The sequence below is a fragment of the Sporolactobacillus spathodeae genome (assembly GCF_016908935.1).
Taxonomy (GTDB): domain Bacteria; phylum Bacillota; class Bacilli; order Bacillales; family Sporolactobacillaceae; genus Sporolactobacillus; species Sporolactobacillus spathodeae.
The window spans coordinates 1-57671 of record NZ_JAFBEV010000007.1; the positions used below are offsets into that span (position 1 = coordinate 1).

The 57671-nt window shown below is 46.2% G+C and carries 48 protein-coding genes, 1 tRNA gene, 1 pseudogene, 2 riboswitches and 1 other annotated feature (1 of these 53 running past the window's edge); of the genes and pseudogenes, 13 read left to right on the top strand and 37 right to left on the bottom strand.

Annotated features, from left to right (window positions below):
• Nucleotides 1–181: 181 nt before the first annotated feature.
• Nucleotides 182–2014 carry an APC family permease gene (locus JOC27_RS05065; RefSeq protein WP_205005932.1) on the bottom strand — a complete coding sequence of 611 codons (1833 nt, stop codon included), beginning with the start codon at nucleotides 2012–2014 and terminating at the stop codon, nucleotides 182–184.
• A gap of 313 nt (nucleotides 2015–2327) precedes the next feature.
• Nucleotides 2328–3281: an EamA family transporter gene (locus tag JOC27_RS05070; protein ID WP_205005933.1), complete on the bottom strand. Its 954-nt coding sequence runs from the start codon at nucleotides 3279–3281 to the stop codon at nucleotides 2328–2330.
• A gap of 324 nt (nucleotides 3282–3605) precedes the next feature.
• Here JOC27_RS05070 and JOC27_RS05075 point away from each other — a divergent pair, with 324 nt between their 5' ends.
• The 5 genes from JOC27_RS05075 to JOC27_RS05095 all read left to right on the top strand — a co-directional run bounded on the left by JOC27_RS05075 (nucleotide 3606) and on the right by JOC27_RS05095 (nucleotide 7238).
• Nucleotides 3606–4361: a glycerophosphodiester phosphodiesterase gene (locus JOC27_RS05075; protein ID WP_205005934.1), complete on the top strand. Its 756-nt coding sequence runs from the start codon at nucleotides 3606–3608 to the stop codon at nucleotides 4359–4361.
• 307 nt (nucleotides 4362–4668) lie between these two features.
• Nucleotides 4669–5343, top strand: coding sequence for a ribose-5-phosphate isomerase RpiA (rpiA, locus tag JOC27_RS05080; protein ID WP_205005935.1), 675 nt, complete (start codon nucleotides 4669–4671; stop codon nucleotides 5341–5343).
• A gap of 202 nt (nucleotides 5344–5545) precedes the next feature.
• Nucleotides 5546–5962 carry an Rrf2 family transcriptional regulator gene (locus JOC27_RS05085; RefSeq protein WP_205005936.1) on the top strand — a complete coding sequence of 139 codons (417 nt, stop codon included), beginning with the start codon at nucleotides 5546–5548 and terminating at the stop codon, nucleotides 5960–5962.
• Between the two features lie 60 nt (nucleotides 5963–6022).
• A complete protein-coding gene (locus JOC27_RS05090; protein ID WP_205005937.1) occupies nucleotides 6023–6658 on the top strand; it encodes an NAD(P)-dependent oxidoreductase in 636 nt (211 codons plus the stop codon).
• A 55-nt stretch (nucleotides 6659–6713) separates the two neighbouring features.
• Nucleotides 6714–7238 carry a YceI family protein gene (locus JOC27_RS05095; protein WP_205005938.1) on the top strand — a complete coding sequence of 175 codons (525 nt, stop codon included), beginning with the start codon at nucleotides 6714–6716 and terminating at the stop codon, nucleotides 7236–7238.
• A 171-nt stretch (nucleotides 7239–7409) separates the two neighbouring features.
• On the opposite strand, the gene JOC27_RS05100 is transcribed toward JOC27_RS05095, so the two are convergent.
• The 11 genes from JOC27_RS05100 to argC form a co-directional block, all read right to left on the bottom strand.
• Nucleotides 7410–7742, bottom strand: coding sequence for a hypothetical protein (locus tag JOC27_RS05100; RefSeq protein ID WP_205005939.1), 333 nt, complete (start codon nucleotides 7740–7742; stop codon nucleotides 7410–7412).
• On the bottom strand, nucleotides 7735–8946 hold the full coding sequence (locus tag JOC27_RS05105) for a multidrug effflux MFS transporter (RefSeq protein WP_239529851.1): 1212 nt from the start codon (nucleotides 8944–8946) through the stop codon (nucleotides 7735–7737). Before JOC27_RS05105 ends, JOC27_RS05100 begins: the two co-directional genes overlap by 8 nt.
• 235 nt (nucleotides 8947–9181) lie before the next feature.
• A complete protein-coding gene (argH, locus tag JOC27_RS05110; protein WP_205006035.1) occupies nucleotides 9182–10564 on the bottom strand; it encodes an argininosuccinate lyase in 1383 nt (460 codons plus the stop codon).
• Entirely contained in the window at nucleotides 10524–11780 is a 1257-nt protein-coding gene (locus tag JOC27_RS05115; protein WP_205005941.1) for an argininosuccinate synthase, read from the bottom strand. Before JOC27_RS05115 ends, argH begins: the two co-directional genes overlap by 41 nt.
• A gap of 32 nt (nucleotides 11781–11812) precedes the next feature.
• On the bottom strand, nucleotides 11813–12772 hold the full coding sequence (gene argF, locus JOC27_RS05120) for an ornithine carbamoyltransferase (protein WP_205005942.1): 960 nt from the start codon (nucleotides 12770–12772) through the stop codon (nucleotides 11813–11815).
• A 3-nt stretch (nucleotides 12773–12775) separates the two neighbouring features.
• On the bottom strand, nucleotides 12776–15994 hold the full coding sequence (carB, locus tag JOC27_RS05125) for a carbamoyl-phosphate synthase (glutamine-hydrolyzing) large subunit (protein ID WP_205005943.1): 3219 nt from the start codon (nucleotides 15992–15994) through the stop codon (nucleotides 12776–12778).
• A complete protein-coding gene (locus JOC27_RS05130) occupies nucleotides 15978–17066 on the bottom strand; it encodes a carbamoyl phosphate synthase small subunit (RefSeq protein WP_205005944.1) in 1089 nt (362 codons plus the stop codon). Before JOC27_RS05130 ends, carB begins: the two co-directional genes overlap by 17 nt.
• A 15-nt stretch (nucleotides 17067–17081) precedes the next feature.
• Nucleotides 17082–18278 carry an aspartate aminotransferase family protein gene (locus tag JOC27_RS05135; protein WP_205005945.1) on the bottom strand — a complete coding sequence of 399 codons (1197 nt, stop codon included), beginning with the start codon at nucleotides 18276–18278 and terminating at the stop codon, nucleotides 17082–17084.
• Nucleotides 18265–19074, bottom strand: a complete 810-nt coding sequence (gene argB / locus JOC27_RS05140; protein WP_205005946.1) for an acetylglutamate kinase — start codon at nucleotides 19072–19074, stop codon at nucleotides 18265–18267. Before argB ends, JOC27_RS05135 begins: the two co-directional genes overlap by 14 nt.
• 48 nt (nucleotides 19075–19122) lie before the next feature.
• Nucleotides 19123–20349, bottom strand: coding sequence for a bifunctional glutamate N-acetyltransferase/amino-acid acetyltransferase ArgJ (argJ, locus tag JOC27_RS05145; RefSeq protein WP_415641017.1), 1227 nt, complete (start codon nucleotides 20347–20349; stop codon nucleotides 19123–19125).
• A 14-nt stretch (nucleotides 20350–20363) separates the two neighbouring features.
• The gene (argC, locus tag JOC27_RS05150) at nucleotides 20364–21401 is read right to left on the bottom strand and encodes an N-acetyl-gamma-glutamyl-phosphate reductase (protein WP_205005947.1); all 1038 of its coding nucleotides are present in this window, start codon (nucleotides 21399–21401) and stop codon (nucleotides 20364–20366) included.
• 159 nt (nucleotides 21402–21560) lie between these two features.
• Nucleotides 21561–21785 (bottom strand) — a binding site (T-box leader).
• A gap of 318 nt (nucleotides 21786–22103) precedes the next feature.
• On the opposite strand from argC, the gene bacA reads away from it, so the two are divergent.
• Nucleotides 22104–22922 carry an undecaprenyl-diphosphate phosphatase gene (gene bacA, locus JOC27_RS05155; protein ID WP_205005948.1) on the top strand — a complete coding sequence of 273 codons (819 nt, stop codon included), beginning with the start codon at nucleotides 22104–22106 and terminating at the stop codon, nucleotides 22920–22922.
• A gap of 337 nt (nucleotides 22923–23259) precedes the next feature.
• On the top strand, nucleotides 23260–23871 hold the full coding sequence (locus JOC27_RS05160) for an LOG family protein (protein WP_205005949.1): 612 nt from the start codon (nucleotides 23260–23262) through the stop codon (nucleotides 23869–23871).
• 296 nt (nucleotides 23872–24167) lie between these two features.
• Here JOC27_RS05160 and JOC27_RS05165 read toward each other — a convergent pair whose 3' ends face one another.
• The 3 genes from JOC27_RS05165 to JOC27_RS05175 form a co-directional block, all read right to left on the bottom strand.
• Nucleotides 24168–26318 (bottom strand): SH3 domain-containing protein, encoded by a 2151-nt coding sequence (locus JOC27_RS05165; protein WP_205005950.1) that lies wholly within the window; start codon nucleotides 26316–26318, stop codon nucleotides 24168–24170.
• A 244-nt stretch (nucleotides 26319–26562) separates the two neighbouring features.
• A riboswitch (cyclic di-GMP riboswitch) is annotated at nucleotides 26563–26648 on the bottom strand.
• A 174-nt stretch (nucleotides 26649–26822) separates the two neighbouring features.
• Nucleotides 26823–27710, bottom strand: a complete 888-nt coding sequence (locus tag JOC27_RS05170) for a C39 family peptidase (protein WP_239529808.1) — start codon at nucleotides 27708–27710, stop codon at nucleotides 26823–26825.
• Nucleotides 27711–28172: 462 nt separating this feature from the next.
• Nucleotides 28173–29105 (bottom strand): 2-dehydropantoate 2-reductase, encoded by a 933-nt coding sequence (locus tag JOC27_RS05175; RefSeq protein ID WP_205005951.1) that lies wholly within the window; start codon nucleotides 29103–29105, stop codon nucleotides 28173–28175.
• Nucleotides 29106–29839: 734 nt separating this feature from the next.
• On the opposite strand from JOC27_RS05175, the gene rnhA reads away from it, so the two are divergent.
• The gene (gene rnhA, locus JOC27_RS05180; RefSeq protein ID WP_205005952.1) at nucleotides 29840–30298 is read left to right on the top strand and encodes a ribonuclease HI; all 459 of its coding nucleotides are present in this window, start codon (nucleotides 29840–29842) and stop codon (nucleotides 30296–30298) included.
• A gap of 66 nt (nucleotides 30299–30364) precedes the next feature.
• On the opposite strand, the gene nrdG is transcribed toward rnhA, so the two are convergent.
• The 7 genes and pseudogenes from nrdG to JOC27_RS05215 all read right to left on the bottom strand — a co-directional run bounded on the left by nrdG (nucleotide 30365) and on the right by JOC27_RS05215 (nucleotide 39503).
• Nucleotides 30365–30868, bottom strand: a complete 504-nt coding sequence (gene nrdG, locus JOC27_RS05185) for an anaerobic ribonucleoside-triphosphate reductase activating protein (protein WP_205005953.1) — start codon at nucleotides 30866–30868, stop codon at nucleotides 30365–30367.
• A gap of 62 nt (nucleotides 30869–30930) precedes the next feature.
• Nucleotides 30931–32766: pseudogene (gene nrdD, locus JOC27_RS05190) on the bottom strand (anaerobic ribonucleoside-triphosphate reductase); the annotation flags it as partial.
• Between the two features lie 283 nt (nucleotides 32767–33049).
• Nucleotides 33050–34030, bottom strand: coding sequence for a DMT family transporter (locus JOC27_RS05195; protein WP_205005954.1), 981 nt, complete (start codon nucleotides 34028–34030; stop codon nucleotides 33050–33052).
• Nucleotides 34031–34163: 133 nt separating this feature from the next.
• Nucleotides 34164–35021 (bottom strand): HAD family hydrolase, encoded by an 858-nt coding sequence (locus JOC27_RS05200; protein ID WP_239529818.1) that lies wholly within the window; start codon nucleotides 35019–35021, stop codon nucleotides 34164–34166.
• Between the two features lie 398 nt (nucleotides 35022–35419).
• Nucleotides 35420–36703 carry an aspartate aminotransferase family protein gene (locus JOC27_RS05205; RefSeq protein WP_205005955.1) on the bottom strand — a complete coding sequence of 428 codons (1284 nt, stop codon included), beginning with the start codon at nucleotides 36701–36703 and terminating at the stop codon, nucleotides 35420–35422.
• Between the two features lie 74 nt (nucleotides 36704–36777).
• Nucleotides 36778–38457: a M20/M25/M40 family metallo-hydrolase gene (locus tag JOC27_RS05210; RefSeq protein WP_205005956.1), complete on the bottom strand. Its 1680-nt coding sequence runs from the start codon at nucleotides 38455–38457 to the stop codon at nucleotides 36778–36780.
• Nucleotides 38458–38480: 23 nt separating this feature from the next.
• Nucleotides 38481–39503, bottom strand: a complete 1023-nt coding sequence (locus JOC27_RS05215) for a dimethylarginine dimethylaminohydrolase family protein (protein WP_239529833.1) — start codon at nucleotides 39501–39503, stop codon at nucleotides 38481–38483.
• Nucleotides 39504–39976: 473 nt separating this feature from the next.
• On the opposite strand from JOC27_RS05215, the gene JOC27_RS05220 reads away from it, so the two are divergent.
• Together JOC27_RS05220 and JOC27_RS05225 are read left to right on the top strand one after the other, a co-directional pair.
• On the top strand, nucleotides 39977–41314 hold the full coding sequence (locus tag JOC27_RS05220; protein WP_205005957.1) for a 5'-deoxyadenosine deaminase: 1338 nt from the start codon (nucleotides 39977–39979) through the stop codon (nucleotides 41312–41314).
• Between the two features lie 301 nt (nucleotides 41315–41615).
• Complete coding sequence (locus tag JOC27_RS05225; RefSeq protein WP_239529873.1) at nucleotides 41616–41870, top strand: DUF1450 domain-containing protein; 255 nt, start codon at nucleotides 41616–41618, stop codon at nucleotides 41868–41870.
• Between the two features lie 79 nt (nucleotides 41871–41949).
• Here the strand turns inward: JOC27_RS05225 and JOC27_RS05230 are convergent, their stop codons facing one another.
• The 4 genes from JOC27_RS05230 to JOC27_RS05245 all read right to left on the bottom strand — a co-directional run bounded on the left by JOC27_RS05230 (nucleotide 41950) and on the right by JOC27_RS05245 (nucleotide 46062).
• Nucleotides 41950–42990 carry a lactonase family protein gene (locus JOC27_RS05230; protein WP_205005958.1) on the bottom strand — a complete coding sequence of 347 codons (1041 nt, stop codon included), beginning with the start codon at nucleotides 42988–42990 and terminating at the stop codon, nucleotides 41950–41952.
• 122 nt (nucleotides 42991–43112) lie between these two features.
• Nucleotides 43113–43958 (bottom strand): hypothetical protein, encoded by an 846-nt coding sequence (locus JOC27_RS05235; RefSeq protein WP_205005959.1) that lies wholly within the window; start codon nucleotides 43956–43958, stop codon nucleotides 43113–43115.
• A 3-nt stretch (nucleotides 43959–43961) separates the two neighbouring features.
• Entirely contained in the window at nucleotides 43962–44705 is a 744-nt protein-coding gene (gene nfsA, locus JOC27_RS05240) for an oxygen-insensitive NADPH nitroreductase (protein ID WP_205005960.1), read from the bottom strand.
• Nucleotides 44706–45132: 427 nt separating this feature from the next.
• Nucleotides 45133–46062 (bottom strand): manganese-dependent inorganic pyrophosphatase, encoded by a 930-nt coding sequence (locus JOC27_RS05245; protein ID WP_205005961.1) that lies wholly within the window; start codon nucleotides 46060–46062, stop codon nucleotides 45133–45135.
• Nucleotides 46063–46444: 382 nt separating this feature from the next.
• Between JOC27_RS05245 and JOC27_RS05250 the strand changes: the two genes are divergently transcribed.
• Nucleotides 46445–47569 carry a glycerol dehydrogenase gene (locus JOC27_RS05250; RefSeq protein ID WP_205005962.1) on the top strand — a complete coding sequence of 375 codons (1125 nt, stop codon included), beginning with the start codon at nucleotides 46445–46447 and terminating at the stop codon, nucleotides 47567–47569.
• 328 nt (nucleotides 47570–47897) lie between these two features.
• Here JOC27_RS05250 and psiE read toward each other — a convergent pair whose 3' ends face one another.
• The 7 genes from psiE to JOC27_RS05285 all read right to left on the bottom strand — a co-directional run bounded on the left by psiE (nucleotide 47898) and on the right by JOC27_RS05285 (nucleotide 54984).
• A complete protein-coding gene (gene psiE / locus JOC27_RS05255) occupies nucleotides 47898–48323 on the bottom strand; it encodes a phosphate-starvation-inducible protein PsiE (protein ID WP_205005963.1) in 426 nt (141 codons plus the stop codon).
• 91 nt (nucleotides 48324–48414) lie between these two features.
• Complete coding sequence (locus JOC27_RS05260; RefSeq protein ID WP_205005964.1) at nucleotides 48415–49077, bottom strand: methionine ABC transporter permease; 663 nt, start codon at nucleotides 49075–49077, stop codon at nucleotides 48415–48417.
• A 1-nt stretch (nucleotide 49078) separates the two neighbouring features.
• Nucleotides 49079–50092: a methionine ABC transporter ATP-binding protein gene (locus JOC27_RS05265; RefSeq protein ID WP_205005965.1), complete on the bottom strand. Its 1014-nt coding sequence runs from the start codon at nucleotides 50090–50092 to the stop codon at nucleotides 49079–49081.
• Between the two features lie 12 nt (nucleotides 50093–50104).
• Nucleotides 50105–50923, bottom strand: coding sequence for a MetQ/NlpA family ABC transporter substrate-binding protein (locus JOC27_RS05270; RefSeq protein ID WP_205005966.1), 819 nt, complete (start codon nucleotides 50921–50923; stop codon nucleotides 50105–50107).
• Nucleotides 50924–51175: 252 nt separating this feature from the next.
• A riboswitch (SAM riboswitch) is annotated at nucleotides 51176–51289 on the bottom strand.
• A 65-nt stretch (nucleotides 51290–51354) separates the two neighbouring features.
• Nucleotides 51355–52359 (bottom strand): UDP-glucose 4-epimerase GalE, encoded by a 1005-nt coding sequence (gene galE, locus JOC27_RS05275; RefSeq protein WP_205005967.1) that lies wholly within the window; start codon nucleotides 52357–52359, stop codon nucleotides 51355–51357.
• A 102-nt stretch (nucleotides 52360–52461) separates the two neighbouring features.
• On the bottom strand, nucleotides 52462–53997 hold the full coding sequence (locus JOC27_RS05280) for a Ppx/GppA family phosphatase (protein WP_205005968.1): 1536 nt from the start codon (nucleotides 53995–53997) through the stop codon (nucleotides 52462–52464).
• Between the two features lie 162 nt (nucleotides 53998–54159).
• The gene (locus JOC27_RS05285; RefSeq protein ID WP_205005969.1) at nucleotides 54160–54984 is read right to left on the bottom strand and encodes a polyphosphate kinase 2 family protein; all 825 of its coding nucleotides are present in this window, start codon (nucleotides 54982–54984) and stop codon (nucleotides 54160–54162) included.
• A 243-nt stretch (nucleotides 54985–55227) separates the two neighbouring features.
• Between JOC27_RS05285 and JOC27_RS05290 the strand changes: the two genes are divergently transcribed.
• Nucleotides 55228–55407, top strand: a complete 180-nt coding sequence (locus tag JOC27_RS05290; RefSeq protein WP_205005970.1) for a hypothetical protein — start codon at nucleotides 55228–55230, stop codon at nucleotides 55405–55407.
• A 97-nt stretch (nucleotides 55408–55504) separates the two neighbouring features.
• On the opposite strand, the gene JOC27_RS05295 is transcribed toward JOC27_RS05290, so the two are convergent.
• Both JOC27_RS05295 and JOC27_RS05300 read right to left on the bottom strand, forming a co-directional pair.
• On the bottom strand, nucleotides 55505–56860 hold the full coding sequence (locus JOC27_RS05295; protein ID WP_205005971.1) for a PFL family protein: 1356 nt from the start codon (nucleotides 56858–56860) through the stop codon (nucleotides 55505–55507).
• A 14-nt stretch (nucleotides 56861–56874) separates the two neighbouring features.
• A complete protein-coding gene (locus JOC27_RS05300) occupies nucleotides 56875–57144 on the bottom strand; it encodes an ACT domain-containing protein (protein ID WP_205005972.1) in 270 nt (89 codons plus the stop codon).
• A 143-nt stretch (nucleotides 57145–57287) separates the two neighbouring features.
• Here JOC27_RS05300 and JOC27_RS05305 point away from each other — a divergent pair.
• Nucleotides 57288–57358, top strand: a tRNA-Gly gene (locus JOC27_RS05305).
• A gap of 63 nt (nucleotides 57359–57421) precedes the next feature.
• Here JOC27_RS05305 and JOC27_RS05310 read toward each other — a convergent pair.
• A protein-coding gene (locus JOC27_RS05310; protein WP_205005973.1) for a histidine phosphatase family protein crosses the window boundary here: on the bottom strand, nucleotides 57422–57671 show its final stretch. 347 nt of this gene lie beyond the right edge of the window; 250 of the gene's 597 nt are visible here — the last part of the coding sequence; the start codon falls outside the window, past its right edge; its stop codon occupies nucleotides 57422–57424.

Genomic DNA, 57671 nt, shown 5'->3' on the forward strand with positions numbered 1-57671 from the left:
TGCCGCGGGCGCCGCGCGTCTCCTCAAACAAACTGGGATCTGCGGGGTCTCACTTGGCTCGCTGTTCCCGCAGGCGTCTCGCGCCTCCGCTCCATTTCTAGTCAAAAACCGTATACTTTCTTATTTTTTCAACACAAATAAAGAGGGCATCTCAAATCAAATCGAGACGCCCTCTTTTGAACTATTTTTTAAAATGGTATGGAACTGTTGCAATCACCACATCTGAATGGCGGGTCAGACTTGCTTTAATCAATACCCCCGACTGGTTATGCAACAGGCGCTGCCACCATTTCGCTGTATAAAATTGAGGAAAGACGACGGTAACGGTTGCTCCTCTTTGATCGGCTTTCCATTTTACGGTATCAATAAACCGATCAAGCGGACTAACAATACTGCGATAAAGCGAATGGAGGGTGACAAGACGAATGCCGGAATTCCATTCGTTCCATTCCCGTTCCATTTTCTCAATAGCTTCTGGACTATCGCCAACATAGACGGCAACCACATTACCAGAAAGCGATTTGGCGTAAATTAGCGACTGCTCAACAACTTTGGTGATTCCGGCAATCGGAACAACGATGATATTATCGGTTGAGTGAATTGCCTTAATTGGTTTGTGCAGATCAAGACGCAGCTGTTCAGCAACCAGCAGATAATGTTCATGAATTTTATGAAAACCAAGAACAACTATCGGGATGAACACAAGGACGGGCCAAATCTGCGTAAACTTAGTGACAAAAAAGATGATCAAGATCAAGTAGCAGATCAACGCACCGATAAAGTTGGTGATCAACTTAGAAACCCAGCCTTTCGGGCGCTGCTTAATCCATCGAAAAATCATTCCTGTCTGCGAAAGTGAAAAAGGGATAAACACACCCACTGCGTAAAGCGGAATCAACAGCTCGGTTTCCCCATGAAAAATAATAATCAGTACAATAGACAGGCTTCCTAAGGTAATAATTCCGTTTGAATAGCCAAGACGGTCGCCACGCACTTTAAACGGTCGCGGCATATACTTATCTCTTGCCAAGTTGAATGCAAGTAGCGGAAAGGCAGAATAACCCGTGTTTGCCGCTAGCACCAAAATCAGGGCAGTCGAGATCTGAATCAGATAATAGAGGATGGAACGTCCGAACAACGTGCCACCAAGCTGCGAGAGTATCGTCTGATCCGAGAGCGGACGCAGACCGAACCAATACGACAAATACACAATGCCGGAGAACAGGATGGCAAGAATTGCCCCCATCATTAACAGCGTCTTCGCTGCATTTTTCGGTGCGGGATCTTTAAAACTTGGGATTGCATTGGAAATCGCCTCAACACCAGTCAATGCGGAACATCCCGATGAAAACGCGCGTAGAAGCAAAAACAGACCGACACCCATAACCGGTGTACCGAGGCTAGCATGAGTATGAACCGGCGAGATTTGGCCGGTAACTGATTCAAAAATGCCTACGCCAATAACAATCACAATCATCAAGACGAAGAAATAGACCGGATAGGCCAGCAAAGTTGCCGAATCCGTCAGTCCACGCAAATTCAAGACTGTTATCACAATAACAATCGCTACTGCCACAAGCACACCGTGCTGATGAAGCGCTGGAAACGCTGATGTTATCGCGTCAGTCCCAGCTGAGACACTAACGGCCACGGTCAATATATAATCGACCAGGAGCGAACCGCCAGCGACCAACCCGAAATTGACACCGAGATTTTCCTTGGCGACCATATAGGCGCCGCCGCCTTGCGGATAAGCAAAGATAATCTGCCGATAGGAAAGTACCAACGCCACCAGAAGAACAAGTACAAAAAAGGCGATCGGCAAGCTGTACCAAAGTGCTAAACTGCCCGCTGTGATCAGCACAATTAATATCTGTTCTGGTCCGTATGCCACCGAAGATAATGCATCGGAAGATAAAACAGCCAGTGCTTTTAATTTATTTAATTTCTGACTATGCGCCTCATTGGACTTCAGCGGTCGCCCGATTAGGAGTCTTTTTATCGTACGCCACATAGACCGTTCACCTTCAATTTATTTAACCGTTTTAAATTATCCATTAGAAAACCCCTCTTTATCAAAATAAAAGGACGCAAGCAAAAGTCTTAGACCTCTACCTAAACGTCGTCCTTCTGTCTGCCCGCTACGGGCCCTTTGATTTCCACCTATTGCATAATGATTTTATGCTAAGTTTTTTACCGATGCAAGAACATTTTCACTACCTATGCGGCGAAATATCGAAGAATTTCCCAGGAAATTTGCAGTAAACGACAACATCTTTCTTCTATTATTCCACAAATAGTTAAAAATCAATAAAGTTTTTGTCAGTTTATCTTGTAATCGCGTGATTCGATTGATTCTCTTTTCGAGCTAGCGACAAAATAAAGACCGTGCCGATAATCAAAGCTGATCCAACCCAGTCAAAAAAAGTGAATGCGACATGCATCCAAATCACATTTACAGCAGCAGCTGACAGCGGTTCCGCACAGCCAAGCAGACTAGTCTCCATCGGCTTCAGGTACTTCAGGCTGGCGACATAGAGATAAAAAGCGACGAGTGTTCCGATTATGATGACAAACAGGATGGCCGCAAATGTGTTTAAGGAAATATGACCTGTATAAATCCAAGGTGGATAGAAAAAGCACATCACTGTGCCGCCAATCAACATGCCCCATCCAACCACCGGCGCTGCACCCCAGCGCTGAAGAAGACGGCTCGGCTGCGTCGAATAAACTGCGCCGCCAATTGCCGATAATAGCCCCCAGAATATAGCTGCTGGTGCAATCGATAATTGAGAGGGACGCCCTTGGGTCGCAATAAAGAAGACACCAACCAATGCCAGAACGATGCCAATCTGCTCAGTGCCCGCTGGCCATCGCCGTTTTTTAGCCGAAAAATAGATTAATATTAATACAGGATTTAAGTACTGCAGCAGTGTTGCAGTCGCCGCATTTCCTGCTGCTACTGCCTCAAAATATGTATACTGCGCACCAATCATACCTATCAATCCGAACACAAGCAATGAACGACGCGACGAACGAGACATCCATATTTTCCAAACAGATCCTGAGTCCCGCAATGACGTCAGAAGCAACAGCAGGACACCGGAGACAAGCATCCGAACAGAGGTTATCCAACCCGGATCAACGGATTGCGTGTTAAAAAGATGTTGTGCGACATTGCCTGAAATTCCCCAAAGGCATGCGCCGCTGAGCACCAATGCAACACCTGTTTCACGCGTGTGTGTTTTCTTCAGTGTCACTGTTTCTGTGTCATTCACCATGGCAATCGCCTTTCTTCATAATTAATTCAATCGTAAATGAGCATTTATCCGCCGTCAACACACATTCTATAAGATTTTCTTAAGTCTGATGCCCCTTCGTCCACCATCTTTTTATCCAAGTGAAAAATGTGATGTTTTCATTTAAAATATGTAGTTTCTAACGAATTGTTGGTTTTCTCCATTCAACGTGGTAAGTTTATGAGGAACCTGACATGAAGGACTCGTCCTTTGCCGTCACTATAGTCCTCTAATTTTATAAACTATAGTGTTTAAGAAATTTGTTCTGTTCATCCCTTACTTTTTCCGCTGGAAGGAGGATAACTATTGAAAACAGAAATTATCGCCCATCGCGGCAGTAAATCGAATCGTCCCGAAAATACGCTTGCTGCTTTCGAAGAAGCCAAACGCGTCGGAAGCGACGGCATTGAACTTGATGTGCATCTGTCAAAAGATCAGAAAGTTGTCGTTATTCATGACGATAAATTGAATCGGACAACAAACGGAAAAGGGCAGATTAAGAATTTTACATTGGAAGAATTGAAACAGCTCGATGCTGGTTCTTGGTTTTCTCCTAAGTATAAAGGAGAAGAAATTCCAACGCTTATTGAAGTTCTTCAACTACTTGCTGATTACAAGGGAATCCTTAATATTGAATTTAAGACGGATCGTAATATTTATCCAGGAATTGAAGCACGCGTCTTCCAACTCGTCCAAAATTACCGGCGTGATCTCCCGGTTGTCTATTCTTCCTTTAACCATGAATCACTGATCCGATTGAAAAAAATCAATCCAGAGGCGGATACAGCGTTGCTATTATGGGAACGTCTGGCTGATCCTTGGCGCTATACCGAACAAGTCGGTGCAACAGCGCAGCATCTTTGGGAAGCTTCCGCTTTTTCGGAAACCACCGAACAATTACACGCCCACAATATTAAAGTGCGTGCTTGGACAGTAAATAAGCCGAAAAATATGCACCTGGCATTTAATATGGGAATCGATGCATTGATTACCGATTATCCAGAAGTCGCCCTCGATCTTCGGCGCAGTTTTGAAAATCAACAGCAAACAAATCTTACTTAAACGATACCGAAGTTAAAACCATCCGCCCGTCAGCGGATGGTTTTTTTACTGTTGTTATCAGACGCTTCTCTAACCATAGGCAAACCCTGTCAACTGCGCTATATTATTAAGGAAACACTGCGGCCAGACGACAAAGAATAAATATGGGGTTTAGACAGCGTCCTGTAGGAAAAAATGAAAAGAGCAATTGTTTTACGGAACCTGAACCGCTTACGGATACGACTCGAGACCCTTCATTCTTAAGATAACTTGTCCGCCTGCAGAATAAACTTCTACATTAAAATAATTTGATTTGAGGGATTGATTCATGAACGGAAAACAAGCTGCCGGGATTCAGGCTGTCCAAGAAATTTCAGATGGTATGGTTGTTGGCCTCGGCACAGGCACCACCGTCTATTACTTTCTCGAAGCACTTGCTGAAAAAGTTAAACTGGGTTTGAAGCTGACTGGTGTGGCAACTTCGCAGCAAACTGTTGAATTGGCGCGAAAATGGGGAATTCCAATGAAACCATTGAATAGCGTCCAATCGATCGATCTGACCATTGACGGCGCCGACGAGGTGTCCCCCGATCTCGATGGGATTAAAGGCGGCGGTGGGGCCCTACTCTATGAAAAACTCGTTGCAGTTGCCTCAAAAAAAAGAATTTGGATTGTCGATGCGCGCAAGACGGTGAAACAACTTGGCGCCTTTCCCTTACCCGTTGAAGTGATTCCGTTTAGTTGGAAACAGATCAATCGAAAGCTGGAAAATAGAGGTCTGCATCCTGTTCTGCGCACACAAAAAGACGGATCGCCATTTCTGACGGACGCACGCCATTATATATTGGATCTTCATCTCAACACGATAGAAAATCCCTCGGCGCTTGCTAATGAACTGGATCATCTGCCTGGCCTAGTTGAGCATGGACTCTTTCTCGGAATGACCGATTCCGTCATCATTGGTTATCCAGACGGGCATATTGAGCGTCTCGAAAGACACTAAAGCCTAAATTTATTTATCTTTTGCTCTGTTAAATTTAAATATTACTTTTAATGACAAAAAGCAATGTGTGAGACGCCCGCAGCAAATGAACACATTGCATAGCAACAAAAAACTTTAACAGAGCCTATCTTTTAAATTTATTGTGGCAAATTATTGACAGTACATTACGTTGTAATTATAATGGTTACAGGAGATGAGGTTAGTGATAAATTCTCGGGTTGCTGTTGCCGTTCATATCCTGGTTCTTATCGCTTCAAAACCGCACGATGATCTTGCCTCCGAGTATATTGCGAGCAGTGTCAATACGAATCCTGTCGTGATTCGCCGCATTTTGGGCATGATGCGAAAAGCCGGGCTGATTCGCACGGTTGCTGGAAAAGCTGGCGCTGCATTGACTCGACCTGCTTCAGCAATAACTTTTCTCGACGTTTTTCAGGCGGTCGAGCCAGATAACTCGCTGTTTGCTGTCCATGAGAATCCTAATCCGCAATGCCCAGTTGGCAAAGGGATACTTGCCGTTTTGGAAGAAGCGTTCAGCAGTGCTCAGGCCGCCTTGGAGGCGAAGCTTTCGGCGCAAACAATTCAGGATACATTAGATCGTCTCTTTCCAGAGAGATGATTAATTATCCGCAACCATCCTGTAACAATTTTAGTTACATTAGCGAATGGAGGCCATTTAATGAACATCGTAGTAATCGGTGGCGCCGGCAAAGCTGGAACATCCATCTTGACTGAAGCTTCGACGCGTGGCCATCAGGTCACGGCTGTCATTCGACATCCCGAAAAGCTTCAGAAGGAAATACCCTTCATCCAGAAAGATCTCTTTGATCTACAAAAAGAAGATATCACAGGATTTGATGTGGTTGTGAATGCGATTTCCGCTCCGCGCGGAAACGAACAACTGCATGTGGAAGCCGGCCGCTTTCTGATTGATCTCTTATCAGGGATGCCTGAGAAACGTTTGCTTGTTGTCGGCGGTGCCGGCAGCTTGTATACCGATGAGACAAAAAAGCAGCAAGTGATGGATTCCAAGGGGTTTCCTGACTTTATCTATCCAACCGCATTGAATCAAGCAAAAAATCTGGCGGATTTGGAACAAACACGCGAGTTAAACTGGACGTTTGTCAGTCCTTCCGCTAACTTCGCAGTTGGCAGGCGCACGGGACATTATCATACCGGCAGCGACATTTTACTTGTCAATTCGCAGGGGCAGAGTTACGTTAGTTATGAAGATTACGCTGCAGCATTGCTCGATGAAATCGAGCAGCCAAAACACATTAATCAGCGCTTTACCGTTGTCTCCGAACTCGATTAAGAGCTCGAAGATAGCGATTAAATAAAAAAATAAGAATTAAGGGAGAGATTGAATCATGACAAATTGGACAATTGATACGGCACACTCAGAAACTTCTTTTTCGGTAAAACACATGGGACTTTCCAACGTACGGGGAAACTTTGAAACAACAACTGGCACCGCAGTTACCGATGCTGAAGGCAAGCTGACTGAAGTTACAGCAGTGATTGAAGTTGCAAGCATTGATACACGAAACGGCGACCGTGACGCCCATCTGAAAAGCGCTGATTTCTTCGACGCTGAAAAATTCCCGACAATCACCTTCAAATCAACTTCAGTAACGCCGAAAGACGATGAAGAATACAGCATCAAAGGCGATCTGACGATTAAAGGGACGACACGTCCAGTTGCTTTCGATGCAGAAGTCGCTGCACCGATCGACGATCCATACGGCCTGAAAAGAAGCGGTGCTTCCCTTTCACTGTCAATTGACCGCCGTGATTTCGGCTTAGCTTGGAGCCAGGCACTCGCAAACGGCAGCCTTGTTGTCGGCAATAAAATTAAAATCAACGTTGACGCTGAAATTACTGCTACTAAATAATCCTGATACGAAAAGAGCAAGACCCATGAATGCGATGGGTCTTGCTCTTTTTGTATTCAAACATTGAAAGTTCAGGAATCGTTTTGAACCGCTTCACTGCTGCTGCTTTTTTTACTGCTTATTCAATCGCTCTTCTTCCGCAAAACAACGTTTCAGCCACAATTCCTCAAATTATTGATGCGACACAATTCGTTCCGCGAGATCATTAATGAAAATAACCTGCTCCTTGCGGCACCAATTCAGATAGCTGTCATAGAGTGCTTCATCAACCGAATCGTCATCCCAGTACACGGGAATCAGTGAAATGCCCGCTTGATCATAGAGATAGGCTCGTGTATGCCCATCCGTGAAATAGACTTCACCACCTGATTTTTTAACAGGAAGCGGTGGATTATTGCGCACATTGAGCGGATTGAATGAAGCTTTCACTCGCTCAATTTTTGATGCGTCCAAATAAAGTTGACTCGGCCTGATTTGGTAGAGATCAAGAAAAAATTTAACCACGTTCGGGTCCCTCTTTCTTCTTCGGTTGTATGGCAAGTATAAAAATGAAAAAAGCACCGGTGTCGCAAAGTAGAATCAAAACAGCCATCGGCAGATACGTGCCACTACCTAAAACACCGACAAATGGCGACAAGACAGCACCAATTAAATTCATGCCCATGCCAAGAATCGCTGAAGCGCTCCCCGCTACACGGCCTTGACTCTGCATCGCCATTGAAAATGCCGTCGTATTCACCAATCCAACCATTGAGACGATCAGGAAGAGCGGCAAGAGCACCGCCAGCAATATGGCCGAGTGAAGAAACAGGCTGGAGAATAAGCCTATACTACCGATGAAGGCGATCGTCACGCCGACACCCAAAATCTTTTCCCCATCTATTTTCCCGGCCAGAAAACCGGCAAGCTGCGACATCAGCACAATACCCGTTCCGTTTATCGCAAAGAAAACACTGAATAGCTGTGGCGAGATATGAAAAATATCTTGCAGAACAAAGGATGAGCCGGAGATATAGCAGAACATTGCCCCCATAATGAGTCCCTGAACAAACGCATAGCTGATGAATACTTTATCGCGAAGGATCGTGCCTATCGCCGATAAAGACGAGGTGAGACCACTGGCAATTCGCCGGTTTCTCGGCAATGTCTCGCGAACGAAAAGCAGCGCACCAAGGAAAAGACAGGCGCCAATGATCATCAAAACGATAAAAACGCCGCGCCAATTCGTAAATCGTAAAATAAGGCCGCCAAAAATCGGTGCCAGAATCGGGAAGATACCGTTGATCGCCATTAGCATCGAGAAAAACTTGGTGAGCGCAGGACCAGAATACAGATCTCTGGCAATCGCACGCGATAGAACAAGTCCTGCCGCACCAGCCAGCCCCTGAATGAAGCGCAACGGAATCAACCAGGCAATCGATGTCGCAAAGGCACAAAGCAAAGAAGCCGCTGTAAAAAGAATCAAGCCGGCAAGCAGCGGCACGCGGCGTCCGTGCGCGTCACTATATGGTCCCAGTACGATCTGGCCAAGAGCAAGGCCTATCAGACAGGCTGTGATACTGAGCTGAGCGAACGATGTTGTAGTCTGCAGATTTCGGGTTAGCTCCGGAAGTGAGGGTAGGTACATATCCATCGAAAGTGGACCGAATGCACTAAGCGCGCCCAATATAATAGTAAATAAAATATTTTTCTTATTCCTTGTTATCAGTAGATCATTTAATTCCGTTGATTTTTCTTGTTTTTGAATAGTTGCGCTCACAATTTTCCGCTGGCTCCATTTACGTGCAAAGTTTTTATACATTCAAGTGTAAATAAAACACTTGCTTCAACTATTTATAATAACAGAAAAAAAAACCGGACATATGAAATCATGCCCGGTTTGCAAAAAAGCTTTATATAAAATAGGGGGTCAACAAATGAATCATGCATTCTGGAAAGGCTGATCAATCGGCCTGTTCCAGCTTCAATTCGGCGAGCTTCAGCTGTTTTTCAATCTGATGCGGTGCCGTTCCGCCTTCACTTTCACGCGCTCGCATGACTTGTTCCGGTTGCAGTGCGTCAAAAATATCCTGTTCAAACAAATCACTGAACCGTTTGAAGTCGTCAAGCGATAATTCCAGCAGATATTGATGTTTTTCAATGGCGTAGAGCACCATCTGTCCAGTCACAGCATGTGCCTCACGGAAAGGCATGCCTTTGCGTGCCAGATAATCAGCAATATCTGTGGCATTGGAATAATCTTTTTCAACCGCATGGCGCATCCGATCTTTTTTGACGGTCATCGTCTCCAAAATCGGTGCAAGCAGCTGTAAAGCGCCTTCAAGCGTCTTGACTGTATCGAAAATACCTTCTTTATCTTCCTGCATATCCTTATTGTAGGCAAGCGGAAGTCCTTTCAATACCGTAAGTAGGCCGATGAGATGACCGAATACCCGACCGGTTTTGCCGCGTAAAAGTTCGGAGACATCCGGGTTCTTTTTCTGCGGCATAATGCTTGATCCCGTGCAGAATGCGTCATCCAATTCAATGAATTGAAACTCCTGGCTGCTCCACAAGACCATTTCCTCGGATAAGCGGGAGAGGTGCACCATAATCAGTGAACAAGCGGCAAGTGCTTCAACGACGAAATCACGATCGCTGACCGCATCCATGCTGTTCGGATAAATATCGTCGAAGTCAAGTAATTCAGCAACCCGGCGCCGATTAATCGGGAATGTCGTCCCCGCGAGTGCCCCGGCACCGAGCGGCAGAAGATTCGTCCGCTTAAAGCTGTCACGCAATCGTCCCTTATCACGCTCAAACATCCAGAAATAAGCGAGCAAATGATGGGCGAAGGAAACCGGCTGTGCACGCTGTAAATGTGTGTAGCCGGGCAAAATCGTGTCAACATTCGCTTTTGCTTGCTGTAGAAGTGCATACTGCACATCTTCAAGCAAATCGATCAGTCCGTTTGTTTTGCGGCGAAGATACAGATGCATATCGGTTGCCACCTGATCATTACGGCTCCGCCCGGTGTGTAGCTTGCCACCGACAGGACCGATTTCTTGGATCAGCAAGCTCTCGATATTCATGTGAATATCTTCCTGATCAACGGCGAAAGTGACCTCACCTTTTTTTACCCGTTCCAGAATCGCTTCAAGACCGCCTTTAATTTGCTGCGCTTCTTCAGGCGTCACAATACCGCATTCGCCAAGCATCTGCACATGAGCGAGACTACCTTCGATATCTTCCTGTGCCAGTTCCTTATCGAATGTGATTGAAGCGGTATAGGCATCAACCAGCTTATTAGTTGATTTCGTAAACCGGCCGCCCCATAGTTTCGCCATGGTTGTCCCCCGTTTCGCTGTCATCCTTATGCACTTCTGCATTGACCTTTGTCGGCAGTCCCCACAATTTGATGAAGCCGACAGCGGCATTGTGATCGAATGCATCGCCTTTCGAATATGTGGCTAATTTTTCATTATAAAGGCTCTTGTCTGCCGCACGTCCGACAACAAAGTCTGTACCTTTAAACAACTTGATGCGAACCTTGCCAGTCACGACCTGCTGCGTTTGATCAACAAAAGCGGTCAAGGCTTCACGGAGCGGGGAATACCAAAGTCCATCATAAATAACCTGAGCAATTTCTTTATCAATCAGTGGTTTGAACTTAGAAACTTCTTTTGTCAGGGTAATTGTTTCAAGTGCTTGATGCGCCTTAATCAGAATCAATGCTGCTGGATTTTCATACACTTCACGTGACTTGATACCGACTAGACGGTTTTCAACGTGATCGATACGTCCGACGCCATGCAATCCGCCAATTGTATTCAATTCTTTAATGATTGAAACAAATGGCATCTCTTTACCGTTCAAAGATACAGGAACACCTTTTTTGAACCCGATTTCGATATATTCGGGTGTGTCCGGTGTTTTTTCAATCGGATTGGTCCATTCAAAAGCAGCTTCCGGTGCTTCATTCCACGGATTTTCAAGCACACCCGCTTCACAGGCCCGTCCCCAAATATTCGCGTCGATTGAGAATGGATTATCCAAATCAACTGGAATCGGAATACCGTTCTCTTCTGCATATTTAATTTCTTCATCGCGTGTCATGCCCCATTCACGAACAGGAGCAACGACTTCTAAAGAAGGATCAAGTGCCTGAATCGACACTTCAAAACGCACCTGATCGTTTCCTTTGCCAGTACAGCCGTGTGCGACAGCAACCGCGCCTTCCTTGTGCGCCACGTCGACGAGAAGTTTGGCAATCAACGGGCGCGACAAACCGGAAGAAATCGGATAGACGCCTTCATACAAAACGTTAGCCTTCAATGCTGACGCAAGATAGCCTTCTGCAAGCAGGTCCTCAGCATTAACAATATACGATTTAATCGCGCCAACGTCTAACGCTTTTTGTTTGACCTTATCAAGGTCCTTCCCTTCACCAACGTTGATGCTCAGCGCAATCACGTCGTAATTATACTTGTCCTGAAGCCATTTAATGCAAACCGATGTGTCCAGACCACCGGAATACGCGAGTACGATTTTTTCTTTAGCCATTTGAGTGATCCTCCCTGAATTGAATTTATCTATCAGTCTTTCTCCAGTAAACATTTTAAGATTGCTTTATGGGCATGCAGCCGGTTCTCCGCTTCATCAAAAACAATCGAGTGAGATCCATCGATGATTTCAGAAGCGACTTCCTCGCCGCGATGCGCTGGCAAACAATGCATGAACAAGTAATCCGGTTTCGCAAGTTTCACCAACTGTTCATTGACCTGATAGTCCTTGAAGGCGGCAAGCCGTTTTTCAGCTTCGCCTTCTTCGCCCATGCTCATCCATGTGTCGGTAATCACGATATCGCAGCCTTCTACCGCTTCCTCCGGTGAAGATGTGAAGCCGACCGTACAACCGTTTCTCGCTGCACGCTTAACTGCCGCTTCGAGAATTTCACCATCTGGTTCATAGCCGTTCGGGCTGGAGACGATCAAATCCATCCCGGTAGCCGCAGCCCCTTCAAGTAGGGAATGCGCCATATTATTGTAGCCATCACCGATAAAGCAGGCCTTGAGGCCACGCAGGTTTCCTTTATGTTCCTGAATTGTCAGCAAGTCGGCGATCACCTGTGTCGGATGATGCGCGTCAGTCAGGCCGTTAATGACCGGAACGGTGGCATTGGCCGCCAACTCCTCGACTTTATCATGACCAAATGTGCGAATCATGATCCCATCAACAAATCGTGAAAGCACCTGAGCCGTATCGGCTATCGTTTCCCCGCGGCCAAGCTGCATGTCACGACTGCTCAGATAAAGCGCGGAACCGCCGAGTTGATACATACCGACTTCGAAGGCTACACGGGTCCGCGTCGAAGACTTTTCAAAAATCATGGCGAGCGTCTGACCGGCAAGATCATGATGAACGATGCCTGCTTTCTGTTTTTTCTTCAAATCAGCTGCTGTATCGAGAAGCAGTTGAATTTCCTCCTCCGAACATTCAGCGATGGTCAGGAAATCCCGGCCTTTGAGATTGACTGCTGCGTTTGACTGACTCATGTTTTATCCCTTCTCTTCTTCCAATGTGTGGGTCATCTTCACGTATTCTTCCAAAGTTTGCACTTTCGCTGTAACTACATCCGTCTCGCGTGCATTTAATACAGCCTGCAGCGTATCCAGGCACGTATAGAGTGGCACTTGATAGCGCAAGGCGAGCAGACGTAATTGGAAACCGAAGGATGAGCGATCTCTTCCTGCTGTCGGTATATTCAGCACAGCAGCTACATCGTCGCTAGCCAATAATTGCTGCGCATCGCTTTCTGGCACGGACTGAGTAGGCAGACCCTCTGACTGATAAAAAGTAGCGGTCTGCGGCGTCGCCAAAAGTTCGAAACCGAGCACGTCGAGCATTCTGGCGAGGGGCAAGCTCTCCTGACGCTGTCTTCCAGCTACTGAGCAGAGTACCTTTTTCTTATTTGGGTTTCCAGTAAATGGATTCGTCTGTTTGAAGAAGCAGGCTTTGGCCAAGGCGTCATCGACAGAATCCGCGATGCCGAGCACTTCACCCGTTGATTTCATTTCTGGACCAAGCACCGGGTCAACGTCCTTTAATTTTGTAAAGGAGAACACCGGCGCTTTGACCGAATAGAAATGGGGTGCTTCTGCATAACCATGTTCAAGTGCCTCATCCTTACCAAGCTGGATACCAACGGCTTTTTCAACCATCGGAATACGCGTAATCTTGCTGATAATCGGAACGGTTCGCGACGCGCGCGGATTCACTTCAAGAACATAAACAGTCGATCCGCTGACGACGAATTGGATATTGATCAACCCTTTAACCTTTAATCGGCGACAAATTTTGATCGTATCCTCTGCAATTTCTTTTCGCACCGTTTCTGCAAGCGTGAATGAAGGGAATACGGCAATACTGTCACCCGAGTGAACGCCTGCGCGCTCAATATGTTCGAAAATGCCTGGGATGCAAATCGTTTCGCCATCACTGATCGCATCAACCTCACATTCCTTTCCGGCAACATAACGATCAACTAGGAGCGGGAACGACTTGGCTTCCAAATGATGATCGCTTGTTACATACGCTTCGAGCTGCTGCGGCTTGTGGAATAAAAACATCGACTGACCGCCGATGACAAACGACGGACGAACGAGAATCGGATAGCCTAATTTAGATCCGGCTGCCGGCAAATCTTCCATTTTAGCGACACTCAAGCCCTGAATATGTGGCATGTTAAGTTCGGTCAGCAAATCGTAAAATGCTTCGCGGTCCTCAAGCGTTCGTATCGCTTCCGTTGAAGTGCCAAGTATCGGAATACCCGTTGCTTCAAGCGCTTCAGCGACATTAACAGCTGTCTGACCGCCAAACTGAACAAGTGCGCCGGATACCCCTTCTCTTTCCGCGACATTTAAAATATCTTCCGCAGTCAGCGGTTCAAAATAGAGGCGGTCGGCAACAGAATAGTCGGTGCTGACGGTCTCGGGATTATTATTGACGACAATCGCTTCGAAACCGTTCTTCTTCACGGCAAATGTTGCCTGAACAGAACAATAATCGAATTCAATGCCCTGACCAATACGAATCGGGCCGGAACCGACAATCAGAATTTTTGGTTTGCTGCTTTCTTTGACTTCATCGCAGCCGCTCCATGTCGAATAATAATACGGTGTACGGGCTTCAAATTCCCCAGCACAAGTATCGACAAGATGATAAACCGGCAGAAGTCCGAGGGCTTTCCGACGTGATCGAACGACATCCTCCCCAAGACCACCAAGCTCGGCCAGACGGCGATCGCCGATATTTCTCTGTTTTGCTGATAAAAGAAGCCGATCGGACAAGCCTTCTGTTCGGATCGCTTCTTCCAAATCGATCAGCGCTTTGATCCCATTCAAAAACCAATTATCAATCTGTGTCAGTTGGTGAATCGACGAAACGCTTTGACCACGCCGCATCAATTCAGCGATTGCAAAAAGGCGTAAGTCTGTTGCCTGTTCTGATTGTTGTTTGAGTACCTGATCGCTTAGCGCCGTGAACGCTGGATTCTCAAGACCGGTAAAACCCATTTCCATTGAACGAATCCCTTTATTAAGCGCTCCTTCGAATGTCCGATCAATCGCCATTACCTCGCCCGTCGCTTTCATCTGTGTGCCGAGACTGTGATCTGCTTCGGTGAATTTATCGAAAGGAAAACGTGGAATCTTAACAACAATGTAATCGAGCGCCGGTTCAAAAGACGCATAGGTCGTTCCGGTTATCGGATTCAGAATTTCATCCAAATGGTAACCAATCGCGCATTTTGCGGCAACCCGGGCAATCGGATAGCCGGTTGCTTTTGATGCAAGCGCCGATGACCGGCTGACCCGCGGATTGACTTCAATAATCGCATACGCATTCGACGTTGGATTAAGCGCAAACTGAATATTGCAGCCGCCGACAATTTTCAGTGCGCGGATGATTTTCAACGATGCGTTACGCAACATTTGATACTGGACATCAGACAAGGTCTGTGACGGCGCGACAACGATACTATCACCGGTATGGACACCAACCGGATCGACATTTTCCATATTGCAGACAATGATACAAGTATCATTTGCATCGCGCATCACTTCATATTCAATTTCTTTCCAGCCTTTAATGCTTTTCTCAATCAGTACTTCATGAATCGGGCTTAATTTCAGGCCTCTGTGGAGCACAAGATTTAGCTCTGCTTCATTATAAGCAAAACCGCCACCAGAACCGCCAAGCGTATATGCTGGACGAATGATCACCGGATAACCGATGGATTGGACAAAACGGAGCCCGTCATCATAAGAGCGGATGATTTGCGATTCCGGAATCGGCTCATCAATAGCAAGCATCAGATCTTTGAAAAGCTCACGGTCTTCGCCATGCTGGATTGAATCGACCGATGTGCCAAGCAGCTCAACATTATATTTTTCCAGAATGCCTTGATTATACAAGTCGATTGCCAAATTCAACCCTGTCTGGCCACCTAAGGTGCCAATGACTCCATCCGGGCGTTCCTTGACAATAATTTTTTCAATCGATGCTGTGTTCAGTGGTTCAATATAGGTCTTATCAGCGATTTTTTCATCGGTCATGATTGTTGCCGGATTATTATTAATGAGAACGACCTCAATACCTTCTTCTTTTAAAGCGAGACAGGCCTGAGTACCGGCATAATCAAATTCCGCCGCCTGACCAATCACGATCGGGCCTGATCCGATAACAAGCACCTTTTTAATATCAGTACGTAATGGCATGCGTAGCTTCACCCTTACTTTGATGAATTGAACGTATAAAACGGTTGAAAACCGGATGTGTGTCGTCCGGTCCCGGATGAGCTTCCGGATGGAATTGCACCGTTTCGATTGGCAGTTTGCAATGCTTCAATCCTTCAATTGAACCATCGTTCACATTTTTATAAGTCACTTGAAACACATCGGAAGCAATGCTCGCCTGTTCCACGACATAGCTGTGATTCTGTGAGGTGATCCAAACTTTTCCTGTACCTAATTCTTTGACCGGATGATTGGCCCCGCGATGACCGAAAAGCAGTTTACTTGTTTTCGCGCCATAGCTGAGTGCAATCAATTGATGGCCGAGACAGATACCAAGCGTCGGATAAGCGGAAGTAATTTTCTTAATTTCATCGAACTGTGTCTGCAGTTCCATTGGATCGCCTGGGCCATTGCTCAGCATCACCCCATCCGGTTTAAGCGCTCGAATGGTATCATACGACGTATTATAAGGAACGACAGTGACCTTGCATCCTTGATTAAGCAAAGCGGTCAGCATTGATTTCTTGTAGCCGTAATCAATGAGGACAATGTGAGCGCCTGTTCCTTCGTAGACTTTCATCGTTTTCGTTGAGACGCGGGAAACCATTCCTTTGGCAACCGAGTCTTGCCAATCGATAGCGTCTGGATCCGGTGAGTCGCTGATCACGGCCTTCATTGTGCCACCCTTACGAATTAGTTGGACAATGCCCCGTGTATCCACGCCGGCGAGTCCTGTAACGCCGGATTCAGCCAACCATTTGTCAACGTTCGCTAAGGATTGAAAATGGCTCGGCAAATCGCAGAGATTACTAAAAACTGCAGCCTGCATCTCAATTTTCTCATGTTCGCTATCTTCTGCGTTAATCCCGTAGTTGCCGATCAGTGGATAACAGAAAACCATAATTTGTCCGGCATAAGAGGGATCCGTCATGATTTCCTGATACCCGGTCATGCTTGTATTAAAAACAACTTCACCAGTTACAGGTGCCTGTGTGCCGACAAAATAGCCGGGAAAGCTGTCTCCGCTTTCCAAGACCAGATAGCCTTTCTTCACAAGAGACCCTCCCATTCACTGATTTTTCAAGACTTGTTCCAATGCATCGATGAATATGTCAATTTCCTTTTCATTCGTCACCAACGGCGGCAAAATACGGAGTACCTTTTCTCCTGCCGTCAGGATTAGTACCTGATGGTCCTCCCTCAGCTGATTGACAAGTTGAATTGCTGGTACAGCAGTTTCCACGCCAATCAATAGACCCTTGCCACGCACTTCAAGAATCTGCGCTGGATAGGTCGCTTTGAGTGCCTGAAGTTTTTCCATAAAATAAGCGGCGTTTTTTTTGCATTGCTCAATGACGTTTTGTTTATCAAAAGCATTAAGCGTCGCAAGTCCCGCTGTTGTCGCAAACGGATTGCCACCAAATGTCGAACCATGCGTCCCCGGTGTAAATACCTTGGCTACCTGTTTCTTTGCCATAAACGCGCCTATTGGTATACCGGACCCGAGTGCCTTGGCACATGTCACAATATCTGGATCGATCGCATATTGCTGAAAAGCAAACAGGCTGCCCGTCCGTCCGATTCCCGTTTGTACTTCATCAATAATGATCAAAATCCCTTTATCTTTACATAATTGATTCAGCTGTTTTATCCATTCCGGGTCAGCCGGCAGTACGCCGCCTTCACCTTGAACCATTTCCAACATCACAGCCATGCATCCATCATCTGCGGCAATTGCGTCCAATGCTTCGCTGCTATTATAAGGAAGATACTTGAAGCCGGAAACGAGTGGACCGAATCCCTTTTGCAGCTTTTCCTGTGCGGTAGCCGTCAGTGTCGCAAGCGTCCGTCCGTGAAAGGAATGGTCGAAAGTCACGATATGACCGTGTTCCTTCTTCAGAACCAAATGCGCGTAAAGACGGGCAAGCTTGATCGCGCCTTCATTGGCTTCAGCACCGCTATTGCAGAAAAATGCCTGATCCAGACCGGCTTTTGCAGTCAATTCTTTGGCTAATTGTTCCTGCGGTGCGATATGGAAAAGATTCGAACAATGCCAAAGTGTACCGAGCTGTTCCTTCAGCGCATTTTCTACCGCATCAGGCACATGGCCCAAGGCACAGACGGCGATGCCTGATGTAAAATCCAGGTATTTCTTTCCTTGTTCATCCCAGACGTAAGCGCCCTTCCCTTTGACAATCGTAATTGGAAAACGTCCATAAGCAGACATGATTGCTGATTGAGAAGTCACTGTTTCACTGACAGGCATGGATAATTTCCTCCTCAAGAAAGATTTTTGTTCCTACTCGCTTTCCCTTTGTATAATCAACCAGAGATTCCGGAACTAAGCCGCTAACGATCACAACTTCGGAAACCTGCTGCTTCAGACTTTCCACCGCTGCCATCACCTTGGGAATCATTCCCCCACTGATTTTCTTCATTTCAATTAGATCCTCTATCTCCAAATCAGAGACTTGATCCAGCTGCTTCATTTGGCCATCCTGTTCCACAAGAATGCCTGGAACATCGCTGATAAAGCATAGCTTCGCCTGCAAGGCACCTGCAATCGCGGCAGCCGCTTGATCAGCATTGATATTATAGTGCTGACCGCTCGCATCCGCCGATATCGGCGAAATAACCGGAATGAAACCTTTGCTGCAGAGTGCTTGAATTAATGCGGGATCAACAGAAACAATTTCCCCGACATAACCTAGTTTCTCAAGATCGATTGGCTCTGCCATAAACAGCTGGCCATCTATCCCGCTCAAGCCGACCGCCTTGCCACCGGCCGTTTGCAAATTTGCCACCAGCTTCTTGTTCATTGAACCGCTGAGAATCATCTCAGCTACATCGAGCACATCCTGTGATGTAAATCGAAGACCGTCATGAAAGCTTGTTGGAATATCAAGCTTTGTCAGCATCTCGGAGATTGCCGGCCCCCCACCATGAACAATGATTGGGGCATAAATGCCTTCTTTTTGAATCTCTTGTATATTCTTGAAAAATGAAGGGGTCAGTTTGTCATAAACACTGCCGCCGCATTTAATAACCAAATACTGTTTCATGGGAGTCCTCCTGCTCTCTCCTTGATTTTTCCGTGACCGTTCAGCCATTCAAGAACGATACGAAGCATTGATTTTCACATAGTTATAGGTCAGGTCGCATCCCCAGGCAACGGCAAAACCATCACCTGACCCGACTGAAGCTTTGATAACGATGCTATCCTGTTCCAGATACTGCTTTGCCTCGTCTTCGTCAAAAGCAATTGGCATCCCATTTTCAAAGAGAAGCATATCTCCGAGCTTAAGTGAAACCTGGTCGGGATTGAATGAGGCACCGCTGTAACCGATCGCACAAACAATTCGTCCCCAGTTGGCGTCGCTACCGAAAATCGCTGTCTTCACCAGACTGGATCCAACGATTGCTTTACTAATTTTTTCCGCTGCTACATGATCTTGGGCACCGCTGACTTGAACTTCAATCAACTTCGTCGCGCCTTCACCGTCGGCGGCAATCATTTTGGCGAGCGAACGGCAAACATATTCCAAAGCACCTAAGAACGTTTGCCACTCTGGGTGCGCCGCTGAAAGCGGCTGATTGCCTGCCGCGCCGTTTGCCAGAACAAGCACCATATCGTTAGTGCTCGTGTCGCCATCCACGGTAATCCGATTGAAAGTATTATCGGTAACCGTCTTAAGGGCTCCCTGCAAATCCGCTGCTTCAATCGCAGCATCCGTCGTGACAAAACCGAGCATCGTCGCCATATTCGGATGAATCATTCCAGAACCCTTACAAGCCCCGCCAATAGTGACAGGTTGGCCGTCGATCACGATTTGAACTGCTAGATGCTTCTCTTTTGTGTCCGTCGTCAGAATCGCCTGTTCAAATGTCGCTTCATCGCAGGCGCTATCGATTCCCTCAATGCCCTTCTCCATGACATCCATCGGTAATTGCACGCCGATAACTCCGGTTGAGGCAACGGCGACCAGGTCGTCTGGTACGCCCAATTTCTTTGCCGCCCACTGCTGCGTCTGAATCGCGTTGGCGATGCCTTGTTCGCCTGTACAGGAATTGGCATTCACTGAATTAACGAGTACTGCTTGCAATTGATGGCTTTGTTGAATGACTTTTTGGGTCACTTTAAGCGGTGCCGCTTTAAACTGGTTCGTTGTATAGACGCCTGCAGCTGACGCGGGCACTTCAGAAACAATCCAACCGAGATCAGGGCGTTTGTAGCGCAGTCCGATGTGGCGTCCGCCTGAAGTAAATCCTTTCGCGGTGCCAACTCCGCCATTTTCTAAAATTACCATTTTATCTAAAGTTGCCATTCGTTTATCCACTTTGCTTCTTCCTCTCAAGGGTAGACAGGAGTCAATGAAAGTCCTGCTTTCTCATCCCATCCTTTTATGATATTCAGGTTCTGAATCGCCTGTCCCGCGGCACCTTTAATCACATTATCAATGACTGATACAACGGTCAGACGCCTCGTTCGCCCGTCAACACTCAGGCCGATATCACAGAAATTGGATCCGACAACTTCCTTGGTTGCCGGCCAGTTGCCTTGCGGCCTGATTCGGACAAACGGCGATTTTTCATAAAAAGATTGATAGAGATCGAGCCATTCCCTTTCTGAGTAGCCTTTTGTTATCGTTGCGTAAATTGTACACATCAAACCACGGCTCATCGGTATCAGATGCGTGCTGAACGTAATCGCCGACTTTTCACCGCTCATTGCGGCAAGTTCTTGCTCAATCTCCGGTGTGTGTTGGTGTGCGCCAAGCTTATATGCCTTGACACTGTCGTTGACTTCAGCATAGAGATTACCGATAGATGCTTTTCTTCCCGAGCCGGTCACACCAGATTTTCCATCAATAATGACTGTGGAAAGGTCAATCGCCCCATCTTTAACCGCAGGCGCGAGACCGAGCAAAGAGGCTGTTGGATAGCAGCCGGGGTTGGCAATAAATTGAGCCCCTTCAATCTGCTTGTGATTGATTTCTGCCAACCCGTAGACTGCGGTTTCAAGTCGAGCTGCCTCCGCAGGCGCTTGATGATACCATTTTTCATATTCTTCAGGAGTCTTGAGCCTGAAATCGCCGGATAAATCGATACAAAGCAATCCCTTATCCAAGCACTCAGGAAGCAGCGTTTTGCTGACACCCGCCGGCGTAGCAAAGAAGACAACCTCTACGCGTTTTGCGAGCTCATTTGCATCGAACGGCTCCAGTTCATGATTCAGCACACCCGTTAAATGTGGATAGATATCCTGAATTTTTTGCCCGTTCGTCGAATGTGAAACGAGCATCTCTAATTCGATGTACGGATGATTCAGCAAAAGACGAATCAATTCAACACCGCTGTAACCATTCGCGCCAACAATCCCTGCTTTCAACGCTAAAGCCTCCTGTTCGAACTTTCTCTTTTTTTCGTCATTTTCCAATATACTGACGTTTCAAAGTGTTAAAACTTCTGCGTGCAATGCAGCAGCTTAAATTCCATAGAGGAAAGAAAACGCGGGTATAGTAGAAAACGCCCGCCTCTTTTACTTTATAAAAGAGACGAGCGTTGATAACTTTGCCCGCGGTACCACTCTGGTTATTCCTCAAAATCAGGAATCTGCTCAAGACTCTGTAACGGGAGTTCCCGGATTGCCCTATTACTCATTTCAGGCAATCGCCTCGAAAGTGCGCTTCACAGGAGACATCGCACCGGTTCCCACTCTCCCGGCTCACTGTGGCGTCTGCATCTCTGCTACTCTCTTCCTCATCGACTTCTTCCCCATATAGGGTGATCGTTCTAACTTGTGTGATACTTATTATACATTTCTCATAAGATATGTCAACGCTTTTCAAAAGTTTTCTAGCACTTTTGTTAAGTGGCCGTTTTTTTTCGTATATGCTTCAAAAAATGCTAAGAAACGTCCCGTAAATTCGTTGTTCCTCAGTCACTTATTGAATCAATCATTAAAAGTCTTTCATCAAATGTAAATCATCCCATTGAATGGCTGTCCGCCGCTTAGAATATGCTATAATGATTAAGTCTTTTTTGAGCCGAAAAATTAACAAAATTACATCAGTTAAGGTTGGTGGAACTTGTGATTCATCTTATTTATGCGCTGATTCTTGGAACCGTAGAAGGTTTGACGGAGTTTGCCCCAGTATCTTCTACAGGCCATTTGATTCTCGCTGCAAGACTGCTTAATTTTCAAAGCGATACAGCGAAAACATTCGAAGTTATCATCCAACTTGGTTCGATCATGGCCGTTGTCGTCCTCTATTGGAAACGTCTATGGAGTTTATTTGGCTTTTACCGCAATCACAATGAGCGTTACACCTCACATTTGAATTTAATACATATTATCTTGGCTTGTCTGCCAGGTAGTGTATTAGGCTTATTGCTTCATGACTTCATCAAAAAATATCTATTTGCCCCGGCAACCGTTCTTGTTGCTCTTGTCGCCGGCGGTGTGCTGATGATTTTTGCCGACCGTGTCGCCAAGCGAAGAGAACGGTACGCTACCGAAAGCCAGTCTTTGGATCAATTAAGCTACAGGCAGGCTTTCATTATCGGACTTTTTCAATGTCTGTCGCTTTGGTCCGGCTTCTCCCGTTCAGGATCAACCATTTCTGGCGGACTGATTTGCGGCGTCGATCGTAAAACATCTGCTGAATTTTCCTTCATTGTCGCCGTACCGATGATGATGGGTGCGAGCGGTCTTGATTTTGTCAAAAGCTTGCATTTCCTGACGCTTGCTGATCTGCCAATGTTTATTGTCGGTTTTCTGACCGCTTTTGTCGTTGCTATGTTCGCGATTGTTTTCTTCTTGAAATTGCTGCGTCGCTTCACATTGACGCCATTTGCAATCTATCGTTTTATTATTGCGATTCTCTTTACGTTTATTTTATTTCATTGAGTGTACACAGCAAAACCAGGGACCTGAATCGTCCCTGGCTTTTTTTTGCCTTTTTCACCCCAAATCAGTCATTTCCACTCGCAAACAGCGGTAAAATGTTAAGAAAGACTCGGTGAGCCAAATCCTTTTTTACAACACATGCGTTTCATCGGCGCACTGGCCACAGGCGCAATGCGAGCCTCAAACAAGCTAGAATCTATTGGGCCCATCTGGCACGCTGTTCCCGCAGGCGTCTCGCACTGGCGCTGCATTTTTGTGCAAAAATCCTTAAACTTTCTTAATGTACAAGAACACCTTACTTACGCATGCTACAAACGAAATAAAGGAGCGGATGTTGATGAACCCGTCCATTTGTGTATTCGCAGGTGCGAACCCAGGCAATAATCCGCAATATGCGGAAAACGCGAGACTGCTTGGTCAGTTGATGGCAGAGAAGAATGATCGGCTGATCTTCGGCGGTTCGTCGATCGGACTGATGGGGGAATTGGCCGACAGCATCCTGCTTGCCGGCGGTGAGGCAATTGGCGTGATGCCACAAGGGCTTGTGCTTGATGAGATGACGCACACGAATCTAACGCAGCTGATTAAAGTCAGCAATATGCATCAGCGTAAAAAAAAGATGATTGAATTAGCCGATGCCTTCATCGCTTTGCCAGGGGGAATCGGAACGTTTGATGAAATATTTGAGATTCTTTGCCTTGCTCAAGTTGGCAGCCATAAAAAACCGATGGCGCTACTGAATAGCGAGCACTATTTTGAACCGCTTCTGCAGCTGATCCGCCATAGTATCGCGCACGGATTCACGCCCGAATCCAATCTACGCCTGCTAATTGTTTCGGAAGATCCCGCAGAATTGCTGGTGGCGATCGATCATTTTGTCCCGCCGTCACTCGGAAACAAATGGAAACAGTATCCAAACGCAGGCAAAAGTTCTTCGAAGAACGTCTAATTTGGAAGCCTGTGTAGCAATCATGCTTCAACGTCTCACTTGCTGGAGACGTTCCAGCGCTCAAGTGTTTAAACGGCTAACTTTTCGAACAATCAGCCGCTACGCTTTTGCTAAGAACGGATTCAAAATTGTTTTCTTTCACAGAAAAGAACGTCTCAAAACCGATTTTTCGGTCTTAAGACGTTCTCTTTCGTACGGTCCAATCCTAAAGCTCATTGTGGCCAACGCTGGCGCAACGCGATCACCTTATTAGCCTCAGTATCCAAATTTTGGTTATTTCCAAAAAACTTAGCCCATTAATTCGTATATTGTGGCACTTCAAAAACAAGATTTGCCCCGCTGACACTGCTGTATAAATTGTTCATCATGCTCGTTTGCTTCACTGCCCAAGCAACATCGGTCGCATATTGATGAGCCGCACTTCCAGATTCTAAAGCGACCGGATTCCAACGCATCTTATACAAAGTGTCCTGCTGATAATCTGATCGATAGATATAATGCGACGCAATCCATTGTGCGCCGCCTTTTATCGCTGCCGCCGGAGACGTCCATCCCTTTTCCGAAGCATAATTGGAGGCTGAGACGACCGCCGTTCCATCGAATGCTGAGATGCCGAACATATTATAGACTTTTGTACCGCCGACCGCCACACCCTGCGCCAAATCCGAGCGGCCACTGCCCGTTTCCAGAATAGCATGGGCGATCAGATAGAACACATTGACCTTGCTGTATTGCGCAGCATCTAAAAAAGCCTGCCCCTGTCCGTCGAGCGTTCCTCTACCCGCGAGCAACTTATTCAGTGTGCCAGCATCAACATTCACTGTAGTAGATAGTTTGAGAAATTGATAATAAGCAGACGTTCCAATCGCAAAATTATTTGGATTCATATATTCTGCAATTACTGCTGCTGACGCATTGCTAACCTTCTCCTCTTTCGCTAATGCAGATGCGAAAGAAACACTGTACGGTATTTTTACTGATGCCGAATTTTCAGCGGATATGCTCGAGGCCGTCTGTTTTTCAATATAATCGCCGTACACATAGCCGTCTTTACCGCCGTAGCTAACCTTGACCCAACCGTCCGTTGTTTCGGCAAGCCATTCAACCAAAGTACCTGAGCTCAGCGTTCTGTAGATTTTTGCAGATGTGCTCGGCCCCTCGCGGAATCTAACAGCTGTTGTGATAACAGCTTGTACGGCTTTCGAACCAGAATTGCTTGACTGAGCCTCAGTTGATTGGGGGGCTGCAACAAAATCGGCGGATACATAAGCCGTTCCACCATTATATTTAATTTGCAGCCAATTGCCCCTGGTGCCAGTTACATCAACTGTCGTTCCTTTTGCTAACGTCGTCAGAATGCTACTTGAAATCGAGGCACTTTTGCGTACATTTAGTTTGGCTGTTGTCACTCTCTGGTAAAGCACCTTCGAAGCTGTTGCCGTTTGTGAGGAATCAGCAGTTCCCGATTTGCTGACATAGTCTTTCGCAACCCATGCTGTTCCATTTTTGTATTCTATCTGCAGCCAATTACCGTTGCTGCCTGTTACCGATACCGAACTGTCTTTCTTTAATGTTGTCAAAATGCTTGCAGACACCGATGCACCGCTACGCACATTCAGATTGGCTGTTGTCTTACCTGTATATTGCACGGTGGCGGAAGAATTGGATCCAGACGACGTACTGCTGGATGAATTCTTGGTCACATATTTACTCGATACCCATCCGCTGACCCCATTTTGATTGACTTTCAACCAAGAACCGCTCACCGCTACGACATTTAACTGTGTTCCTTTTTTTAATGTCGTCACGATGGAATAACCAGTCGAAGCCCCGCGGCGGACATTCAGGTTTGCCGTCGTTTTTCCTGTATAATTCGTTGAGGTGACAGAAGTTGTTATATCTTTAGATATAGAACCAGCGGATACGGTGCTGGTATATTTGCCGGCGACGTAAGCTGAGCCGCTCTTATAACGGATTTGCAACCATCCGTCAGCCGTCTTGCCGGTCACCGTTACTTGTGTGCCCTTCTTCAAGGTTGCCAGCACACTTCCGCTGCTTGTCGGTAGGAAACGAACATTTAAATTGGCCGTCGTCACTGCAGGATAAGCCGAAACTTTCTCCACAGCTTGTGTTGCCTTTGTTGCTGTTCCTTTCTTTGTCACATAATCACCGTCAACATAAGCTTCTTTGTTTTGATAGCTGATCTTCAGCCAGTTACCGCCCTCAACTGCACCGATCACTTCAAATGTCTCGCCCTTTTTCAAAGTGCCGAGTATCGCATGCGATGTATCTGGTGTCGTCCGAACATTCAAGTTAGCAGTGGCCTGCCCTGTATACGATGGAAAAGTATCCGCCGATGCCTGAGCTGGCGCAGCGGCTGCGACAGCTGTCACCGCCGCCGCGGTCGCAAATGTTCCAAGAACGGTTATTCCCCGGTTAAGTGTCACTATTTTACTCCTCCATTCGTCTCATGTAGCCGATGACCGTTTGATGCCGCATTACGGACCAAACCTGCTAAAATGAATTGTCGTTTATTAATAAAAATTGCGTTACTATGGGTTGGTTTGGATGGTTCTGCGGTAGCAAAGCGTTGCCTGTTCATTGAGAGGAATGAAGAAGGAGTAATGTTCCAATGTACAATTAAAAACCCTTCACTAACTACGATTCGCTCTCGTTTCGAGAATAATGAACTACGGCAGTCCGGCTGTCTGGCATATACATGCTTAGGACCCGTGACTTTGCGTCACTGTTTTTCAACAGTTTTGCTCTTTGAAAAAGAGTTTTTGTTAATTATATCAATGATATTTACTTAAACTATAGACCGATAGCAAAATTTTTTCAATGGAATAAGTCACAAATTCCTATGACAATTTTCGATCTTTTTCTCTCAGAGTCTAATAGCCCATTTCAATATGTCCTAAATAGTTTATCGGACAAAACTTCGTGATACTTTAGTCATCATCATCATCTTTTTTTTCGAGCGGCTGTCCTCGATACGATATCGCTTGATTGCCGAATTGATGCCAGGCCGTTATAAAGTTCTTCTTCAACGCCTTGCTTCCTGATTGGGCGGCTAACGGATTATTAAAATAAACATGTGTCTTGTCATAGCCTGTTACAAGGACCGAATGTTCCATAAATGTTATCTGGATTATCCCACTACGTGTTCGCCATGGGTGCCAGCTTCCCGCAGGTACTGGTTGAGAATTAATACTGGTAATTACCCACACCGGATGTCCTGATGCAATTTGCTGCTCCACACTTGTCCAAGAAGAGCCGCTTAAATCAATGACACGATTGCCAAGATACGTGCGGGCTAAATTCGCCACTGGTCCATGATAGACAGCTAATCCAGGATTGTTTCGATTTCCATGATACATATTGCCGACAAATCCTTGATTCGGATTGCCCATATAGCCGTCGGATTGATACGGTACCTTTTTAACTTGTTCCGCCAATGTCATCTTGGTGACGTTGATACCGGCAGATTGCAGCAACATGGTCAGACTGGTTATTTCGCATCCGTTTGGTAATTCCGGCAACTGACTGACAAAAGGTACAGTCAGTTTTTTTGCCGCGGGCAGACGTGCTGATGCTATTACTGCCTGTTTTTGCTGCGTTTTTTTCACGGCTTCCAGATTTTTTTTCTCCTTGTCCTTAACTTCTGCCCGTTGTGCTTCAGTCTGCTTTACGACACTGACTTGCTTTGAAGGAACCTGATGTGCGGAATGCTTTTCGGCGTTTCTCCCTTCCGCGTCCATATAATAGTGCAGGAGCAAGAAACTGCCGCCAATAATAATGAATATAACAATAAAAACGGATACGCTTTTGAAAACCATACTCTGCTCCTTCTTGCACAATTTGTGCTTCTCTACTTCTTTCTTGTTGCTTAAGTTGCCATTGAAATTTATAGATTGCTAGCTTATAGGCTTTGTTAAAGTCTACTGTTGTTTTTGATCATTTATTTCCGCGAGTGCCCGAGCACATTGCCTTTTTTCCACCAATTGCGCTTCGGCTGCTCGTTTGCCGCGGGCGATCCGTGAGCCTCCTCAGACAAATTAGAATCTGTGGGGACTCACTTGGCTCGCTTTTCCCGGAGGAGTCTCGCGCCTTCGCTCCATTTTTCGGAAAGTTTCTTTTCAGAAAAACTTGGCATAGCCAAGTTGTTTCCACCAATTGCGTTCTGGTCGCTCGCTTCGCCAAAAATCAGATTCATTTTTCTCTTATGATAAAAAAAGCCTTTCAAACTGCGAAAGACATCTCCAGTTTATTTATTTTTCACTATTTTTCTTAAGATAGGATTAATGAACTGCCGTTCCTGCTTTTCTCTCGGCGTAGCGTAACAAATGGTAAAGACATTCAATCGTTTTCGGTTGGACACCGATCTTATTTGCAGTCGTAAGTACAAAACCGAGTATCGCTTCCAGTTCCATTTCCCGGCCATTTTCAAAATCCTGAAGCATTGATGTTTTATGATTCTGGACTTCCTTATCAGGCAAGAGCAAGGAGTCGGTATATGCAGCGCTGATGGTAATTCCAGCCGCAGAGGCAACTTGTAAGTATTCATCCTTAACCGATTGAAGAATGTTTTTTAGGTCTGGATCGCTAAGTGCATTGCCAACAATTGTACCAGTCAGCGCAGTCAATGGATTGTAGGTAATATTCCAAAGTAATTTTTCCCATTTGATCTGGCGAATAGCTGAAGTAATTGATGCCTCAATGCCCGCTTGCTGCAAAATGCCCACGATCGTCTTCAGATTTTCTATAGATGCATCCGACTGCCACGGTCCAAGTACGAGCCGTCCTTCGCCCACATGATTGACCCTACCTGGCGCCTCTCGAATCACCGAGATGAATGCGGAGCCCCCGATAATTTGTTGGGGGCCAAAAACTTCCGCCAATCGCTCTTCATTGCCAATTCCGTTCAAGAGACAAATGATCTTTGTGTGCTGATCCGATAATTGTTTGAGTTGCGGTAGAACTTCTTCCAACGCGGTTGATTTAATGGCGAGTAAAATCATGTCAAAAGAAGAAACGCCTTCTAAGTGGCCGCTATCTAGCACCGGAACCGGTAAGGAAAAGTCCCCGCGCACACTTTTTACAACTAACTCATGCGTCCGAAGACGTTCCAATGTTCGACCCTTTGCAACAAAAGTGACATCACAGTGGCTGCGTGCCAATAAGCCGCCGAAAAAACAACCGATAGCCCCTGCTCCTAATACTGCTATTCTCACGATCTCACACCCCTTTAAATTTAGAACCGATCCGATTAATTTATACTTTTGTTTCAAACCGATGTTATCTAACCTTACATCTATTTTAACGCAAGATGAAGAACTTCGCTTATTAAAAAACTGGAATTAGCGATCTATTGAGAAAGACTTAGCTTCGCCAAGTCCTTTTTTATAGCAATTGCGTTCCGGTTGCTCGCTTGCCGCGGGCGATCCGCGAGTCTCCTCGGACAAGCTAGTATCTGCGGGGTCTCACTTGGCTCGCTTTTCCCGCAGGCGTCTCGCGCCTTCGCTCCATTTTTCGCAAAGGCCAAAATTTAGCGAAGCATACTTTTTCTACGATTGTAATTTGCTCTGTGATGCTCCGATCCACTCTGTTGAGATTACGCCTTACTGGGTCGATGTTGTGCCTTACTCTGTCGATGTTACACCTTGCTCTGTCAATGGCCCACCCTACTCTGCTGATGCCATGGCTGAGATTAGAACTTCACCGCTTGGCTCTCCTTAGGAAGTCATATTTGTAAAACTTGGTGTAACAGAAGCACTCTTTTGAACAAATGTACCTCGATAGATCGCTCGCTAACCGCTCGCGTGCCGCGAAATTTAACTCATTTTCGCCAAAAGGATAAAACTCCCTTTTCTTTATAAAAAGACACAGGAATACAAAACTTGTTATACTATGTTCATATTAATCGGAATGAACCGGTGTTATCTGCCGGAAAGCGGAGGGTCTGTTAATGGATCAAATCATTATCTATTGCGACGGCGGTTGCCGCGGCAACCAAAGCGATAGCAATGTCGGCGGCTGGGGCGCTGTCCTCAGCTATCAGGATCACATAAAAGAACTATTCGGCGGTGCAATCAATACAACAAACAATATTATGGAACTAACTGCAGCCATCCGGGCACTAGAAACCCTGAAAACAAGCAATGTTCCCGTTGATTTCTTTATTGATAGCGCCTACGTAGTCAATGGTATGAATAGCTGGGTTAATGGATGGGTAAAAAAAGGCTGGCGTACCGCCTCCGGAGCCCCCGTTAAGAACAAGGAGCTATGGATGCGTCTGCATGATCTGGCCAGCAAGCAACAGTCAATCCGTTTTAATAAGGTCAAAGGCCACCACGGCGTGGCGCTTAATGAGCGTGCCGACCGTCTTGCCAATCAGGCAATGGATGAAGTCAGCCGAAACGTGTAACAGCTGCAAGAAACATTCCTTCGTGTACAAAAATCCTGCCCGAGCATTCTTTCGGGCAGGATTTCTTTAACTGGCCATCACAATGACCTTGTTTTCATCCAGCGATTTTTTCACATCAATAATCCTTTGGTTTGAGGAGCCACGGAACTTCAGCTGCAAATTCCTCTTGGTTATGTCGAACGGTCCGTCCACGAGCACGTCAATATCGCTCAGCATATCCCGATGTACCGGATCGGCCACTAGTTCTTCGAAAACAAACCCGCTCCAGCACCAGATATCTTTACCCGGGCATTCTACTTTCACCCGGTGCACAAGCGGCTTCAGCGTTTGCGGGTGGTCAAATGGTTCGCCGCCGAGCAGCGACAAACCTTGCACCCGAATATCCGGCTGATTCAGATCATCAATAATCTGCTGCTCAAGTTGTGGGGTATAAGGCGTACCGAACCGCGGGTTCCAGGCAGCCGCATTCCAACAGCCTTTGCAATGAAAATGACAGCCACTTACGAACAGCGAATGACGGATCCCTGTTCCATTTAAAAAATCAAAACGTTTATAATCAGCGTAATTCATTGAGAGGATACCTCCAATCTGCAAACCGCTTTATCCCTCTTCTTGACGCACTGTTCATGAAATCAACTCTGCTGTTTTTCGCGGCTATTAATTTCTTTCAGCCGTCCTTTAATTGGTTTGCGCTGGATCACCGAACCGAGGTAGCCGCACAGACGGCGGATGCAGGAAGTCGTCTCTGGATTGTGATTGCCGCAGCTTGGACATTTAAATCCTTCCGCCGTTGCTTCGAATTCACCTTCATAGCCACATGCATAACATTTATCAATCGGCGTATTCGTGCCGAAATAGCCGATGCGATCATACGCATAATCCCAAACAGCCTCCAGGCCTTCCGGATTATGAATCAATGATGGAAACTCGCAATAGTGGATAAAACCACCAGCCGTGTACGGTTCATAATCCTTTTCAAAATCTATTTTCTCAAAGGGCGTAATCTTCTTGCGCACATCATAATGAAAGCTGTTCGTGTAATAGTCTTTATCCGTAATGTCTTTAATACTGCCGAATTTCTGTTTGTCTAAGCGGCAGAATCGATCAGTCAAACTTTCTGAAGGGGTCGCGTAGACGCTGAATGCATAGCCAGTCCGCTCACGCCACTGCACCGATACTTCTTTAAAGCGTTTGACAATATCGAGTGTAAATGCCTTGGCTTCTGGGTTATGTTCCCAATCTGGGCCGTAGAACACTGTCGCTGCCTCATAGAGACCAATATAGCCCATCGAGACAGTTGCCCGACCATTTTTGAAAATATCCTGGACCCGCTGATCGGCATCGAGCCGTTGGCCGGTCGCCCCATATTGATAGAGAATTGGCGCATTTTTCGCGGTCACTTCATCGAGTGTATGGATCCGGAACTGCAATGCCCGGCAAACAAGATCAAGTCTTTCCTCGAACAAGGACCAAAATAGCCCTTTGTCGCCGTGTGACTCAATGGCAATTCGTGGAATATTGAGTGTGACCACGCCCATATTATTACGACCATCAGCAATATACTCGCCATTTTCCTGATAAGATGGCAGGAACGATCGACAGCCCATCGGCGCCTTGAAATCGCCTGTCACTTCGACAATTCGATCATAATTCAGAATGTCCGGATACATCCTTTTGGTTGCGCATTCCAAAGCCATCTTCTTGATATCGTAATTCGGATCCTCAGGATTCAAATTCAAGCCACGTTTGATCGTGAACACGAGTTTTGGAAATACAGCCGTTTTGTGATCGCGTCCGAGTCCCTGAATACGTACTTTCAGAATGGCCTTCTGAATCTCACGGGCAAACCAGGAATCGCCAAGGCCAAAATTAAGTGTAAAAAATGGTGTCTGACCGTTGCTAGAGAAAAGGGTATTAATCTCGTATTCCAGCGACTGCATCGAATCATAGATTTCTTGTTTCGTCATCGCATACGCATAGTTTTCCTGTTCTTTTGGATCGGAAATCCACTGCTTGGCTGTTTTCAAATATTTTTGGAAGCTGATTTTCGCGTAAGGTTCGAGCACTTCGTCTGCTCGATTGAAAGATGTACCCCCATAGATATTCGAAGAAACATTGGCGACAATCTGGGCAACAAGCGCTGTCGCTGTTTTTATCGAACGTGGACTCTCGACGTCGGCATTACCGATCGAGAAGCCGTTCTCAAACATCCCTTTAAAATCAATCAGCATACAATTGTACATGCTGAAAAACGGCGAGTAGTCGAGATCATGAAAATGGATGATTCCCTGATTGTGCGCGTCGGCAAATTCTTTCGGAAGAATGTGACGTAGCGCAAAATCTCGCGCCGCGACCCCGGCAAGCAAATCCCGCTGAGTGTTAAATACTTTCTCATCCTTATTTGCATTTTCATTTGCCACATACTCGTCCATATTAATTAAATCTCGGATCTTATCGTCCAATGTCTTTTCCTTAACAACTGGTTCATTAATCAATCCTAATCACCGTCCCTATGTTCTATATAGACCATTATAGAACAATATCTTGTGGGTTCAATGATTGCTCAATACAATATATTGATGTTTATTCCTTGAGTAACACAATTTATTGATAGAATAGGAAAAATCAATTTGTGGAGAATTTGTGACAGTGGAGTACCCTTTGAAAATCCAGAGGTACTAAATCACCGGAGCGTCAAAAACGCGTCTTTCATAGAATCGCATCAATCACTTTCGCGGGCGAAAGTGATTGTTATTCGCTGGCGTTGCTTTCGGCCGTTCTATTGCGCAAAGGAGAACGACTTTGCGAAAGGCTACTGTGCAGAATCATGCCGCCAATTACCAACAATAGACCAATCCACGCTGAGTGCGTAGGCAGACTGCCACCGAAGAAAATCAATTCGCCGAGCAAAGTAAAAACAACTTCCATAGACTGAGTCGCCTCCACGGCAGCAAGCTTGCCGCTGTCCTCTTTAACAAGCTCAGTCGCATAGAAAAACAAAACAGTGGCAATCACACCGGAGGAGACAGCAACGATGATCGATTGAATGATCTGGTCGATTGGCGGTGGCCCGGCTGTCACAAGCGCAAATCCGGAAAGTAGCAGCCAAAAAGGACAACTGGCAAGCGTCATGCCGAGCAGACGCTGAAAAGTATCCCAGCGGCGCCCCGTGTAAGCCATCATCTTCCGATTGCCAAGTGGATAAGAAATCGCGGCGATCAAAATAGCGAGCACACTGAAACTAATTGACGTAAGTGGCGCCTGCCCCACCTGACTCAACTGCATCAGCGCGATCCCGATCAAAATGATAACCGACAATGCAAGTCCGCGAACGGGTATTCTTTCACGCAATACTACAGGCCCATTCTCTGTCTGAATGGTTACCGAAAAGAGAGGGGACAATAGCGCGCCGCAAACAATCGTCAACTGCCAAGTTGCTGCAATCAGCCAACCTGGACCATATGCTGCAGCGAAACACAGTGGCGCATAGAAGAGACCAAAACCAACCGTACTCCAAATCAACCAGTTCTGCGGATGATGCCGAAGCTCCTGCAAAATCGGTTTTAAATTGCCGCGAAGGCCCACGAGAACAAACAGGAAAGGAAGCATAAAAAAGTAGCGCAACGAACCGCTCCACATCCAGTTTCCTCCGGAAAGCGCCATCTCACGGTTGGCAATAAAAGTCACCGCAAAGAAAAAGGCGGATAGTATGCCAAGAAACATCGCACGCAAAAGTTCTCACATCCTGACTTGTCTTAAAATTTTTCTATTATTCTGCTGCGTCCTGATTCATAGCCGCGCTTTGAAATAACGCGAGTCGTATATGGCAAAATCAGCTCCTTCGGAAAACCGGAAAGACCATTAATTAGCCGAAGATTTTCTTAAGATGATGGTAAACGCCATTTTCACTGCAACTAAATTCGGTCACTTCATCTGCCTGCGCTTGGATCGCTTCAGGCGCGTTTTTCATAGCCACTGAATGGCCAGCTAGATGGAACATCGGTAAATCATTTTCGCCATCGCCAAGCACGAGGGCATTTTCCACGTTCAGTTTGAAGTGATCGAGCAAAATACGGATGCCGCTCGCCTTAGAAATGCCCTTGGTATTGACCTCGACATTATTATGCGAGGAAGAAAAGAAATCAAAAGGAATTGTTTCATTCCGTTCGGCCAATTCCTTTTTCCACGCCTGCATCTGATCAACTGATGAACTGTAGAAGTAAATTTTGACAATTTCCTTCCAACTTTCTTCAGGGAGTGAATCTAGCCAAGTCATCGTATGGCGCATGACTTTTTGGCGCGACAGCCATTCGTTAATATGCACCCTCTCCGGTTTCTCGCCGCTGATTTGTGCTTCCATATAGGCTTTATCCTTTGCAAAAGCGATTCTGCCGCCGCTGATCCGATGCATTTCGTAGAAGAGCTGCTTTTCGCTTGCTCGTTCGATCAGTTGATGGACCAGCGTTGCATCGAGTGCACTCTGAAATATTTTTTCTTTACCGGCAAAGACAGCCATGCCATTCGCTGTGACCATCCCTTCTACCGGAAAGTGTTCCGGCAGCACTTCCTTTGCCTCGCTTAGACTACGCCCTGTCACGGCAAAGATACGTTTGCCTCGTTCTTTCAATGTGTTCAGATAGACAGGCAGCTCTTCAGGCACTTGATTGTGCGGCGTCAGCACCGTACCATCGAGGTCAAACATGATTGTTTCAATTTCCATCATAGGAATCACACTCCAGTTATCCGCTTAATAGCTGTACATAAACATGTAGTTTCATTGTACCGTTATCGCTCTTTTTTTTCTTCTTAGACGATGTATTTATATTAATTATTTACATGAATGAATCGTTACATCAAAAAATGTTTCTTATTTGCTGGGGGATCTCCCCTATCCTCTGAAGTCTTGGGGCCTGACTGATTCGGTAAGATAAACTTGGCGTAGCCAAGTCTTTTTTGAAAAATTGCGCTTCGGCTGCTCGCTGGCTCGCTGTTTCCGCAAGGCGTCAGAGCGCCTTCGCTCCATTTTTACGCAAAAAGCAGCGTGAAAATAAAAAGAACCGGATGTGCACTTGGCACTGTTCGATTCTTTTCTGATTACATTACTGCGGCATAGTCATCTTTTTATCGCTGTTTCAAAGCTTCTTCCAGGCTCGCGTCAAAAATCGCCAATGCCTCGTCGATTTGCTCTTCCGTAACAATAAGCGGTGGGATGAAGCGGATGACGTTTTTGCTGACGCCGCACGACAAAAGAATCAATCCCTTTTCGAGTGCAATCGAACGCAGGCTTTCCACGAGTTTGGCATCTGGTTTGCCGTCTTTCGTGACGAATTCCATCCCGATCATCAGCCCCAACCCACGCACGTCAAGAATTTCCTGATGATTAGCTTTCATTTTCTCAAGTTTGGCTTTGAAATAGCTACCCATTGTTGCCGCATGATCGGCCAGTCCGTTTTCGAGCAGTTCGAAGACAGCAGTCCCCGCCGCGCAAGCAACCGGATTGCCACCAAACGTGCCGCCATGTGTACCTGCAGGCCATTGATCCATCAGAGAACGCTTCGCAACCATCGCGCTCAACGGGAAGCCGTTGGCAATCGCTTTAGCCAAACTCATGATATCCGGCTTAACATCAAAATGCTCGTAAGCGAAAATCTTGCCTGTGCGCCCGAAACCCGTCTGCACTTCATCAAAAGCGAGCAGGATCCCGTGCTGATCACAAATCCGGCGAATCGCCTGTAGGAAGCTCTTCGGCGGCACAATATAGCCACCCTCACCTTGAATCGGTTCAAGAATCATGCAAGCGACTTGTTCTGGTTCAATCAGATCATGAAATATTTCTTCTAATTGAGCGATGCAACGGGCGGTTTCCTCTTCATCGCTGAGACCCGTGCGCGCTGAATATGGATATTCCGCATAATAAACGCTTGGCAGGAGTCCCTCGTAATGGCGCCGGTATTTAGCGTTTGAGGCAGTCAACGTCGTCGTCGCCAGTGTGCGGCCATGAAAACTTCTTTTAAATGAAATAATGCCTGGACGGCCGGTCACCTGCTTGGCAAGTTTGATTGCCGCCTCATTCGCTTCGGCACCACTATTTGAAAAATAGATTTTATAATCGCTGCCGACGTGCCCAAGAATTTTTTCGGCAAGTTCGATATAGGATTGATAATAAACCACATTATGACCGCCGTGAATCAATTTGTCGATTTGTTCCTTCGCCTTTTGAACAACATATGGATGATTGTGGCCACAATTGACAACCGCAACACCGCTGGCAAAATCAATATACTTTCTACCGTTCTCGTCCCACACATAAATACCTTCTCCACGGTCAACACCGATCGCTGTCGCGCGTAATGCCACCGGGGGAAACAATTCGAGCGCGCGCTCATACATACTTTTTTCCGCCATGATTCCTGTCCCTCCAATTTCATTCTTCGTTGTATGGTTAATCAACCGAACATGTCGGTTAAACAAACGTTTAATTAATGTCTCTGTTCGCGTTCAACGCTACCTGACAGAACGGATTCGGTTAAGCGACGAATCAGAGTCGGAACCTTGGTGAATGAATACGGTTTATAGACACGCTCCATCCATGTATGTGCCCGCTTACCGTAGACACCGATGTCGAGACAAGGAATGTTCAGCTGTCGAATCGCATCAAGCGGAATCCCGTATATCCTGCCCCATCCAGGGAAGTTAGCCAAAATTGCTTCGGTTTCATCGGCGGTCTCGCTGATCGACAAATAACTGCTGTCCGCCAGATAAGGGAAAAAGCGTTTCTTCGCGAATTGTTCCCCAAATTCCGGAGCTGCTTCTGCCAGCACTTGATCGAGAATCTCGTCGCAGCGTTTCTCAGTCGGCACATCTTTCCGCAAAAAATTATGTGGACAATAGGGCGGAGCAAAAAAGACAATGACCTTTTGTCGCTTGTCACCCATCGCCGCTTCGAGTGCTTCAATAATCCGAAAACTGCGCTGACGGAAATCCTCATTGTCATGGCCACGAATCGCGTCTTCTGTCAGCGTCTCGATATCAATTCCCACCCGTTTTGCCTCAGCAGCCATTTCTGAGAAAGTTTGAACCGGCGTCGTCCAATCGGGCGCGCTTCCCAGCAGTCCGCAATTGGCTGCAAATACTTGATACTGTGCTTTCAAATAATCTGCCAATTCCGCGCAGGCCTTCTCAGCCACATGCTTCAGTTGGCTGAGCACTTCCTCCGGCGCGCGCTCATACAGAAAATAATTAAAATACAAGTGAGCAGCGCCCGCCGTCTGCACATTATAAAAAGCTTTGCGATCACGCTGATACAGGCAGGATGCCGGAAGAATCACTTCATCAGCTATCTTTTCAGCGTAGGTCATATTATTATTAAGTGCTTCGTTGATTCGGCTCGCTATCAGCGTCGGATCGATGCCGTTCAGCGTCTCGCCAACATGCGTTTCTCGCCCTCTGATAAAGAAGCAACCCAACAGTTTTCCAGCTGCTCCGGTATAAATATAGCGTTTGGTATCGCCTTTATAGAGTGGGCTGACAAAATCCGTATTCAGCGCAAGTTGAAACTCAAGATGCTGCTCACTTTTTAAACGAATCAACTCGTCGACGGCATCGATCACACCACGATGATCATTTTCTTCGACTGGATTGAACATCACAAGCAGATTGCCGTTTAACAACTGACGGTGCTGCGAATAATACAGCAAATTAGCTAAATGGACGGCATCGCCGCTTTTCATGTCTAACGCACCGCGGCCAAACAGCCAGTCTCCGGACTGTGCGTCATTGCGAACATCCTGATCTTTTTCATAGGACGCGAAATAGTCACGAAGTGCGTCCGGATCAAGTGCTTGATGCTCAAGAGGCCCAAAGTCATCAATACCGACCGTATCGATATGGCCGTGATAGATGATTGTTTTAGTTGTCGCTACATCGCTTTTCAGTAAGGCAAAAACATTCTTACGACCGAGTGCATCGTGGTTGAGCGCTATTGTCCACACTTGGTCGGGGTGCTGTTTGAAATAAGGAAAGGAGCGAATAATCGTTTCAAGCCGTTCCGCAATCTGGACTTCACCCTCTGTGCCGTTGACGCTCTTCACAGAAACCAAGTCACGTGTCAGCCATTCAACCTGTTCTTCAAGCGGAAGCTCTTTTATCTGATCATACATCGGCGTTTTCTCCTCTTTTCCAATCAATCCGTCAGTCTGTCTCTTTGCAACACAAGCGACGAGCAATGGATACCGCCACCCATTTTATTCAATTCGTCAACCGGAATCGCAAGCACAGCAACACCGGCCTTTTGCAATGTTTCAATCGTCCGTTCACCCTTTGACGTAAATAAAACTTTGCCTGGTTCCAGGCAGAGTAGGTTAGTCGTCATTGGCGGATCAAGCGGATCCGTGTAGATCAGCTGAACCCCGTGGTCCTCCAAATATTGCAGGAACCAGTGCGGCAAATTCGTCGGATCGACCAATGCTTTATCCCTGTCGACCATATTAAATACTTCGTCGAGATGGATCATGCTGGACGGTAGATCAACAACAAGCAATTCCATGCCCTGCCACGATAAAATAGCGCGCAGCTGTTCAATTCCCGCATCGTTCACACGAACGGAGCGACCGACAATCGCTGTTTTCGGATCGAAAACCATGAAACTGCCGCCTTCCACAAAGCCGTTGCCTTGGATCGAAGCAAGCACTGGCATGCCGATTTTCGCCGCTGTTTTCAATGTGCGAAGCGTTTCGCCATACCTGAATTGAAACGCAAACCGGGCCAGAATCAGGCCGCCAGGAATGACCATACCGACGTCACGGGCAAACAAATTATTGGTGAGGAATTGTCCGTCATCAACCATCGGAATCACTTCCACACCTTCTTTTCTCAGCACCGCTGTCATGCCATCATGCTGTTCTTGCATTTTGGCAAGATCGAGTGGATCCTTGCTTAGGCAATAGCTGACAATTGAGCCGTTCTTGTCGCGAAGAATCCGCGCATGGGCACCCGGCTCATATGTTGCTTTATTCAGCGCCAGCACTTCGTCACCAGGGCGGTGAACAAATACTTTTCGGACTTTACCGACCGCGTTGGTATTGCCCCAATCGCTAGCCCAGTATTTTTCAAGAAGCGATGGGGCTTCAAAAGAAGCCTTGACCAAATTTTCATCCAAAAACTTATGTAAGACGGACACACCAATCACCTCTGTCTGATTTTGCAAGGAGCTTTTCCTCCGCTTTATACCCCTCTATCATAATATATATTTGATTCGCTGAGTCCTTAATTTTTTCTTAATCCCGAAATTTCAGCATTTTTTGGAAAACACGCTGCCGAACTTGCTTGGCGTCTCTGTGCAAGTCTATTCTTTACTTGTCGCTTCAGGGGCTCACTATTCATTTCAATTTTTAACGCGATTTTGATTTTTCCAAAATTAATTGACAGATGTTCCGACACAATTAACTTATCGGTCAGATCATCTGACATATGAATTGACGTGTCGTTAATTTCCGGCTAAGATATTTCTTGTAAACTTCATCCTTTCTGTTTTCGTATATCCTTAATCTTACGGTTTAGGGTCTCTACTGAATAACCGTAATTGACTGTGAAATATGCGTGCATATTTTCACAGTCCTTTTTTTATTTATTTTAAAGTACACGTTTTTTCGTCGTTCTAAGTGCTGGGGAGGGATTTCATTGTCAACCTTATTAATTAAGGACGCCGAGATTGTCACGATGAATGCAAAAGAAGAAATTATCACCGGGGATCTGTTGATTCAAGGGGACCGGATCGTCTCTTGCGGTCCTTCCATTGAACCGCATGCCGCCGACCGGGTTTTAGACGGACGCGGACGGATTGTCATTCCTGGATTTATTCAAACGCATATTCACCTCTGCCAGACATTGTTTCGCGGACGAGCAGATGACTTGCAGTTAATGGACTGGCTACGCAAGCGGATTTGGCCACTTGAAGCCGCTCACGATAAAGAATCGATCTATCTCTCAGCGATGCTCGGGATCGGCGAACTGATTGCCGGTGGTTCTACAACGATTGTCGACATGGAAACGGTGCACCATACCAATGAAGCCTTCGAAGCTATCGCCGCAAGTGGCATCCGCGCTTTGTCCGGTAAGGTTATGATGGACAAAGGCGAAGATGTGCCCGCGGGTCTAAGCGAGCGCACCGAGGATTCGCTCAGAGAAAGTGTCGATCTGCTCGAAAAATGGAACGGATTTGACGGTGGCCGGATCCGCTATGCCTTTGCCCCGCGTTTCGTGATCTCCTGCACGGAAAAATTGCTCACCGAAGTCCGTGACCTAGCCGAGCATTACGATACGTTCATTCACACGCACGCTTCAGAGAACCAAGGCGAAATCGCGATTGTTGCGCAGCAGACAGGTATGCGCAACATCGCTTATCTAGATCACATCGGGCTGGCGAGCAAACGGCTGATTCTCGCTCATTGCATTTGGCTGAGTGACGCGGAAAAAGCGATTATTCGTGATCGCGGCGTCCATGTCAGCCATTGTCCAGGATCGAACCTAAAGCTTGCTTCCGGCAGAGCAGCTGTTCCGCAGATGGCCAACATGGGCATCAACCTTGGGCTTGGCGCAGACGGCGCCCCATGCAATAATAATCTCGATATGTTTCAGGAGATGCGTCTCGCCGCGCTTATCCATAAACCATCAAACGGACCGACGGCAATGGATGCCCATCACGTATTCCGCATGGCAACGATTGACGGCGCGAAGGCCGTCGGTATGGAAAAAGAAATCGGTAGTCTTGAGCCCGGTAAAAAAGCAGATTTAGCGATTCTCAATTTGAATCATTTTCACGCTCTGCCCTATTCAGGCGTCGATCCAATTTCCCGAATTGTTTATTCAGCCATTTGCAGCGATGTAGAGACAACAATCATTGACGGACATCTCGTTATGGAAAACCGTCAAATGCGAACGATTGATCAAGAACTTGTCCTCCGCGAAGCGGAAACAGCGATCAAACGACTGGTGCAACGTGCCGGCTTGGCGAACTGAGCACGATATGGTCCACCGTTTAACCAAATAAAGATAAAACGATGTCTCAAAGTTGCTAAATTGGCCTTTGAGACATTTTGCATGTAAGATTTGCATTTTATCGTTGCTTGCTTTATAAAAGGAAAGGTTATGTTTCAATTTCGCATTGTTTTTTTGATCAGAAAAACTTGGCATAGCCAAGTTCTTTTTCAACAATTGCGCTTCGGCTGCTCGCTTGCCGCGGCGCCGCGCGTCTCCTCAGACAAGCTGGCTTTAGCAAAGCCAAGGAAAATTAAAAGATAGGTGGAAAGAAGTGGAACACATGGCAGAAGGCATGGGGCTGATACTCATCGAACTTTGCGCGTACAATCGGCTCAAAGAATCGGATTTGGCGGATCTCACAGCCTATCCCGAAGTGGGCATCATGAGTTGTGAATGTTTAAATGTCTGTGGTATGTGCAGCATGCGTCCATTTGCCATGGTCAATGGACAGCGCGTCTTCGCGGAGACCCCCGAAGCCTGCACGGCAAAAATCAAGGCAAAAGTCATTCAGGAACTGAAACAATTGTCAGAATAACAGATGAGTCGCGAATTGGATAACCTAGGAGTTCCTGACCCCATCATGAATCTCTCTCCATGATTCTTCAACAAGGCTCTTATAAAAACTTGACGCATGTCGGACTCGGTAGCAAGAGTTCCGACTTCGATGCAGACAATTTTCCCGTCTCCGTATCACGCTGAAAAAGAACTAGGTTGCCGGATTCCTGATTGGCAACGACCAGCAGGTGCCCGGACGGATCCAGTTCAAAATCTCTCGGCCAGCTGCCACCCGCGGAGGCATGAGAAACGAGCGCCAAGCGCCCATCCGCTGAATTTACTCGATAGATGCCGATACTATCATGACCGCGATTGGATACATAGACATATCGCCCATCTGGAGAAATTTTTATCGCGCCGCCTTGGTTATGCCCTAAAAAAGCGCCCGGAAGTGAGCGAAGCGTCTGCAAAATTGCAAAACGTCCATCACGCGCTTCGTAGCTGAGGACAAAAATTTCCGAACTCAATTCGGATTGCACATAGGCAACCGGCTTCGTGGGATGAAAAATTAAATGGCGCGGACCCGTTCCATCCGGGAAGACAAGCTCTTGCAATTGTTTCAACTGTCCCTCAAACTCAGTGTACGTTATCAGCCGATCGGTCCCCAAATCAATGGCCACCAGATAGCGGCCATCCGGCGTATAATCTGCATAATGGACATGAGGACCCTCCTGACGCTCTAGAGCGGCGCCGCGTCCTTGATGGCGAACCTGGCAGACTTTAGCCGCCAAAGTTCCGTTATTGTCAAGACGATACATCGTGACCGTTCCACGATGATAATTGCCAGTTACCAGTTTGTCGTTCGTCTGATTCAATGCAAGATAGCATGGGGAGGCGCCGTCCGAAATCTTTTCAGCCGTTTTTGTTAGCTGACCGTCTGCACCAATAGTAAATGAGGCGACACCGCCCTCTTTCTCTTTTTTGGCGACTGCATAGAGCGTCCTTTTTTCCCCGCTCACTGTCAGATAGGTTGGGCTGCCGAGCGCTGCAGCGAGCTTAAGATCGCCCAATTTCATGCTATCCGTGTCGAGTGTGAATGCATAAATGCCCTTACTGCCGTTGTTGGTGTAACAGCCTATGTATCCTGTAAAAAGCGCCATTTTTTCGATATCCTCCATTGGTTCGATTTTTTCTTTAAATATGCCTGGTCCTTATTTGTATCAAATGTGCTACGGTTGCTCACGTGCCTAGGAGCACAGGGTCAAAAATCATAGTTTTACTCTTAATGAAAACACTTCTTGATTTGCCAGATGATCAGCATCACTACCCATTTGGCAAAAGAAAAAATCAAAGCAATTGAAAGCAACAACATAAGTTCAAAATTGACACGTCCGATACCTGTAATGAGCTGTCTCCCGAGCGATGGATCGAGCGAATAGCTGAGAAAACTCGCTAGAAGGCACAGAAGAAAAAACAGGCCAGCGCCGCTCGATGCGCCTTTAATATCCTCTTGGCTCAGCGACATATGCGAAGCAATGGATACTGAAAGCCACAAAAACAGCCAATAATTCAGATCGTAAAAATTCACGGGCGAAAAAAGCGCACCCATCATGGCAATGAAAGTCTGCAGCCAGAACAACCATGAAGCAGGATTCAGAAGCGATAACGTCTGCCGAAACGCAATTAACGAACCAAAAAAGTCCCTGCTATTAGGTGGAAGTAGTAAATAGGCAGCTGCCATAATTGCCAAGCTGCCACTGAACAAAGGTGCGACACCGATAAACAGATTTCCCGTTTTTTGATAGAAACTTTCCGGATGATAGCGATGCATGACATAGCCGATTGTTCCATGGTCATCCGGCCGCTGAAACCATTTAATGGCTGTAATCTGGTGTCTGAACAGCAGACACAGCAATGCGTGGCCGAGTTCATGAATCGGTGTGCCAATCCAAGCTGTCGCATAAATTCCTTTCATTCCGAACACCTGGATCGTCCGTGCGTTGGTTTGTTGCTCCATAGAGCCGAGAAGCAGGCCTGCAATCAGAAGACCGCCAAGAAGTGAGAAAAATTGCAGAAAGCTCAGCCAAATGATATTCAGCGCGAGGGCGATATACCATGAATGAAACATAGCTTACCGTTTGCCGAGCTGCTGGTGATCAAGAAAGGGTTTCAACTGCATGCGCGCTGGTGCCTTCAGACCTCTAGCAATTTCTTCAGTCCACGTTTCGTCCCGGTTATTTCCCTGGCGTGTCTGATAATAATGGGCAACTTCCTGATCATAGGCGGAAAGCTTTTCCGCTGGGATCTGATGCTGATAGTGATTTTTGTGAAAAATTACGTCAAATGGCAGGCGCGGTTTCTTCTCAGGATTCTGTGCTGGATAGCCGACGGCCATGCCGAAAATTGGGAACGTATGCTCTGGCAGATTGAGAATTTCTGCCGTCCGATCAATAGCGTTTTGGATGCTGCCAATATAGCAAATACCAAGTCCCATTGATTCGGCCGCAACGGCCATATTCTGCGCGGCAAATGCGGCGTCGCCAAGTGCAACAAGCAATCGCTGCGTCGTATCCAGCGTATCAGTAGCCACCCCCATTTTTTTACCGATACATCTATTTCGGTACTGATCTGCGACAAAAACAAAGAAATAGCCGTTATGTTCCACATAAGGCGCATTATAAGCAATTGGGCGCAATTGTTTTTTTATCTCTGGATCATCGATACCAATAATGGAATATGATTGTGTAAAACTTGATGTAGATGCTGCCTGAGCGCATTGAACAAGCAAGCGAACCTGCGCTTCTGTTAGTGCCTGATCCGTAAATTCGCGAATGGAACGATGGTTGAGCAAAGTCTCGATAACTGGATAATTCATCTTTTACCTCCTCGCGTCTTTCCTCCATTATAGAAGTTCAGAACAGGAACTGCACGCAGCAGGCAGCCGCTCCTGTGTATGAGATAAACTGGGCTACGCCAAGTCTTTTTTTGTAAAAATTACGTTCCGGCTGCTCGCTTGCCGCGGGCGATCCGTGAGCCTCCTCAGACAAACTGGAATCTGCGGGGTCTCACTTGGCTCGCTTTTCCCGCAGGCGTCTCGCGCCTTCGCTGCATTTTTTGTGCAAAATCTTATACATTCTTCTTATCTCTTTAGAAAAACTTGACGAAGCCAAGTTCTTAGACGACGGCTGAGTCTTAGTTTTTTCTTATACTTAATTCCCCTGAAAATTTTATACTTTCTTAACGCGTACAAAAAAAAGCGGCGAAACATTCATTTCCGCCGCGTGATTATTTGTTTAAACGAATCAATCTGCTAATTTTTCATTCAGAACCGGAACGATCTGCTTCTTGCGGGAGACGACACCTTTCAGTGTTGCCGTATGATTGATCAACTTGACACCGAATGCCTCAGCTGTCTTTTCGGATGCTTTGCCAAGAATCAGCGCTTCAGAATCGCTTGTCAAAATATTCGTGACAGCAAGCAGAAAGACGTCTAGATGCTTCGCTTCGATTTCTTTGGAAATTGCTGCTTCCAGTTCATCCTGTCGCGATAGCGCATCCTGAACGTCAACCACATTTACCTGAGCAATTTCAACTGCATGGCTGCCCATCGTGAATGGTTTCATGTCGAGCTGAATCAATTCTTCAGCAGCTTTGTCGGCAATATTGGTTCCTGCCTTCAGCATGTCGAGGCCATAAGTCGCCGCGTCAACGCCAGCAATGGCCTCCAGTTCTTTCGCAGCTGCCACGTCTTCCTGCGTGCAGGTCGGCGATTTAAAAAGCAGTGTGTCGGAAATTATCGCAGACAGCATCAGACCTGCTGTCGTTTTCGATAAAGCGACGCCATTTTCTTTGAATAATTTATTAACAATCGTACAGGTGCAACCAACTGGTTCTGCACGATAATAGAGCGGTGATTTGGTCTCAAAGTTTGCAATCCGGTGATGATCGACAACCGAGCGTATCTCGACTTTCTCAATATCATCCACACTTTGTCCGCGCTCGTTGTGATCGACGAGATAAACCGCCGGCACTTCATCGGCAACGCTCTTTACGAGGCGAGGCGCATCCACATGAAAATAATTAAGTACATACTCGGTTTCTCCGCCAATTTCACCGAGACGGACCGGTTCGACTTCTTCACCCAATTTGTTCTTCAATTCCGCAAATGCGATTGCGGAACAAATCGCATCTGTATCAGGACTTTTATGCCCGAAGACAAGCACTTTTCCCATTTGACTACCCCTTAATCTATGGTATTTGGCTATTCACAGAATCCCGTTTATAGTCTTTTAACAAAACCATACATGAAGTCATTAATAATTTCAATAGCCTTATAAGAAACCACACGAATTTGTGAAATTATTATCATATTAAGTCTGTTTTTGTCAATGCCTAAAATCAATTAAACTCCCTGTTTTTCCCCATTTCTAATCACTTGTCACAAAATATTAAAAAATGTAAGCGCTTTTGCTAGCGTTTTCACAAACAAGTTCTTATAATAAAATTGTCGAAAGGGTTAGGGGAAACCGAAGTGCCGGCAACGGCTGAACCTGGCCAAGCTATCTTGTATGACATCATAAATTTCTTACTTACATTTGATGAGGAGTGTTCCAAATGACTGAAGTATTAACCCAGACGAAAAAAATTGCAAAATCCATTACTTCGCCAAAAAAATTCATTGTCGGAAAAGATATTCTGGCAAATATCAGCGATTATATTGCCCCGCTCGGAAATAATGCTTATTTCATTTGTGATGAATTTATCGTAGATCGCACGATTAAAGAAGCAGGTGCTTCATTTCAGCAAAGCGGAAACACAGCAACCTTCGAGAAATTCAATTATGAATGTAGTCAGGAAGAAATCGATCGGAACCGCAAGCTTGCACGCGAAGCGGGAGCAAATGTCATTGTTGGTATCGGCGGTGGTAAAACGCTTGATACCGCCAAATCGACCGCTTATTATGAGCACCTGCCTGTCGTCATTTACCCGACGATCGCATCAACTGACGCACCTTGCACAGCCTTGGCTGTTATTTATACTAAGGATGGACAGTTTGATCACTACCTCTTTCTGCCAAGTAACCCAGATATGGTTATTGCCGATACCGATATTATCGCAGCTGCGCCTGCACGTTTCTTTGCCGCCGGCATCGGCGATGGTCTAACCACCTATTTTGAAGCACGCGCCTGCTACAAGAAAAATGGATTGAACTTGGCCAATATGAAACCGGCACTTGTTGGTGTCGGATTAGCAAAACTGTGCTACGACACGATCCGCGATAACGCTGTACTCGCCATGCGCGCAGTTGAGAAGAAACTCTCGACACCTGCGGTTGAAGCGACAATCGAAGCGACGATCTATTTAAGCGGCGTTGGCGCAGAATCCGGCGGCTTGGCGGCAGCTCATGCCATCCATAATGGCATGACAGCAGTTCCTTCCCTGCACCGCGTGCAGCACGGCGATAAAGTTACTTTCGGTCTGCTCGCACAGCTCGTTCTCGAAAAAGCAGATCAAAAAGAAATTGAAGAAGTAATCCATATCATCAAGGCAGTCGGTCTGCCGTTGACCCTAAAGGATCTGGGCGTTGAAGAATTCATCGAAGACGAATGGCGCAATGTCGCTGAACTCTCCTGTGCGGAAAATGACACAATGGGCAATATGCCATTCGAAGTCACACCGGACGATGTCTTTAACGCCATCGTTACAGCCGACGCTATTGCTCAATCCTATCACGATTGAAGAATTCCAAAAAAACTGCCGGTCCATTAAACGGATCGGCAGTTTTTTTTATAAAATTCTTTTATAACGAGTACCGCTGTTATTCATACGCTACAAAAGCGGGGCACCAATGCGTTGCATCAGCAAATATGGCAGTCGGCTTTGTCTGCCTAAAAGTGATGCAAATATTATATAAAACCTGATAAAAATTAAACAGCGAAAGCGAAGAGAGCGAAATGCCTACGTGAAGGAGAGGACAAGGGAGGCTCCGCAACTTTCAGCTTGTCCGGAGAAGCTCCCGACCTCTCCGCGACAAGCGAGGCCCCGAAGCGTTGCAATAGCAAAAGGATCATTCCCGATGCAGCAATTTTGTGTTGGCGATATATAGTGCTGCGACAAGAACCAGTATCGCGATCGAATAAAAAAGTACTGATTTCGGATTTTCATGACTGACAATAATCAGCCGGACAATCGCCGTAACCCCGATGTAGATAAAATAGCGTAACGGAAAATGATAGTGTGCTTGAAAATACTTGATAATCAAAGCGATGAACTCGAAATAGAGAAAGAAAACAAGAATTCCCTCGAGCAGATGAAAATAAACTGCATTTCCATGCAAAAAAAGATAAGAAAAAATCTCGAATGTTTCTTTAATTAAAGCGATGCAGAGAACAGCCGCAAGAACGAGGAGCACAGTGTTCAGTACCCAGCGCAACACGTCAGATATCAGTGCCGCGCCCACTCTCTGTATCTTCTCTTCTTTTTCTTTTCCCATGTCCTGCCTCCTTTCTTCTATTTTATGGCACCATCAGAAAAAAAGCACCGTTCCTAAGTTGAACGGCGCTTCTTTATCTATCATTTCTCAATCAATTTTTCTTCAACTTACGCGCAATGCCTGTGCCAAGCGATTGAATGATCTGAACAATAACAATTAGAATAATAATCACGGCATACATGACATCTGGTTGGAAGCGGACATAACCAAACTGATAAGCAAGGTCGCCGAGACCACCGGCGCCAACAAATCCAGCCATCGCCGTTTCGCCAATCAAGCTGATCGTTGCAATCGTCAGACCAAGAATAATCGACGAGCGCGCTTCACGAACAACCACATACCAAATAATTTTTGGTGTTGAAATACCCATTGCCTGATAAGCTTCAATAATACCGTGATCCACTTCAAGCATTGCCGATTCAAGCAAACGCGCGACATAGGGCGCGCAGGCAACAACGAGAGGGACAATGACACCCTTGACACCAATTGTCGTGCCGACCAGCGCATGTGTAAATGGAAGAATAAAGAAAAGCAGGATAATGAATGGAATCGAACGGATAATGTTAATCAAAGCATTGAAGAATGCATAGATCCAAACATTTTGACCCTGTCCGCCCTTTCGTGTCAAGACGAGCAATATCGCTAGCAAGATTCCAATTACAAGTGAAAAAGCGAGCGAGATGACCGTCATCTCAACGGTTTCAATGAAGCCCTGCCCTATAGCACTGCCCCATTGGCTGATAAAATTGCTCATCTCAATAATCCGCCTCCTCAACAAGAATCTCCTGTTGCTTCAAATATTGAATCGCCGCTTCCGTTTCCGAACGGTCACCTTTCAAATGAACAAGCAAATTACCGATTGACTGATCTTTCAACTGATCAATGCCGCCAGCGATGATACTCGGAAGAACGTCGAATTTTTTAGCAACCGTCGCCAGAAAAGGATCCTTAGCCGATTCGCCAAGAAATGTCAGATTCACCAGACGTCCGCTTTTCAACAAATCCCGACGAATGCTCTCAGGTATGCTTAAGCGTGATTCGTTGCGAATAAATTGTTGCGTCATTGCTTCTTTTGGACGGGCAAAAATATCAACAACAGATCCTTGTTCTACAATTTGGCCTTTTTCCATGACGGCTACTCGATCGCAAACGCGCTGTATCACATTCAATTCATGAGTAATCAGAAAAATCGTTATGCCAAGTTCAGCATTGATTTTTAGAAGCAACTCGAGAATCGATTCCGTCGTGTTTGGATCAAGCGCACTCGTCGCCTCATCGCTGAGCAACACTTCTGGTTCATGAGCCAGTGCACGCGCGATTGCCACCCGTTGTTTCTGTCCACCTGAAAGCTGGCTTGGGTAGGCATCGCGACGATCAGTGAGTCCGACAATGTCAAGATACTTTTCGGTCCGCCGTTCGATCTCATCCTTTGCGACACCTTCCAACTTAAGCGGAATGGCGATATTCTCATAGACCGAAGCAGTTTCCAGCAAATTGTATCCCTGAAAAATCATCCCGATTTTCCGTCTGAGTTTCAAAAGATCCCTTTTGCTCAGTTTCAGAATATCTTTGTCGTCGACAATGACATGACCGCTTGTCGGACGTTCCAGCAGATTGATGCAGCGAATCAGCGTACTTTTCCCTGCACCGCTGAAACCAATCACACCGAAAATCTCTCCTTTGCGGATTGTTAACGACACATCTTTCAGCGCTTCAATTTTCTTTTTACCGACTTGGAAAGTCTTTGACACATGATTCAATTCAATCAAGATAAATCCTCCTTACCATGCAGGAACCACAGAGCCACCGAACTTGTGTTTAATGAAATCTGTTACAGTTTTCGAATGATAATATTTTTCAATCTGTTTAACCACTTTGTCATTCTTATTTTCGGTACGAACAACGAAATAGTTTGGATACGGATTATTTACGAGCGGTTCATGGAAGATGGAATCTTTCAGAACAGTCAGGCCAGCGCCCATTGCAAAATTGGTGTTAATTGCTGAAGCAGATACCTGGCTCAATTGTGCAGGAAGCTGTGCCGCATCAAGTTCGATAATCTGAAGATGTTTTGGATTGCTCGTGACGTCGCGCTTCGTTGCCGTAACACCGGAACCCGTTTTCAGCTTAATCACGCCAGCCTTTTCAAATAATTGAAGAGCCCGCAGTTCATTAGCCGGATCATTCGGTACTGCAATCTTATCACCATTTTTCAAATCTTTCAGGCTTTTGATGCTCTTAGAGTAAATCCCCATTGGAAAGGCTACTGTTTTAAAAGCAGCCGTAAATTTATAACCCTTATTCTTCACCTGATCTTTAAAGAAAGGTAGCGTCTGGTAGCTGTTGGCATCGAGATTCTTATCACTCAATGCTGTATTTGGCTGGTTATAGTCATTGAATACCTTTAGATGAATCGTCAAACCATCCTTTTTCGCCAGTTTCACGACCTGCTCCATTACTTCTTGATGCGGTCCTCCAGTGACACCTACCGTAACTTCCTTATCGCTCAATTGGTTTGATGATCCACTTCCACAAGCAGCAAGTACAAAGATCAATGAAAGTGCGAGTAATGTCGACAAAACTTTAATCGTTTTTTTCATCCTTAATCCCCCATTTTCTCTTAGAAAATTTAATTTACAGCTGATGCATCAGAATACTATGAATTTATTGTCCCCTATCGAATCCAAACATCTCCATGGCAACGCTCTGTCCATGATTCGTTTTCCCTTCCGACGGTCAGTAATTCAACGCCGAAAAAAGCAATTTGATGTGAATGGTGTCTGAACAAATGCTTGCCATACGATACAAAAAAGGCTTCTCTGCAGAGAGAGAAGCCTGTATGGTCATTTTCTCTCTTATCTTTCAAAGCCATTGTTTCAGACTTTGCAGGAATTAGCACCAGAATCAAAATTCGATTTGGTTGCCGGGTTTCATCGGGCCAGTCCCTCCGCCACTCTGGATAAGAATGTATTCGATTGGTTAGTAAATTGATTGTACTATGAATCTACAATCCTGTCAAAAACTTTTTATTTTATTTCGACGATGCCTCTGTTTCATAGCCTTTCGGATGGCTGCTATGCCAAGACCAGGCATCAGCAAGTATCTCCGGTATATTCGTATGCACCGGTTTCCATCCAAGAACGCGCTTTGCCTTTTCTGGAGAAGCAATCAACGTGCTCGGATCACCCGCGCGCCGCGGCGCAAGCTCTGCCGGAATCGATTTGCCAGTCACTTTACGTGCAGCGTCGATAATTTCTTTGACGGAGAACCCTTCACTTGATCCAAGGTTGAACACATTACTCTCTCCGCCCTTGAGCAAATAATTCAGTGCGAGACGATGCGCCGCAATCAAGTCTTCGATATGTACATAATCGCGGATACATGTCCCATCCTTTGTCGGATAATCATCGCCATAAATTTGCAAATGATCACGTTCACCTGCGGCAACCTGGAGAACAATCGGAATCAAATGTGTTTCCGGATGGTGATCTTCGCCAATTTTACCCGTCTTGCTCGCACCGGCCACATTGAAATAGCGCAATGCAACAAACTTCATGCCATATGCACGGTCGCACCATTTCATCATTTTCTCCATAGCTAGCTTTGTTTCGCCATATGGATTCGTTGGCTGTGTCGGCATATTCTCTGTAATCGGGACTTGTTCCGGTTCGCCGTAAGTTGCCGCCGTCGACGAAAAGACAATATGGCGCACACCGTTTTCCTGCATCACCTCAAGCAGAATCTGCATCCCGTATACATTGTTGTTAAAATACTTCAACGGCTTTTCAACCGATTCACCAACGAGCGAATTCGCAGCAAAATGAATCACCCCGTGAATTTTTTCTTTCTTGAAAACAGAGTCAAGAAAAGTCTTATCACGGATATCACCTTGATAGAATTTCGCTTGCGGATGGAGCGCTTCTTTGTGGCCGGTCTGAAGATTATCGACAACGATTACTTCTTCTCCCGCATCAATTAATTGATAAACGGCGTGCGAGCCAATGTAACCTGCTCCGCCAAGCACTAATACAGCCATCGTCTAAAGCCCCTCTCATTAATTTAACGAGTCAAATCTGTACCTAAAATCTGTACCTATTGTCCTACAATCTCTTGTGTTTGACAAGAAGCAGCCGCGCTTCTATTCTTCGACGAATTGGATCGAAACAGGTGCTTGCAGGACACGTTCCAAATGCTTCTTATGTTTCTGCGCTGCTTGTTCTTCAAAATAAGCATCATCATGATAAATTGCCTGAATCTGAATACCCTTCTTTTTGGTAATCTTGACTTTTAATTGGCTAACCACATGCTGACGCGTCCGATCAAAGTCATGCGCAAGGCGTAGCACCGCACCGAGCAGCTCATACATTTTCAACTCGTTTTTGCTGAGAAATAGTTCAAACGGTGCCGCAAAATCAAGCAATTTAATTTTATTTTTAAAAGATGCGATCAAGGCAAGCGCCAGTCGATTGTGGTGACTAATGCCGTTGATATTAATATTGGTCAGCAGATAGAAGGTATGTGCACTACTCGATTCATTGTTAACATATTCACCGATATAGGCCAAATCCGCGCTGTGAGAAAGCAACCAGGCTGTCTCCGCTTCCGAATAACTGTCAGTAATCAACGGACTGATACCATCAAAAATTTGAAAGGCAAGCGCCTTGACATAACTGGTGTGCGTACTGTCCAAATTGAAGTTCCGCCTGAGATGGCGAATACTTTCTTGAAGGACATGCGGGATCAGTTTCTCACCGCGTTCCTTGAGCATCCATTCATAAAAAACGCCTTCCCTCAGCCCTTGGCCGCTCAACATAAATTTTTGACCATTATTCAATTTCACAAGCGTATTGATGACAATCGCAGCCGGCAAAATAATATCCGACCGATCTTTTGATAAGCCATCCATTACCTCACGCTCACTTTGTGACATCGCCGCGAGCCGATGAGTCAACAAGTTAAGCCGCGCGCGCGGCATTGTGTACTGATGAAGACCAACCATCGGATAATGTTGTTCCGCTTGGTCAATTTTACATAGGTTCCGCGCTGTGCCGCCAATGCCGATAACCGGTAACGGCTGATTAACCAACCAGTCGAAGGTGGAAAAAACAGTTCTTAAATAGGCTTCCAGTCGACTGATCGCCTGTGGATCATTGCTGCTAAAATAGTTTTTGTAAAGGGTAACTGCTCCAAACGGGAAGGAGTGGGCATGTACCAATTTCCGGTCATGAAAGAGCGTGACCTCCGTGCTTCCGCCGCCAATATCAATCGAGATACCATTTTCAATCTCCGTTGAGTTAACGATCGCCGAAAATCCATATGTCGCCTCTTGAAGGCCGGAGAGCAACCGGATCTTCAGGCCGGTATGCTGAAAAATATAGTCGAAAACATCTTCACGATTCGCAGCTTTACGCATCGCAGCTGTCGCCACAGCGTCAACAACTGTTATTTTCGGCTCGCGACGAATAATCGCCAAGAAGCGTCGCAGTACCTGAAGCAAGATGATCTGTCCCTCGTCATTCAGATTCTGCCGCTCATCAATATAATTGCTTAGTCTGGCAACTACTTTGAAATTAAGCAGTTCCTCGCAGAAATAGCTTTTATCAATGCCGATAACAACTAAACGAATCGAGTTCGATCCGATATCAATCATGGCGTGTTTCTGTGCGATCTCCAATCCTAATCACCTCCGTCATCCGCCGTCCGATAAACGACCGTCTCGTCCGGCGTCAGAAAATTGATGGTGTACTCGGTCAAAAGGCCCTGAATCAAATACTATTCAAGTATAACCTTTTCCAGCAAGATCGTGTGTTTTTTCAGGTGAAAAAGCTTGAACCGTTTAGTCCTTGTTCGTTGCTTCTTCTCCCTCAATCTTATTTCTTGTATCTACCCGAAACCCTTTTTTCTTTGCGTCGGTATAAATCGGCAGTGGATAACCTGCTTGTGTCAGATAGTTCTCGATTGACTTAACCATCTGCTTAACAACAGCGACACGCGCATACCATTTATTATTCGCTGGTATAATATGCCATGGTGCGCATGCCTGGTCGGTTTTCGCAAACATGTCTTCGGCGGCTTCTGCGTATGCCGCCCATTTTGATCGGTTGCGCCAATCTTCATCTGTAATCTTCCAGCGCTTCAGCGGATCCTCTTCACGCTCGCGAAAACGTTTGTACTGCTCGTCTTTGCTGATGTGCAACCAGAACTTTTCAATAATATAGCGGTCATCTGTCAGCAGCTTCTCAAATTGTTTCACTTCGTGGTACGCCCTTTTCCACTCTTCTTCTTTGGCGAAGCCTTCTACACGCTCCACAAGTACACGTCCATACCATGAGCGATCAAAAATGACAATTTGTCCGTACTGAGGAAGCTTGCGCCAAAACCGCTGCAAATATTGATAACGTTTTTCATGAGGAACAGGTGCAGCAATGGGGATAACATTATAACCGCGTGGATCAAGATTGGCGACTGCACGCTTGATCGCGCCGCCTTTGCCCGCAGCATCCCAGCCTTCAAACACAAAAATGACTGCAATATTTTTCTCTTTTAGCAAATGCTGCAAGGCCAGCAGCCGGATCTGATACTTCTTCAGTTTCTTCTCGTATTTCTTTCTGTTTTTAATTTTACTGCTCAAATCCACTTGATCCAAACGATGTTCGCCCATTTGAGTGCCCCCTTTTGTTCGATACGTCCGCACTGTTGTTTGAATATGAAACAAATAGCTGGTGACTATAATATCCCCGGCTTTTCGTTCTTGAATTTAGTATAGATCATTACAGTTGTCGCGGCATTCCGAGGCATACTCTGTGGGAAATTCTTTCAGGCACATATTTCTGGAAACAAGGGCCAAACTATAAAACGGCGAACAATTATCCGCCAAAATTTCAAAAGAAAGCCGTGACAATCAATGCCTGAAAACAAGAAGAATGCATTTGATGAAAAGTTAAACCAAGAACAGTCGTTTAACCTGGAATTCTCTGAACCACTTGACGAACATTCCGTTGAAGAGCGCGAACGCGCACAGCGAACTGGCGATGAAAACAATTACGACACCAAGAACAGCAGCAGCAAGTACAACAAAAAATAAGGGTTAGACAAAAAGGATCCGTGCCTTTGATTCAGGCTACGGATCCTTTTTGATATGTCAGAAGGACCTGGCTACAATCCAATTTTTTCCACTAAGCTTAGTTTTTGAATGAATGAATCGGCGATGGAATTCTACCACCGCGGGCAATGAAAGCCGCCGAGGATTCTTGGCTGACAGCCATAACCGGCGCATGTCCGAGCAGACCGCCGAATTCAACGGCGTCGCCTACCTTCGTGCCCGGAGCTGGAATGACGCGAACCGCCGTCGTTTTATTATTAATGACACCGATAGCCGCTTCATCGGCGATGATAGCAGAAATGGTTTCCGCTGGTGTATCGCCAGGAATTGCGATCATATCAAGACCAACCGAGCAAACCGCGGTCATCGCTTCTAATTTTTGAAGATTAAGGGCGCCCTTTTCAACTGCCTCAATCATTCCCGCATCTTCTGAAACCGGGATGAACGCGCCGCTCAGACCGCCGACATGGCTGCAAGCCATGACGCCGCCCTTCTTGACGGCATCGTTCAACAAGGCAAGTGCTGCTGTTGTGCCGTGCGCACCCGCCGCTTCGAGTCCCATTTCTTCAAGAATACGAGCAACCGAATCGCCAACAGCCGGTGTCGGCGCGAGCGAAAGATCAACGATTCCGAACGGCACACCGAGACGGTTTGATGCTTCATGACCGACAAGCTGGCCCATTCGCGTAATTTTGAAGGCAATTTTTTTTATGGTATCGGCGACAACATCGAAAGGCTGTCCTTTTACTTTCTCAAGTGCTCGCTTGACGACACCTGGACCGCTGACCCCGACATGAATGACGCTATCTGCCTCGCCTACCCCGTGGAAAGCACCCGCCATAAATGGATTATCCTCCACAGCATTGGCAAAAATAACCAGTTTGGCACAGCCTAACCCCTGATTTTCAGCAGTCAATTCGGCTGTTTTTTTGACAATAACACCCATCTCACGCACCGCATCCATATTGATTCCTGTACGCGTCGAGCCGATATTGACAGAGGAACAGACAAGTTCCGTTGTTGCCAGCGCTTCAGGAATGGATTGAATCAAACGTGCATCGCCAGACGTGTACCCTTTTTGCACCAATGCGCTGAAACCGCCGATGAAATTGACGCCGGTTTCCTTGGCAGCCGCATCCAGTGTTTTAGCAAAAGCCGTAAAATTCGTGTCGGCTGATGCGCCAGCAATAAGAGACATCGGTGTTACCGAAAGGCGCTTATGAATGATCGGAATCCCATACTCGTTTTCTATCGCTTCGCCTGTTTCAACAAGATGGGCCGCCAATCGGGTGATTTTATCATAAATTTTCTGCCGTGCCCGCGCACCATCGCTATCGATGCAGTCCAAAAGCGAAATACCCATTGTAATGGTTCGGATATCCAGTTTTTCTTCCTCAATCATCCGAATCGTTTCCATTATCTGTGTTGTTTCCATGCTTTGGTTCTCCTTTACAAACTATGCATCGAAGTGAAAATTTCTTCGCGCTGAATTTTAATTTGCACATGCAGAGCATCGCCCTTATCATTCAAAGCCTGTTTGATTTCGCCGAAATTGCAGTTCGCGGACTCAAGATCGAGAACCATCATCATTGTAAAATAGCCGTTCATAATGGTCTGCGATACATCAAGAATATTAATTTTCAATTCCGCCAGTTGATTGCTGACCCCCGCAATAATACCAACATTGTCCTTGCCGATAACCGTTAAAATCGCCTTCATGTGAGCACCCCTCAAATTGTTATCACGTAACGATCCCGTTGTTTCTCGATGTTCTATAGCCTTTCCAGAAAAACACAGTGCAGTTGTCGTTTTATTGACAAAAAGGAAACGTTCTTATAAGATAAGAAATGTCTTAAAGACATGCGGGTGTAGTTTAATGGTAAAATTAGAGCTTCCCAAGCTCTCGTCGTGGGTTCGATTCCCATCACCCGCTTCTTATCCGATTTAAGAGAGCGCCTCTGGCGCTCTTTTCTTTTGCCTGCAATCGGCAGGACGTCTAAATACTGGTCACTTTTCCAAATGCATGAAGATGGTCGATACAATTATAGTCGATAATCTTCCACGTATTCGCACACGATTCAATATGGCAGATGCATGTATTAAATAGTTTCGTTTTTCCTGTGCCGATTTTGCCATCAGAGAGGGTGGCGAGAATCACATTGATTAGGCCACCATGTGCAACAAGCAGCACTTTCGCTTTTGGTGCAGCCTGGTGAATGGCCGCCAATCCGTGCAAGACGCGCTCT

Coding starts and splice junctions, on each gene's coding strand:
- JOC27_RS05200 (WP_239529818.1), bottom strand. CDS start 35,021: ATGATGGAAATTGAAACAATCATGTTTGACCTCGATGGTACGGTGCTG.
- carB (WP_205005943.1), bottom strand. CDS start 15,994: ATGCCATTACGTACTGATATTAAAAAGGTGCTTGTTATCGGATCAGGC.
- JOC27_RS05290 (WP_205005970.1), top strand. CDS start 55,228: ATGCCTGAAAACAAGAAGAATGCATTTGATGAAAAGTTAAACCAAGAA.
- JOC27_RS05300 (WP_205005972.1), bottom strand. CDS start 57,144: ATGAAGGCGATTTTAACGGTTATCGGCAAGGACAATGTTGGTATTATT.
- rnhA (WP_205005952.1), top strand. CDS start 29,840: ATGGATCAAATCATTATCTATTGCGACGGCGGTTGCCGCGGCAACCAA.
- JOC27_RS05065 (WP_205005932.1), bottom strand. CDS start 2,014: ATGTGGCGTACGATAAAAAGACTCCTAATCGGGCGACCGCTGAAGTCC.
- argF (WP_205005942.1), bottom strand. CDS start 12,772: ATGAGTCAGTCAAACGCAGCAGTCAATCTCAAAGGCCGGGATTTCCTG.
- JOC27_RS05210 (WP_205005956.1), bottom strand. CDS start 38,457: ATGTATGATCAGATAAAAGAGCTTCCGCTTGAAGAACAGGTTGAATGG.
- JOC27_RS05225 (WP_239529873.1), top strand. CDS start 41,616: ATGGCAGAAGGCATGGGGCTGATACTCATCGAACTTTGCGCGTACAAT.
- rpiA (WP_205005935.1), top strand. CDS start 4,669: ATGAACGGAAAACAAGCTGCCGGGATTCAGGCTGTCCAAGAAATTTCA.
- JOC27_RS05250 (WP_205005962.1), top strand. CDS start 46,445: ATGACTGAAGTATTAACCCAGACGAAAAAAATTGCAAAATCCATTACT.
- argH (WP_205006035.1), bottom strand. CDS start 10,564: ATGGCGAAACTATGGGGCGGCCGGTTTACGAAATCAACTAATAAGCTG.
- JOC27_RS05170 (WP_239529808.1), bottom strand. CDS start 27,710: ATGGTTTTCAAAAGCGTATCCGTTTTTATTGTTATATTCATTATTATT.
- JOC27_RS05070 (WP_205005933.1), bottom strand. CDS start 3,281: ATGGTGAATGACACAGAAACAGTGACACTGAAGAAAACACACACGCGT.
- galE (WP_205005967.1), bottom strand. CDS start 52,359: ATGGCTGTATTAGTGCTTGGCGGAGCAGGTTACATTGGCTCGCACGCC.
- JOC27_RS05285 (WP_205005969.1), bottom strand. CDS start 54,984: ATGGGCGAACATCGTTTGGATCAAGTGGATTTGAGCAGTAAAATTAAA.
- JOC27_RS05090 (WP_205005937.1), top strand. CDS start 6,023: ATGAACATCGTAGTAATCGGTGGCGCCGGCAAAGCTGGAACATCCATC.
- JOC27_RS05270 (WP_205005966.1), bottom strand. CDS start 50,923: ATGAAAAAAACGATTAAAGTTTTGTCGACATTACTCGCACTTTCATTG.
- JOC27_RS05235 (WP_205005959.1), bottom strand. CDS start 43,958: ATGTTTCATTCATGGTATATCGCCCTCGCGCTGAATATCATTTGGCTG.
- JOC27_RS05295 (WP_205005971.1), bottom strand. CDS start 56,860: ATGGAAACAACACAGATAATGGAAACGATTCGGATGATTGAGGAAGAA.
- JOC27_RS05135 (WP_205005945.1), bottom strand. CDS start 18,278: ATGCCTGTCAGTGAAACAGTGACTTCTCAATCAGCAATCATGTCTGCT.
- JOC27_RS05260 (WP_205005964.1), bottom strand. CDS start 49,077: ATGAGCAATTTTATCAGCCAATGGGGCAGTGCTATAGGGCAGGGCTTC.
- nrdG (WP_205005953.1), bottom strand. CDS start 30,868: ATGAATTACGCTGATTATAAACGTTTTGATTTTTTAAATGGAACAGGG.
- nfsA (WP_205005960.1), bottom strand. CDS start 44,705: ATGAATTATCCAGTTATCGAGACTTTGCTCAACCATCGTTCCATTCGC.
- argB (WP_205005946.1), bottom strand. CDS start 19,074: ATGAAACAGTATTTGGTTATTAAATGCGGCGGCAGTGTTTATGACAAA.
- JOC27_RS05245 (WP_205005961.1), bottom strand. CDS start 46,062: ATGGGAAAAGTGCTTGTCTTCGGGCATAAAAGTCCTGATACAGATGCG.
- psiE (WP_205005963.1), bottom strand. CDS start 48,323: ATGGGAAAAGAAAAAGAAGAGAAGATACAGAGAGTGGGCGCGGCACTG.
- JOC27_RS05205 (WP_205005955.1), bottom strand. CDS start 36,703: ATGGCGGAAAAAAGTATGTATGAGCGCGCGCTCGAATTGTTTCCCCCG.
- JOC27_RS05115 (WP_205005941.1), bottom strand. CDS start 11,780: ATGGCTAAAGAAAAAATCGTACTCGCGTATTCCGGTGGTCTGGACACA.
- JOC27_RS05160 (WP_205005949.1), top strand. CDS start 23,260: ATGAACCCGTCCATTTGTGTATTCGCAGGTGCGAACCCAGGCAATAAT.
- JOC27_RS05230 (WP_205005958.1), bottom strand. CDS start 42,990: ATGGCGCTTTTTACAGGATACATAGGCTGTTACACCAACAACGGCAGT.
- JOC27_RS05095 (WP_205005938.1), top strand. CDS start 6,714: ATGACAAATTGGACAATTGATACGGCACACTCAGAAACTTCTTTTTCG.